This is a genomic window from Streptomyces nidicola (assembly GCF_050106155.1).
Taxonomy (GTDB): domain Bacteria; phylum Actinomycetota; class Actinomycetes; order Streptomycetales; family Streptomycetaceae; genus Streptomyces.
This window is the reverse complement of record NZ_JBNBPI010000001.1, coordinates 4,926,083-4,983,753: the sequence shown is the minus strand read 5'-3', so window position 1 is coordinate 4,983,753 and position 57,671 is coordinate 4,926,083. Positions and strand designations below refer to the sequence as shown.

At 70.6% G+C, this 57,671-nt stretch carries 49 protein-coding genes and 1 tRNA gene (2 of these 50 running past the window's edge); 19 read left to right on the top strand and 31 right to left on the bottom strand.

Features of this window, described 5'->3' with window-relative positions; genetic code table 11:
• Positions 1-22: the 3' end of a diacylglycerol kinase family protein gene (locus ACOKM3_RS22720; RefSeq protein WP_426906872.1), read on the top strand. The gene continues 749 nt to the left of window position 1, outside the view; the window shows 22 of its 771 coding nt (coding positions 750-771); its start codon lies beyond the left edge, outside the window; the stop codon is at positions 20-22.
• A 120-nt stretch (positions 23-142) separates the two neighbouring features.
• Here ACOKM3_RS22720 and ACOKM3_RS22715 read toward each other — a convergent pair whose 3' ends face one another.
• Positions 143-649 carry a GbsR/MarR family transcriptional regulator gene (locus ACOKM3_RS22715; protein ID WP_426902885.1) on the bottom strand — a complete coding sequence of 169 codons (507 nt, stop codon included), beginning with the start codon at positions 647-649 and terminating at the stop codon, positions 143-145.
• Positions 650-741: 92 nt separating this feature from the next.
• Here ACOKM3_RS22715 and ACOKM3_RS22710 point away from each other — a divergent pair, with 92 nt between their 5' ends.
• Positions 742-1,674 (top strand): ABC transporter ATP-binding protein, encoded by a 933-nt coding sequence (locus tag ACOKM3_RS22710; RefSeq protein WP_426902884.1) that lies wholly within the window; start codon positions 742-744, stop codon positions 1,672-1,674.
• Entirely contained in the window at positions 1,671-3,281 is a 1,611-nt protein-coding gene (locus ACOKM3_RS22705; protein ID WP_426902883.1) for an ABC transporter permease, read from the top strand. The genes ACOKM3_RS22710 and ACOKM3_RS22705 overlap by 4 nt, the downstream gene beginning before the upstream one ends.
• Before the next feature lie 8 nt (positions 3,282-3,289).
• Here ACOKM3_RS22705 and ACOKM3_RS22700 read toward each other — a convergent pair whose 3' ends face one another.
• The 4 genes from ACOKM3_RS22700 to ACOKM3_RS22685 all read right to left on the bottom strand — a co-directional run bounded on the left by ACOKM3_RS22700 (position 3,290) and on the right by ACOKM3_RS22685 (position 7,523).
• Positions 3,290-4,519, bottom strand: a complete 1,230-nt coding sequence (locus ACOKM3_RS22700; protein WP_426902882.1) for a cytochrome P450 — start codon at positions 4,517-4,519, stop codon at positions 3,290-3,292.
• A gap of 19 nt (positions 4,520-4,538) precedes the next feature.
• A complete protein-coding gene (locus ACOKM3_RS22695; protein ID WP_426902881.1) occupies positions 4,539-5,204 on the bottom strand; it encodes a response regulator in 666 nt (221 codons plus the stop codon).
• Positions 5,201-6,535: a sensor histidine kinase gene (locus ACOKM3_RS22690; RefSeq protein WP_426902880.1), complete on the bottom strand. Its 1,335-nt coding sequence runs from the start codon at positions 6,533-6,535 to the stop codon at positions 5,201-5,203. The genes ACOKM3_RS22695 and ACOKM3_RS22690 overlap by 4 nt, the downstream gene beginning before the upstream one ends.
• A gap of 97 nt (positions 6,536-6,632) precedes the next feature.
• Entirely contained in the window at positions 6,633-7,523 is an 891-nt protein-coding gene (locus ACOKM3_RS22685) for an alpha/beta hydrolase (RefSeq protein ID WP_426902879.1), read from the bottom strand.
• 127 nt (positions 7,524-7,650) lie between these two features.
• On the opposite strand from ACOKM3_RS22685, the gene ACOKM3_RS22680 reads away from it, so the two are divergent.
• The gene (locus ACOKM3_RS22680) at positions 7,651-8,283 is read left to right on the top strand and encodes a TetR/AcrR family transcriptional regulator (protein WP_426902878.1); all 633 of its coding nucleotides are present in this window, start codon (positions 7,651-7,653) and stop codon (positions 8,281-8,283) included.
• 447 nt (positions 8,284-8,730) lie between these two features.
• Here ACOKM3_RS22680 and kynU read toward each other — a convergent pair whose 3' ends face one another.
• The 10 genes from kynU to ACOKM3_RS22630 form a co-directional block, all read right to left on the bottom strand.
• A complete protein-coding gene (gene kynU, locus ACOKM3_RS22675) occupies positions 8,731-9,933 on the bottom strand; it encodes a kynureninase (protein WP_426902877.1) in 1,203 nt (400 codons plus the stop codon).
• Positions 9,926-10,780 carry a tryptophan 2,3-dioxygenase family protein gene (locus ACOKM3_RS22670; protein ID WP_426902876.1) on the bottom strand — a complete coding sequence of 285 codons (855 nt, stop codon included), beginning with the start codon at positions 10,778-10,780 and terminating at the stop codon, positions 9,926-9,928. The genes kynU and ACOKM3_RS22670 overlap by 8 nt, the downstream gene beginning before the upstream one ends.
• A 155-nt stretch (positions 10,781-10,935) precedes the next feature.
• Positions 10,936-11,349 (bottom strand): DUF3151 domain-containing protein, encoded by a 414-nt coding sequence (locus ACOKM3_RS22665; protein ID WP_426902875.1) that lies wholly within the window; start codon positions 11,347-11,349, stop codon positions 10,936-10,938.
• Between the two features lie 151 nt (positions 11,350-11,500).
• Positions 11,501-12,532, bottom strand: a complete 1,032-nt coding sequence (gene fbaA, locus ACOKM3_RS22660) for a class II fructose-bisphosphate aldolase (protein WP_426902874.1) — start codon at positions 12,530-12,532, stop codon at positions 11,501-11,503.
• Positions 12,533-12,670: 138 nt separating this feature from the next.
• A complete protein-coding gene (gene pyrE / locus ACOKM3_RS22655) occupies positions 12,671-13,231 on the bottom strand; it encodes an orotate phosphoribosyltransferase (protein ID WP_426902873.1) in 561 nt (186 codons plus the stop codon).
• Between the two features lie 56 nt (positions 13,232-13,287).
• Complete coding sequence (locus tag ACOKM3_RS22650) at positions 13,288-14,082, bottom strand: aldose epimerase family protein (RefSeq protein ID WP_426902872.1); 795 nt, start codon at positions 14,080-14,082, stop codon at positions 13,288-13,290.
• A gap of 185 nt (positions 14,083-14,267) precedes the next feature.
• Entirely contained in the window at positions 14,268-15,227 is a 960-nt protein-coding gene (locus ACOKM3_RS22645; protein WP_426902871.1) for an SRPBCC family protein, read from the bottom strand.
• A gap of 555 nt (positions 15,228-15,782) precedes the next feature.
• Complete coding sequence (locus ACOKM3_RS22640) at positions 15,783-17,306, bottom strand: polyamine aminopropyltransferase (protein ID WP_426902870.1); 1,524 nt, start codon at positions 17,304-17,306, stop codon at positions 15,783-15,785.
• A 94-nt stretch (positions 17,307-17,400) separates the two neighbouring features.
• On the bottom strand, positions 17,401-17,925 hold the full coding sequence (locus ACOKM3_RS22635; RefSeq protein ID WP_426902869.1) for a DUF2617 family protein: 525 nt from the start codon (positions 17,923-17,925) through the stop codon (positions 17,401-17,403).
• A 335-nt stretch (positions 17,926-18,260) separates the two neighbouring features.
• Positions 18,261-18,560 carry a hypothetical protein gene (locus tag ACOKM3_RS22630; RefSeq protein ID WP_426902868.1) on the bottom strand — a complete coding sequence of 100 codons (300 nt, stop codon included), beginning with the start codon at positions 18,558-18,560 and terminating at the stop codon, positions 18,261-18,263.
• A gap of 125 nt (positions 18,561-18,685) precedes the next feature.
• Between ACOKM3_RS22630 and ACOKM3_RS22625 the strand changes: the two genes are divergently transcribed.
• The 3 genes from ACOKM3_RS22625 to ACOKM3_RS22615 all read left to right on the top strand — a co-directional run bounded on the left by ACOKM3_RS22625 (position 18,686) and on the right by ACOKM3_RS22615 (position 21,945).
• A complete protein-coding gene (locus ACOKM3_RS22625; RefSeq protein WP_426902867.1) occupies positions 18,686-19,879 on the top strand; it encodes a pyridoxal phosphate-dependent aminotransferase in 1,194 nt (397 codons plus the stop codon).
• A gap of 126 nt (positions 19,880-20,005) precedes the next feature.
• Positions 20,006-20,578: a SigE family RNA polymerase sigma factor gene (locus ACOKM3_RS22620; protein WP_426902866.1), complete on the top strand. Its 573-nt coding sequence runs from the start codon at positions 20,006-20,008 to the stop codon at positions 20,576-20,578.
• Positions 20,575-21,945, top strand: coding sequence for an outer membrane protein assembly factor BamB family protein (locus tag ACOKM3_RS22615; RefSeq protein WP_426902865.1), 1,371 nt, complete (start codon positions 20,575-20,577; stop codon positions 21,943-21,945). The genes ACOKM3_RS22620 and ACOKM3_RS22615 overlap by 4 nt, the downstream gene beginning before the upstream one ends.
• Positions 21,946-22,024: 79 nt before the next feature.
• Here ACOKM3_RS22615 and ACOKM3_RS22610 read toward each other — a convergent pair whose 3' ends face one another.
• The gene (locus tag ACOKM3_RS22610; protein ID WP_426902864.1) at positions 22,025-22,564 is read right to left on the bottom strand and encodes a YbjN domain-containing protein; all 540 of its coding nucleotides are present in this window, start codon (positions 22,562-22,564) and stop codon (positions 22,025-22,027) included.
• A gap of 105 nt (positions 22,565-22,669) precedes the next feature.
• Positions 22,670-25,267 carry an ATP-dependent chaperone ClpB gene (gene clpB / locus ACOKM3_RS22605; RefSeq protein WP_426906871.1) on the bottom strand — a complete coding sequence of 866 codons (2,598 nt, stop codon included), beginning with the start codon at positions 25,265-25,267 and terminating at the stop codon, positions 22,670-22,672.
• Between the two features lie 137 nt (positions 25,268-25,404).
• Between clpB and ACOKM3_RS22600 the strand changes: the two genes are divergently transcribed.
• Complete coding sequence (locus ACOKM3_RS22600) at positions 25,405-25,824, top strand: pyridoxamine 5'-phosphate oxidase family protein (RefSeq protein ID WP_426902863.1); 420 nt, start codon at positions 25,405-25,407, stop codon at positions 25,822-25,824.
• A 131-nt stretch (positions 25,825-25,955) separates the two neighbouring features.
• Here ACOKM3_RS22600 and ACOKM3_RS22595 read toward each other — a convergent pair whose 3' ends face one another.
• Together ACOKM3_RS22595 and ACOKM3_RS22590 are read right to left on the bottom strand one after the other, a co-directional pair.
• Positions 25,956-26,300: a Rieske (2Fe-2S) protein gene (locus ACOKM3_RS22595; protein ID WP_266711699.1), complete on the bottom strand. Its 345-nt coding sequence runs from the start codon at positions 26,298-26,300 to the stop codon at positions 25,956-25,958.
• Complete coding sequence (locus ACOKM3_RS22590) at positions 26,297-26,500, bottom strand: hypothetical protein (protein WP_426902862.1); 204 nt, start codon at positions 26,498-26,500, stop codon at positions 26,297-26,299. Before ACOKM3_RS22590 ends, ACOKM3_RS22595 begins: the two co-directional genes overlap by 4 nt.
• 131 nt (positions 26,501-26,631) lie before the next feature.
• On the opposite strand from ACOKM3_RS22590, the gene ACOKM3_RS22585 reads away from it, so the two are divergent.
• Both ACOKM3_RS22585 and ACOKM3_RS22580 read left to right on the top strand, forming a co-directional pair.
• Entirely contained in the window at positions 26,632-27,642 is a 1,011-nt protein-coding gene (locus ACOKM3_RS22585; protein WP_426902861.1) for a helix-turn-helix transcriptional regulator, read from the top strand.
• A 47-nt stretch (positions 27,643-27,689) separates the two neighbouring features.
• Positions 27,690-28,616, top strand: coding sequence for a helix-turn-helix transcriptional regulator (locus ACOKM3_RS22580; RefSeq protein ID WP_426906870.1), 927 nt, complete (start codon positions 27,690-27,692; stop codon positions 28,614-28,616).
• Positions 28,617-28,632: 16 nt separating this feature from the next.
• Here the strand turns inward: ACOKM3_RS22580 and ACOKM3_RS22575 are convergent, their stop codons facing one another.
• The 8 genes from ACOKM3_RS22575 to ACOKM3_RS22540 all read right to left on the bottom strand — a co-directional run bounded on the left by ACOKM3_RS22575 (position 28,633) and on the right by ACOKM3_RS22540 (position 36,845).
• Entirely contained in the window at positions 28,633-29,757 is a 1,125-nt protein-coding gene (locus tag ACOKM3_RS22575) for a sugar ABC transporter substrate-binding protein (protein ID WP_426902860.1), read from the bottom strand.
• A gap of 224 nt (positions 29,758-29,981) precedes the next feature.
• Positions 29,982-30,500: a GNAT family N-acetyltransferase gene (locus ACOKM3_RS22570; protein WP_426902859.1), complete on the bottom strand. Its 519-nt coding sequence runs from the start codon at positions 30,498-30,500 to the stop codon at positions 29,982-29,984.
• A gap of 71 nt (positions 30,501-30,571) precedes the next feature.
• Complete coding sequence (locus tag ACOKM3_RS22565; protein WP_426902858.1) at positions 30,572-31,033, bottom strand: heat shock protein transcriptional repressor HspR; 462 nt, start codon at positions 31,031-31,033, stop codon at positions 30,572-30,574.
• 5 nt (positions 31,034-31,038) lie between these two features.
• Positions 31,039-32,226, bottom strand: coding sequence for a molecular chaperone DnaJ (gene dnaJ, locus ACOKM3_RS22560; protein ID WP_426902857.1), 1,188 nt, complete (start codon positions 32,224-32,226; stop codon positions 31,039-31,041).
• A 48-nt stretch (positions 32,227-32,274) separates the two neighbouring features.
• On the bottom strand, positions 32,275-32,949 hold the full coding sequence (gene grpE, locus ACOKM3_RS22555; protein ID WP_426902856.1) for a nucleotide exchange factor GrpE: 675 nt from the start codon (positions 32,947-32,949) through the stop codon (positions 32,275-32,277).
• Positions 32,946-34,799, bottom strand: a complete 1,854-nt coding sequence (gene dnaK / locus ACOKM3_RS22550) for a molecular chaperone DnaK (protein WP_426902855.1) — start codon at positions 34,797-34,799, stop codon at positions 32,946-32,948. Before dnaK ends, grpE begins: the two co-directional genes overlap by 4 nt.
• A gap of 181 nt (positions 34,800-34,980) precedes the next feature.
• Entirely contained in the window at positions 34,981-35,988 is a 1,008-nt protein-coding gene (locus ACOKM3_RS22545) for a glycosyltransferase family 4 protein (RefSeq protein WP_426902854.1), read from the bottom strand.
• Positions 35,989-35,990: 2 nt separating this feature from the next.
• Complete coding sequence (locus ACOKM3_RS22540) at positions 35,991-36,845, bottom strand: NAD-dependent epimerase/dehydratase family protein (RefSeq protein ID WP_426902853.1); 855 nt, start codon at positions 36,843-36,845, stop codon at positions 35,991-35,993.
• Positions 36,846-37,053: 208 nt separating this feature from the next.
• Between ACOKM3_RS22540 and ACOKM3_RS22535 the strand changes: the two genes are divergently transcribed.
• The 8 genes from ACOKM3_RS22535 (at position 37,054) to ACOKM3_RS22500 (ending at position 49,757) form a co-directional block, all read left to right on the top strand.
• Complete coding sequence (locus tag ACOKM3_RS22535) at positions 37,054-39,336, top strand: (Fe-S)-binding protein (protein ID WP_426902852.1); 2,283 nt, start codon at positions 37,054-37,056, stop codon at positions 39,334-39,336.
• 223 nt (positions 39,337-39,559) lie between these two features.
• The gene (locus tag ACOKM3_RS22530) at positions 39,560-41,119 is read left to right on the top strand and encodes an esterase (protein ID WP_426902851.1); all 1,560 of its coding nucleotides are present in this window, start codon (positions 39,560-39,562) and stop codon (positions 41,117-41,119) included.
• A gap of 131 nt (positions 41,120-41,250) precedes the next feature.
• Positions 41,251-42,645, top strand: coding sequence for an FG-GAP repeat protein (locus ACOKM3_RS22525; protein WP_426902850.1), 1,395 nt, complete (start codon positions 41,251-41,253; stop codon positions 42,643-42,645).
• A gap of 119 nt (positions 42,646-42,764) precedes the next feature.
• Positions 42,765-44,000: an FG-GAP repeat domain-containing protein gene (locus ACOKM3_RS22520; RefSeq protein WP_426902849.1), complete on the top strand. Its 1,236-nt coding sequence runs from the start codon at positions 42,765-42,767 to the stop codon at positions 43,998-44,000.
• A gap of 226 nt (positions 44,001-44,226) precedes the next feature.
• Positions 44,227-45,705 (top strand): FG-GAP and VCBS repeat-containing protein, encoded by a 1,479-nt coding sequence (locus ACOKM3_RS22515; RefSeq protein WP_426902848.1) that lies wholly within the window; start codon positions 44,227-44,229, stop codon positions 45,703-45,705.
• 94 nt (positions 45,706-45,799) lie between these two features.
• The gene (locus ACOKM3_RS22510; RefSeq protein ID WP_426902847.1) at positions 45,800-47,302 is read left to right on the top strand and encodes an FG-GAP-like repeat-containing protein; all 1,503 of its coding nucleotides are present in this window, start codon (positions 45,800-45,802) and stop codon (positions 47,300-47,302) included.
• Positions 47,303-47,385: 83 nt separating this feature from the next.
• Positions 47,386-48,783: an FG-GAP and VCBS repeat-containing protein gene (locus tag ACOKM3_RS22505; protein WP_426902846.1), complete on the top strand. Its 1,398-nt coding sequence runs from the start codon at positions 47,386-47,388 to the stop codon at positions 48,781-48,783.
• Positions 48,784-48,890: 107 nt separating this feature from the next.
• On the top strand, positions 48,891-49,757 hold the full coding sequence (locus tag ACOKM3_RS22500) for a Yip1 family protein (protein WP_426902845.1): 867 nt from the start codon (positions 48,891-48,893) through the stop codon (positions 49,755-49,757).
• A gap of 78 nt (positions 49,758-49,835) precedes the next feature.
• On the opposite strand, the gene ACOKM3_RS22495 is transcribed toward ACOKM3_RS22500, so the two are convergent.
• On the bottom strand, positions 49,836-50,342 hold the full coding sequence (locus ACOKM3_RS22495; RefSeq protein ID WP_328633022.1) for a phosphoribosyltransferase: 507 nt from the start codon (positions 50,340-50,342) through the stop codon (positions 49,836-49,838).
• Positions 50,343-50,353: 11 nt separating this feature from the next.
• Complete coding sequence (gene dcd, locus ACOKM3_RS22490) at positions 50,354-50,929, bottom strand: dCTP deaminase (RefSeq protein WP_385763353.1); 576 nt, start codon at positions 50,927-50,929, stop codon at positions 50,354-50,356.
• Positions 50,930-51,438: 509 nt separating this feature from the next.
• Here dcd and ACOKM3_RS22485 point away from each other — a divergent pair.
• Positions 51,439-51,512, top strand: a tRNA-Gly gene (locus ACOKM3_RS22485).
• A gap of 133 nt (positions 51,513-51,645) precedes the next feature.
• On the opposite strand, the gene ACOKM3_RS22480 is transcribed toward ACOKM3_RS22485, so the two are convergent.
• Both ACOKM3_RS22480 and ACOKM3_RS22475 read right to left on the bottom strand, forming a co-directional pair.
• The gene (locus ACOKM3_RS22480; RefSeq protein WP_426902844.1) at positions 51,646-56,691 is read right to left on the bottom strand and encodes a DUF5979 domain-containing protein; all 5,046 of its coding nucleotides are present in this window, start codon (positions 56,689-56,691) and stop codon (positions 51,646-51,648) included.
• 205 nt (positions 56,692-56,896) lie between these two features.
• Positions 56,897-57,671, bottom strand: the 3' portion of a protein-coding gene (locus ACOKM3_RS22475; RefSeq protein WP_426902843.1) for a chitinase. The gene runs 233 nt beyond the window's last position; the window shows 775 of its 1,008 coding nt (coding positions 234-1,008); its start codon lies off the right edge, out of view; its stop codon occupies positions 56,897-56,899.

The window sequence follows — 57,671 nt, the reverse complement described above, 5'->3', positions numbered from 1 at the left end:
GTGGGGGTTGGCGCTGCCGTGACCTTGACCGGCGCCGGGGTTGCGGCCGCGGGGCTCTGCCCCGGACCCCGCGCCTCAAACGCCGGCGGGGCTGGATTTGCCCCGCTGCTCAGTCACCTCAGAGGCGTGATTGGGGCTCAAATCAATCGAGGTCCAACGTCTTCCGGTGTTCGCGCCAGCGGCCCATCATTTCGGTCATCTCGGTCTGCACGAAGTCGAAGAACGCCAGCGTCTCGTAGATGCGGCGGCCCGCGGGGGTGTCCGCGCCGAGGCTGTCGACGCCCTCCTTGAGCGTGCCCTGCCAGCGGTTCAGGACGCTGTCGCGATTGGTCAGCGCCTCGTACCACTGGTTGCTGTGGACCCGGAAGAGATCGCGGCGCGTTCCCGGCTCGCGTTCGCGCGTGACCATGTGCTGCTGGGTCAGATAGCGCACCGCGCCGGACACCGCGGCCGGGCTGACCTGGAGCTGTTTGCCCAGTTCGGCGGAGGTGAGCGCGCCGGAGTCGGAGGCGAGGAGGGCCGCGAAGACGCGGGCGGGCATCCGGGTCATGCCGGCCTCGACGAGCTCGGCGGCGAAGCGCTCGACGAACCGCGAGCGGGCCTCCTCGGCCTCCCGTGCCTGCGTCTCGTCCATGCCCTGCGCGCCCATGTCCCGATCCTCTCCCCTTGTCCGGTCCGCGACGTCAGTTTATACGCTTCCTTAACTTCACAACTTTGTGAAGTGCGCGTAGCTTCAAAAGCATGACGAAGGCAATCACGGTCTCCGGACTGCACAAGTCGTTCGGCAGGACCCACGCGCTCGACGGTCTCGACCTGGATGTCGAGGCCGGAGAAGTGCACGGTTTCCTCGGGCCGAACGGAGCGGGCAAGTCCACCACCATCCGCGTCCTGCTCGGCCTGCTGCGCGCCGACTCCGGCGCCGTCCAGATGCTCGGCCGCGACCCCTGGGCCGACGCCGTGGAGCTGCACCGCAAGGTCGCGTACGTACCCGGTGACGTGACGCTGTGGCGCAACCTCAGCGGCGGCGAGGTCATCGACCTCTACGGGCGCCTTCGCGGCGGGCTCGACAAGAAGCGCAAGGCCGAGCTCATCGAGCACTTCGAACTCGACCCGACCAAGAAGGGCCGCACGTACTCCAAGGGCAACCGGCAGAAGGTGGCCCTGGTCGCCGCGTTCGCCGCGGTCGACATCGACGTGCTCATCCTCGACGAGCCCACCTCCGGCCTCGACCCGCTGATGGAGGACGTCTTCCAGTCCTACGTCGAGGAGGCCGCGCGCGAGCACGGGCGGACGGTGCTGCTGTCCTCGCACATCCTCAGCGAGGTGGAGGAGCTGTGCGACCGGGTCAGCATCATCCGCAAGGGCGTGACCGTGGAGAGCGGTTCGCTCGCCGAGCTGCGGCATCTGACGCGGACCAGCGTCACCGCCGAACTCGCGGGTGAGCAGGCCGGGTTGGGCGACCTTCCCGGTGTGCACGACCTCGACGTACAGGGCAAGCGCGTCAAGCTGCAGGTCGACACCGACAAGCTGGACGCCGTCCTGCGCTCCCTCGCCGAGTCCGGCGTGCGCTCGCTGACCAGCACGCCGCCCACCCTGGAAGAGCTGTTCATGCGGCACTACCAGGACGACGTGGCGGACGTACGGGGCGCCGAGAAGGAAGCGGTGTCGCGATGACCACCCTGACCTCCGCGTACACGCCGCGCACCGGCGGCGCGCGGCACCTCGCGGGCACCGGGACGCTGCTCAGGCTCGCGCTGCGGCGTGACCGCGTGATGATGCCCGTATGGATCGCCATCACCGCGGTGATGGTCGTGTCGATGCCGAACTCGCTGGATTCGGTGTGGCCGACGGCCGCCGAGCGGGCCGACATCGTGGCGTCCATGAACACCAACAGCTCGATGCGCGCCATGTACGGGCCGGTGTTCGGGGATTCGCTCGGCGCGCTGACGGCCTGGCGCGCGGGCACGTTCGCCGCCGTCTTCGCCGCGATCATGAGCCTGCTCATCGTCGTGCGGCACACCCGTGACGAGGAGGAGAGCGGGCGGCAGGAGCTGGTGTCGTCGGCGATGGTGGGGCGGCGCGCGCCGCTGACCGCCGCGCTGCTCACGGCCCTCGTGGCCGACGGGGTGCTCGCGCTGCTCATCGCCGGCGGGCTCGCCGCCCAGGGCGGCGCGGGGGCGCTCGCTCTCGGGCTCGCAATCGGCGGCTGCGGGATGGTGTTCGCGACGATGGCGGCGATCGTCGCCCAGTTCACGGAGAGCGCGCGGCTGGCGCGCGGCGCCACCTCGGCGGTGCTCGGTGTGGCGTTCGTGCTGCGTGCGGCGGGCGACTCCGGTACGAACGACGGCTCGTCCCCGCTGACCTGGATCTCGCCGGTCGGCTGGGTCGAGAACGTCCGTGCCTTCGCCGACGAGCGCTGGTGGGTGCTCGGTCTTTTCCTCGCGGCCGTCCTGATCCAGGGCGCGGTGGGCTACGCGCTGGCCGGTCGGCGCGACATCGGCATGAGCTTCCTGCCGACCCGGCCGGGACCGGCGAACGGGCGCCTCGGTACGGCGGGTTCGCTGGCCTGGCGGCTTCAGCGGGGCAGCGTGATCGGCTGGTCGATCGGGTTCCTCGCGGCCGGTGTCGTCTTCGGCGGAATGACCGAGGGGGCGGCCGACCTCGTCGGCGACAGCGAGAACACCAAGGAGATCATCGAGCGGATGGGCGGCCAGTCCGGCATCACCGACGCCTTCCTCGCCACGATGGTCGGCATGCTCGGGATGGTCGCCGCGCTCTACATCGTGCAGACGGTGCTCCGGCTGAACGGCGAGGAGACCTCGCAGCGCGCCGAACCGATCCTCGCGAACGCGGTGGGCCGGATCGCCTGGGCAGGCGGCCACCTGGCGATCGCCTTCGCCGGGGCCGCGCTGATCATGCTCCTCGGCGGGGTCGGCCTCGCGGTCGGCTACGGCCACGAGTTCGGCGCGGTCATCGGCGCCTGCCTCGTCCAGCTCGCCGCGATCTGGACGCTCGGCGGGGTGGCCGTGCTGCTCTACGGGGTGTGGCCGCGGGCCGCCGTCGCCGCGTGGGCTGCGGCGGGTGCGGCGCTCCTCATCGGCTGGATCGGCCCGGCCCTGAAGCTGCCGCAGTCGGTCATGGACATCTCCCCGTTCGGGCATCTGCCGAAGCTGCCGGGTGGGGACATGACGTGGGGCCCGGTGCTCGTCGAGGTGCTGCTCGCGGCGGTGTTCGTGGTCGTGGGCCTGGTCGGCCTGCGGCGGCGGGACATGTCCAACTGACGGGGCCGTCACAGCTCCACGGCAAGCCCCTCAAGGCCCCGGATGACGAAGTTCGGCTTGCGCCGCGGCTCCGACGCGAGCCGCAGCGTCGGCGCCTGCGTGAGCAACGCCCGCATGGACGCGGCGAGTTCGATCCGGGCGAGCGGGGCGCCGATGCAGTAGTGGATGCCGGCGGAGAAGGAGATGTGGGGGTTGTCGGGGCGGGTCAGGTCCAGGCGGGCCGGGTCGGTGAAGACCGCCGGGTCGTGGTTGGCGGAGCCGAAGAGGAGGGCCACCTCCGATCCTGCCGGGATCGTGGTGCCCGCGACCTCGATCTCGTCGAGCACCCAGCGTTCGAAGAGCTGGAGCGGGGTGTCGTAGCGCATCAGCTCCTCGATCGCGGTGGGGATCAGGGAGTGGTCCGCGCGCAGGGCCGCCAGCTGTTCGGGGTGGCGGAACAGGGCCCACCAGCCGTTCACGGTCGCGTTGACCGTGGCCTCGTGTCCCGCGTTGAGGAGCAGGACGCAGGTGGAGATCATCTCCTGCTCGGTGAGGCGGGCCGGACGGGCGCCGTCCTCGTCGTCGTGGGCGGCGATGAGACCCGAGATCAAGTCGTCGGTGGGGCGGGCGCGGCGGGCCGCGATCAACTCCCGTAGGTACTCGCTGAATTCGAGCGAAGCGGTGACCGCCGCCCGCGCCGTCTCCTGCGACGGGTTCAGCTCGTACATCCCGCAGATCGCCGCCGACCACGGCCGCAGCGGCGCCCGGTCCGACTCGGGGATGCCGAGCATCTCGGCGATGACGGCCACCGGAAGCGGTTCGGCGACCGCCGTGAGCAGATCGCCGCCACCGTCCGCGACGAGCCCCGCGACCAGCTCGCCCGCCAACTTCTCCACGTACGGCTGGAGTTGCCGCACCGTGCGCGGCGTGAACGCCTTCGACACCAGGCGGCGGATGCGCGTGTGGTCCGGGGGCTCCAGGTCGAGCATGCCGTGGTCGTTGAGGGTGTGGAACGGCTCGTGCTCGGGCGGCCGGGCCGTGCGGCCGAAGTCCTCGTGGGCGTAGCGGTGTTGGTAGGTGCGGCCCAGGCGGCGGTCGCGCAGGAGCGCCGAGACGTCGGCGTGGTGCGGGATCAGGTACTGGTTCGACGGCTCGAACCAGTGCACCCGGCCGGCCTCGCGCAGGGCCGCGTAGGCCGGGTACGGGTCGGCGACGAAGGCCGGGGACCAGGGGTCGAACTTCTCCACGAGCGCGTCCATGGAGGGACGCTAGCCCCGCTCAGCCCGGCGTGACCAGACGTGCCTCGTACGCGAACACCGCCGCCTGCGTCCGGTCGCGCAGCCCCAGCTTCACCAGGACCCGGCTCACATGCGTCTTGATCGTCGACTCGGCGACCACGAGCCGCTCGGCGATCTCGATGTTCGACAGGCCCTGCGCGATCAGGACGAGCACCTCCGTCTCGCGCTCGGTCAGCTCCCCGTACGCGCCCGCCTGCCGCCCCACGGGGAACCTCGACGTCTCGGACAGCTTGGCGAACTCGGTGATCAGGCGGCGGGTCACGGTCGGCGCGAGGAGGGCCTCGCCGCTCGCCACCACCCGTACACCGTCGGCGAGTTCGCGCGCCGAGGCGTCCTTGAGGAGGAATCCTGAGGCCCCGGCCCGCAGCGCCTGGTACACGTACTCGTCCAGGTCGAAGGTGGTCAGGACGAGTACCTTCGTGCCCGCGTCCGCCGCGACGATCTCGCGGGTCGCCTCGATGCCGTTGAGCTCGGGCATGCGGATGTCCATCAGGACGACGTCGGGGCGCAGCTCGCGGACCTTGGCGATCGCCTCCACGCCGTTGACCGCCTCGCCGACGACCTCGAAGTCCGGCATGGCGTTCAGCAGGACCGAGAAGCCCTCGCGGACCATCATCTGGTCGTCGGCGACCAGCACTTTGATCACGCCTCGTCCTCCGTCCCGGTGGCCGCGGCGCGGGCGACGGGGATGAAGACCGTCACCTCGTAGCCGCCGTCGGCCGTCCCCTCCGCGGTCATCTCGCCGTCGAGCATGGAGACGCGCTCACGCATCCCGGTGAGGCCGTGTCCGGCTCCGGGGCTCGGCTTTATGAGCCCGGTCGACGGTCCGTTGACGATCCTGAGGCCGAGGCCCCCGAGGACGTACGACACCTCGACCGCGGCCTGTGAACCCGGCGCGTGCCGCAGCGCGTTGCTCAGCGCCTCCTGCACGATCCGGTACGCCGACAGCTCGACGCCCTGCGGGAGTTCACGGGCCGCGCCCGTCACCGTCCGCGTCACGGTCAGGCCCGCCTCCCGCACGTTCTCCAGGAGCCTGTCGAGGTCGGCGAGCGTGGGCTGCGGGGCGTCGGGCGCCTCGTAGTCCTCCGCCCGTACGACACCGAGGACGCGGCGCAGCTCGGTCAGCGCCGCCACCGCGTTCTCCCGGATCGTGACGAAGGCCTGCTCCAGCTCGGGCGGCGGGTTCTCGACGCGGTAGGGCGCGGCCTCCGCCTGGATGGCGACGACCGACATGTGGTGCGCCACCACGTCGTGCAGCTCGCGCGCGATGTTCGTGCGCTCCTCGAGGAGCGTGCGCCGGTCCCGCTCGACGGCCGTGACCGTACGCTCCTGGACGACCTGGCGCCGCGCGGTGCGGTTGACGTGGACGAGAGCGACGATCCCGACCCCGATGCCGGACAGCACCGCCATCGGGACGGCGACGCCGCCGTCCAGGCCGCCGAAGACCGCCGCCGAGAGCAGCGAGTACAGCGTGGACAAGGCCCACATCCAGGCCGCCGTACGCGGCCGGGTGCGCGCCGCGACCACCATCATCACGATCGTGTGCCCCATGAGGCTGCCGCCGGACCACGGGTAGAGGTCGTCGCTCGTCGCCCAGACGAGGATCGGTGCGGCCGCGAGCGAGAGCCACCAGGCGAGGATCGGGCGGAGCAGGGTGAGCGCAACCGGGACCGATGCCATCAGCCCGGCGACGAGGGCGAAGAAGCTGTCGTCGAGGGCGCCGTAGCTCGCCATGCCGGTGATCAGCGTGAGCCCGGCCAGGCCGAGCACGACGGCATGCGGCAGCAGTCCCAGGTGCTTCCGGAAGCGGTCGGGGAACTGCCGGGCCCACGGCCCGTCCGTGCCCGCCCGCGGCATCGGCCGGTACGCGAGCACCCCCCGGAACAGGTCCTCGCGCAGCCCCCGCAGCGCCGACTTCGCGAGATTGATCTCAGGGCTGTGCTCGCGTGGGCCCTGGATGATGGTCGTGTCGGTCATGGCACTCACGGTAGGACGCGGGTGCACCCGCCCGCGTCCGTACGAAGGAGGGTTCGCCGGCGTCCGTCGCAAGGACTAGATGGCGGAGGGGGCGCGGTCACCAGGCCAGTTGCGCGATCTCCTCCGCGACCACCGCGCAGGCGTCCGCCGCCGGGTCGATCACCGCGAAGTGGCCGACGTCCTCCAGGAACGTGACGCCCACGACCTCGCCGGCCTTCGCCGCCGCGTCCGCGTACGCCTCGGCCAGTTCGAAGGGGATCGTCGTGTCCGTACGCCCCTGGACCACGGTCGTCGCGACACCGGTCGGCAGCAGTTCGACGGGGTCCGCGTACGGGCGGCGCTCGTCGAACAACTCCCGCATCCCGCCCAGGAGCTGGACACACGCGCCGTCGCAGACCCCCAGCTCCTCGGCGAGCACGAAGCCCGCGAGCGGGGCGATGGCGACGACGCCGCGCAGCGCCGCCGAGTTCGGGGTGCGCCAGGGCGCGCCCTCCGGCAGCACGTGCCGGGCCCCCGCCCACAGCGCGAGCTGGCCGCCCGCCGAGTGACCGGTGACGACGGTGCGGCGGGGGTCGGCCGACGGCAGGTGCTCGGCGGCGAGCGCGGGCATCGCGTCGAGCGCGGTCGCCACGTCGTCGAAGGTCTCCGGCCAGCGACCGGCGACAGGGCCCTCGGCGCCCTGATGCGGCACCGCCGCGCCCGGCCCCCGCCGGTACTCGACGTTGGCGACGGCGAACCCGCGCCTCGCGAGGAAGTCGCAGAACGGGGTCAGGTACTGCCGGTCGTACGGCGCCCGCCACGCGCCGCCGTGCAGGACCACGACGAGCGGGGCCGCGGTCGCGCCGTTCCTCGGGACGTAGAAGTCGACGATCTGATCCGGGTGATCGCCGTACGCGGCGCTGACGTCCGGCGGCACGGCAGGGTGCGAGAAGGCCGACGCCTCCTCCGCCTCCTCACGGGCGGCGCCGGACTTGTCGGGGTCTGGCATGCTCCAACCTCTCGACGTCGTGCGGAACTTGTGGTTACGGGTATGCGGACGCTACCAGGCCCGTGACGTGCGTCAACACGTACAGTGACCGCACAAACGGTTCCTTCGTTCCGTTACCCTGGCGGTCATGAGCAGCGAGCAGAACGCCGCGTCCACCGATGCGCCCGAACCCGGCACGCTCCGTCCCGGCGGGCGCACCGCCCGTGTCCGCGCGGCGGTGCTCGACGCGGCGGGCGACGTCCTCGCCGAGCACGGCTTCGACCGGCTCGACCTGGGCGACATCGCGCGGCGCGCGGACGTCGGCAAGACGACGGTGTACCGGCGTTGGGGTTCGCCCACGGGCCTCGTCGCCGACCTCCTCGACCAGATGGCCCAGGAGTCGCTCCCCCGCACGGAGACGGGCACCCTCCACGGCGACCTGACCGCCAACGCCCGCCTGGTGCAACGCACGTTGGCGGACGCGCGGCAGGGCGCCCTGTTCCGCGCGGTGATCGCCGCGGCCACGTGCGACGCACGGACATCTTCGGCGCTGGCCCACTTCTACGAGGTCCGGGTGGCCGAGTGGGCCCCCTGCGTGGAACAGGCGGTGACCCGCGGCGAACTGCCGTCCGGCACGGACCCGTCCGAGGTCATCCGCGCGGTCTCCGCCCCGCTGTACTACCGCTTCCTGACGACGGGCTCCGCCCCCACGGAAAGGGACGCGACCCGCTCCGTGGAGGCGACGGTCGCGGCGGCGGTGGCGGGGGTTTATGCGGGGTGAGGGCGGCTCCGCCGGGGCGGGGTGGCTCCGCCGGGGGGCGGGACGGACGGCTCCGCCGGGGCGGGGTGGCTCCGCCGGGAGGCGGGACGGACGGCTCCGCCGGGGGGGGGGATGGGCGGGACGACTCCGCCGGGGGGGGATGGGCGGGACGACTCCGCCGGGGGATGGGCGGGGCGGCTCGGCGAGGTGGCCGATGGGCCGAAGGCCGCTCACCGGGCCACGGGGCCAGCGGGCCACCGTGCCTATGGCCCGAACGCCGCTCACCGGGCTACCGGGCCGCCGGGCCGCCGGGCCGCCGGGCCGCCGGGCCGCCGGGCCGCCGGGCCGCCGGGCCGCCGGGCCATGGGATGCGCCGAACGGACATCGGGCCGCTTGCCCGCCCATCTCCCACCCACCCGCCCCCGACGGCCGGAGGCCACCCGCCCCCAGCCGCCCGAACGGGTACCGCTAGGACAACTCCCGCGCCAACACCGACCCCGCCCGCTCCACGTCCGCGAAGGACACGTACAACGGCGTGAAGCCGAAGCGCAGCACATCCGGCGCCCGGAAGTCCCCGACGACCCCCGCAGCGATCAACCGCCCCATCACCTCCCCCGCATCCGCACACCGCAACGCCACCTGACTCCCCCGCTCCCCGTGCGCAGCCGGCGTCACCACCTCGACCCGCCCCCCGGGAACGTACGCCTCGACGCACTCCACGAAGAAGTCCGTCAGCGCAAGCGACTTGGCCCGCACCGCCTCGACCGAGACATCGGGGCGCGCCCACACCTCAAGGGCCGCTTCCAACGCCAGCATCGACAGGATGTCCGGCGTACCGACCCGCCCTCGCACGATCCCGTCCGCCGCCTCGTACGACGGCCGCATCCCGAACGGCTCGGCATGCGAGTTCCAGCCCGGCAACGGCGAGTCGAAGTCCGCCTGGTGCTCGCGCCGCACATACAGGTACGCGGGTGAACCCGGGCCCCCGTTCAGGAACTTGTACGTGCAGCCGACGGCGAGGTCGACCCCATGCGCGTCGAGCCCGACCGGCAGGGCCCCCGCGCTGTGGCACAGATCCCACACCGAGATCGCACCCGCGCCGCGGATCGCCGAGGTCAGCGCCGGCAGGTCATGCAGCCGCCCACTGCGGTAGTCGACGTGATTCAGCAGCACCGCCGCCGTCCGCGGCGAAAGCGCCCCCGGCACCTCCCCCGGCTCCACGGCCCGCACCGAACACCCCGTCATCCGCGCCGCCGAGGCCGCGATATAGCCGTCCGTCGGGAACGTCGCGGCATCGACGAGAATCTCGTCCCGCCCGGCCTCCGGCCCGCCCGACAACCGCACCGCACCCACAAGTGCCTTGAAAACATTGACACTTGTGGAGTCGCCAACAACCACCTGCCCGCTGTCCGCGCCCACGAGCGGCGCGATGAGATCCCCGATCCGCTCGGGCGCGGTCCACCACCCCGACTCGCTCCAGGACCGGATCAGCAACTCGCCCCACTGCCGCCGGACGACGTCGTCGACCCGCCCCGGCACATTCGCGGGCAACGCACCGAGCGAGTTCCCATCCAGATACACAACGGCATCATCGAGAACGAACTGCCCCCGCACACCCGCGAGTTCATCCTTCGCATCCAGCTCGCGCGCCCGCTCGTACAGATCAGACATGAGACCTCGCCGTCCACAGCTCGGGGAACACGTTGCCGCGCGCCCGCTTCTCCAACCACGCCACACCGGCGGAGCCACCCGTGCCCGTCTTCGCGCCCATCGCGCGCCGCGTGGCCACCAGATGATCGTTGCGCCAGCGCCACACCAGCTCGGCGACATCGGTCAACGCCTCGCCCAGACGGGCGAGTTCATCACTCTCGTCGCCCGCGTACAGACGCGTCCACACCGCCTCGACCTCCGCCGACGGCTCGTACTTCTTCGACACGTCACGGTCGAGCACGGCCCGCGGCACCGCGTGCCCGCGCCGGTGGAGCAGCCGCAGCACCTCGTCGTACAGGCTCGGCTGGTGCAGCGCCTTCTCCAGCTCGCCGTGCACCCGGGGCGCGCCGCGGTGCGGCACGAGCATCGACGCCGACTTCTCGCCGAGCAGGAACTCCATGCGCCGGTACATCGCCGACTGGAAGCCGGAGCCCTCGCCGAGCGCGGAGCGGTACGAGTTGAACTGGGCCGGAGTGAGCTGCGCCAGCGGCCGCCAGGAATCGTTCAGCGCCCGCAACTCCCGTACGGAACGCTTCAGCGCGGCCACGGCGGTCGGCACGTCATCGGCGCCGAGGGCCCGCGATGCGGTCTCCCACTCGTGCACGATGACGGTGAACCACAGCTCCATGACCTGGGTCGTGACCAGGAAGACCATCTCGCCGGGATCGTCCGAGCGAAGGTGCTGGAGGTGGGTGAGGACGTCGGCCTGGACGTAGTCCTCGTAGGGCGTGGTGCCCGCGAAGTCGAGATGCGGTGCGTCGGGCGCCTCTGTGTCGCGACCCGCGTCGTGTTCCGCGTCGTGGGACATCGCTGTCTCCTGTTGTGTACTCCGGGTAGCGGTCCGCCCTGCCGTTACCGACACGGGGCCCCGGTCCCCACGGGCATCCTCCGCAATCGTCCCCGGAAACGGCAAGGCCCGCCTGGTCACAATGGACCGGGCGGGCCTCACGGCACCACGAAACCTCAGGTCAGCGTCTGCGCCGCCGCCTCCGAGGAGTCCTTCAGGAACTGCGTGCAGCGCTCGTACTCCGCCTGCTCACCGATCTCGCCCGCGGCCCGCGCGAGGGCGTGCAGCGCGCGCAGGAAGCCGCGGTTGGGCTCGTGCTCCCACGGCACCGGGCCGTGGCCCTTCCAGCCGGCACGGCGCAGCGAGTCGAGGCCGCGGTGGTAGCCGGTGCGGGCGTAGGCGTAGGACTCGACGACGCTGCCGCGCTCGAACGCGTCGTCGGCGAGCTGCGCCCAGGCGAGCGAGGAGGTGGGGTACTTCGCGGCGACGTCCGCAGGGGGCGTCCCGGCCGCGAGCAGTTCGCGGGGCTCCGGGTCGTCCGGGAGCTCGGTCGGGGGCGGACCGCCGAGGAGGTTCTCGTGAAGGTTCATGGGGTCAAGTGTGCCGCGCCCGGACGGTTGCTTGTCGAGCGCCCTCGTGACATACGACAGGACCCGGCCGTGGCAAGCCACGGTCCGCCCTCGTGACATGCGACGGACCCGGCTCCCCGAGGGGATGCCGGGCCCGTACACAGGAAGTGCCCTACTTGATGCGCGTACCCGTCGAACGCAGGTTCTCGCAGGCCTGGACGATGCGGGCGGTCATGCTCGCCTCGGCCTTCTTGCCCCACACGCGCGGGTCGTACGTCTTCTTGTTGCCGACCTCGCCGTCGACCTTCAGGACGCCGTCGTAGTTCTCGAACATGTGGCCAGCGATCGGGCGGGTGAAGGCGTACTGGGTGTCGGTGTCGAGGTTCATCTTCACGACGCCGTTCTCCAGGGCGGTCGTGATCTCCTCGACCGTGGAGCCGGAGCCGCCGTGGAAGACGAAGTCGAACGGCTTCGAGCCGGCCGGCTGGCCGTACTTCGCGGCGACGCCCTCGTTCAGCTCCTTGAGCAGGTCGGGGCGGAGCACGACGTTGCCCGGCTTGTACACGCCGTGCACGTTGCCGAAGGACGCGGCCAGCAGGTAGCGGCCCTTCTCGCCCAGGCCCAGGGCCTCGGCGGTGCGCAGCGCGTCGTCGACCGTGGTGTAGAGGTTGTCGTTGATCTCGTGCGAGACGCCGTCCTCCTCGCCACCGGTCGGCGTGATCTCGATCTCGAGGATGATGTTCGCGGCCTTGGCCTTGGCGAGCAGCTCCTGGGCGATCTCCAGGTTGTCGGCGAGGGTCTCGGCCGAGCCGTCCCACATGTGCGACTGGAACAGCGGCAGGCCGCCGGCCTCGACGCGCTTGGCGGAGATGTCGAGCAGCGGGCGCACGTAGCCGTCCAGCTTGCCCTTGGGGCAGTGGTCGGTGTGCAGCGCGATCTTGTTGCCGTAGCGCGCGGCCGCGACGTGCGCGAACTCGGCGAGCGCCTCGGCGCCGACGACCATGTCCTTCACGCCCTGGCCCGAGAGGTACTCGGCGCCACCGGTGGAGATCTGGATGATGCCGTCGGACTCGGCCTCGGCGAAGCCCTGAAGCGCGGCGTTCAGGGTCTGCGTCGACGAGACGTTGATGGCCGGGTAGGCGAACTTCCCCGCCTTGGCCCGGTCGAGCATCTCGTTGTACTGGTCCGGGGTTGCGATGGCCATCTGCCGTCTCCTCGTAAAGCGCGCGGGTTGCGGGTTCGGGTTGTCGTTCTGGGTGACCCTCACCAAGGGGGTGACATCATCGTCGACCCCATCTTTCCAGACTCGGCCAAATGCTCCAGTCCGGTGCGGCGGAGCGGTTCAGTCCAGTCCGAGCTCGTCCTTCGAGAAGGCGAAGAGGTACGGAACCCCGGCGCCCTCGGTGATCTTCTCGGCGGCGCCGGTGGCCCGGTCCACGATGGTCACGACGGCGACGACCTCGGCCCCGGCCTCGCGCACCGCCTGCACGGCCTCCAGCGGGGAGCCGCCGGTCGTGGACGTGTCCTCGACGACGACCACGCGACGGCCCTTGATCTCCGGCCCCTCCACGCGCTTCTGCATGCCGTGCGCCTTGGCGGCCTTGCGGACGACGAACGCGTCGAGGCGCTGCCCGCGGGCGGCGGAGGCGTGCAGCATCGCGCCCGCGACGGGGTCAGCGCCCATGGTGAGGCCGCCGACCGCATCGAACTCGAGCCCGTGCTTGCCGGTCAGGTCGAGCAGCACCTGACCGACCAGCGGGGCGGCCTCGCCGTCGAGGGTGACGCGGCGCAGGTCTACGTAGTAGTCGGCCTCGATCCCGGAGGAGAGCGTCACCTTGCCGTGCACCACGGCCTTGTCCTTGATCTGCTGGAGCAGCGCGTCGCGCACGTCGTTCGAAGTCATGGCTATGAGCTTAAGGGCCCGGCGCGGGAGCCGGTTTTACAGGTGGCTCCACGTCTCTACAGGTGGCTCCACGTCCAGGTCGTGCTCGCCTCCAGCGGCTCCACGGGCGTGACCAGTCGCGGGGCGGTGTTCAACCCGTTCGGCGGCCCGGTCTGCGGCTCCACGCACACAGCCGCATCCTGCTCGTCGTACACGACGACCCACTGCTCGGGGCTCTTCACCTGGACCTGGAGGGCGCCGGGCCAGGACAGCGTGACGTCGACGCCGTCGGGCATCCCGAAGCAGTCGTCCCAGGGGCCGGGGGTGGCCTCGATGCGCTTGCCGGTCGGCAGGTGGTCGGCGCCGCGCTCCTCCTGCCAGGCCGGGTCGAAGGCGATCTGCACGCTGCTGCCGCCGTCGGTGATGGTCCGGTTGAACCAGGGGTGCCAGCCGATCTGCGCGGGAAACGAGTCGCCGTACGTCTCGATCCCCATCGACAGGGTCAGGGAGTCCTCGGTGAGCGAGACGAGCTGCGTGACGCGTCCGCTGTACGGCCAGGGGTCGGTGAGGTCGTACGTGAAGGCGGCCTCGGTGCGGGTTTCGCGCGCGGTGGTCCACTCGGCGTTGCGGCCGAAGCCGTGGATGGCGTGCGGCGGGGAGTTCAGCGGCATCTGGTGGGTGCGGCCACCATCCCGGAACTGCCCGTCCCTGATGCGCCCGCACCACGGCACCATCGGGAAGCAGCCGTACTTCTCGCCCTGCCGCAGCAGTTCCGTCCCGGAGATCTTCAGGCTGCTGATACGGCAGCCGTTGCCCGGCGCCACGGTCACTTCCGCGTCACCCGCGGTCAACGTCGTTTCCTGTGTCGTCACGGGTCCTGAGCCTATGCGGCGTACGCCTGGCAGCGCCTGCGGAGGGCTCCGCCGGTTGCGGGGAGGGGGCTGGCGGCCACGCCGATTACGCAGAGGGACCTAGCGGTGCCTGCGGAAAGCTCCGTCGATTGTGGGGAGGGTGTCTGGCGGCGCTGCGGAAGGCCGCGCCGATTACGCGGAGGGCCCTAGCGGCGCCTGCGGAGGACCCGGCCGACGACGATCGCCGAGGCGAGTGCGACGGCGGCCGCGGGAGCGGCCCAGCGCAACGTGGCGCTGGTCGTGACGCCCTCGGGGGCGGGCACGGGAGCGTACCGGCCGCGCGGCGGCGCGTGGTCGACCTCCTCCGCGCTGCGGCCGATCATCGTGCGCCGGGCGTGCGCGGCGACCGGCTCCGCCGGGAGGTCGGATTCGGGTCCCTCGGCGGCCGCGAGGTCCGCGTCGGGGTCGAGGGACGGGGGCGGGATCTCGGTGTCGAAGAGGGCGGAGTGGTCTTCGGCCGACGGGAACACCTCGGCCCGCCCACCTTCGCCGTCGCGGTCGGCGGGGTCGCCGACCGAGCTGCTGCCGGCGCCCTCGACGGTGTCGTCGGCGGGCTCGTCGCCCGAGCCCTCGACCGTGTCGTCGACGGACTCTTCACCCGAGCCCTCATACGCGTCCTCAACCGAGCCGCCACTCACGCCCTCGCCCGGGCCCGCGCCCATGTCCTCGTCGGGGTCCGACCCCGGCTCCTGGCCGGTCGCGCCCAGGTTCTCCGCGAAACGGTTCAGCAGACGATGGGCAGCCGACGCCACGGCCTCGCGCGGCAGTTCCGCGACCCGGCCGTCGCCGGAACCGGTGCCGGAGAAGGTGACCGCGGAGCCGCCGGCCGCCGCCGCGACCCGGGCGGTCAGGGCGAACTTCACGCCTCCCGTGCCGCGGGCCTCGCTGCCTTCACCCGTCACGGCGAAGGAACCGTCCGCCGACTGCGTCACGGTGACGCCGCCCCGGTACGTGATGGTGTGCCCGCCGATACGTACCTTCAGGCGGCCTCCGCCACCGGAGGCGTCACGCTGGTAGCCGGGCAGGGCCCGGTCGACGCGTTGGGAATCGCAGAGCACCGCCCGCAGTGACTCCGCCGGAACCGGAACGAACACCTCATGCTCCATGCCGCCGAGCCTAGCGACCTCATCGCTCACATGTACCCCCTTCGCCCTCCACCTTTCGACTTTCCACCGCCCCAGGGTGCACCTGTGCTACTGCGACCACGACTGGGCCCGGGACGCCACCACATCAACACCGCCGGACGCTGCCCCGGCACCGCGCATCAGGCACCACCCCGGGCAGCCGAGCCCCGAAGGGGGCGCGCCCGGTCGACGACCGAAGTCCCGCCCAGCCGCACCGGCGGGGCTTGGTAGATCAAGCCCCGCCGGCGATTGAGGCGGCCGTCCGCAGGACTTTCGGGAAGGGGTGGGGCGGGGGAAGAGAACCTCAGTCGGCGGACTCGCAGCCCCGCCACACACGCCCCGCCCCGGGGAGCCGAAGCCCCCGGAGGGGGCGGGCGGGTGGGAGACGACCGAAGCCCGGCGCAGCCGGAAAGCACGGCGCCGCGAACCGGGACCGTGGGCGCCGCCCCGGCACCGCCCCACAACCCCGCCGCCGCGCAACAACCCGACGCCCACCGGCCCCCGGAACCCGCACCCCGCACCCCGCAGGGCCCCGCGTCAGTCGCCGAACCGCGGATGCACCAACGTCGACGGCGCCACCCCCACCCCCGCCCGCACCACCCGCACCCCCGCCGGAGGCCCCGGTCGTGTCCAGCCCGCCAGGACGAACCCCACACCCCCGTCCCCGCGATACGCCACCGCCCGCAACCCCGCGGAGCGAACCGTCGACGCCGCCGTGTCCAGCGGCGCCGCCGCACCCCTCACCCGCACCACCACTCGCCCCCGGTCCGTGAGGACCCGCCCCACCAACCCGTAGAACTCCTGCGAGTACAGCTTCGTGCTCGCCGTGCTGCCGGGGTCGGGCAGATCGCACACCACCACGTCGTACGGCAGCGCCCGCGGAGCGCTCCGCAGCCACGCGAACACGTCCCCCGTCACCACCCGCACCCGCGGATCCCTGAACGCCCGCCCGTTCAGCCCACTCAGCCCCGGATCGGTCCTGGCCAGGCGCACCACCGCCGGATCGGGGTCGACCACGTCCACGCGCCGCACCCCGCGGACCCGCAGCGCCTCCCGCGCGGCCAGCCCGTCGCCCCCGCCGAGGATCAGGACCCGCGCACGTGGACCACCGTGCAGCGCGGGGCCGACCAACTGCCGGTAGGGGCGGCCCCGTTCACGCCCGTCGGCCCGCAACTGCCCGTCGAGAAAGAGCGACGTGGGTCGCCGCCCACCGCCCGTGAGCACGACTTCCTGCGCCCCGGTCTGCACGGCGACCCGCACATCCGCCCCGAACAGGGCGTGCCGGGCCGCCCGCTCGAAGTCGTCGACGAGGACCCAGGACGTGGCGAGCACGCCGAGCACCGTGACGTTCGCGACGATCAGCAGCCAGCGGGCCCGCCGGCTCAGGTCCCGCCGGAACAGGCCGAGGACGAGCACCGCCCCCGCCACCGCGTTGACCGCCCCGGTGAGCAGCGCCCCCGTCAACTGCCCGAGCAGCGGCAGCAGAAGGAAAGGGAACGCAAGGCCGCCCACCAGCGCACCCACATAGTCCGCCGCGAACAGGTCGGCCACGGCCCCGCCCGCGTCCTGCCGCCGGATCCGCTGGATCAGCACCATGAGGAGCGGCACCTCCGCCCCGATCAGCACCCCGATGGCCAGCGAGAACCCGACGAGCAGCCAGCGCGGCCCGTCCGCCCAGGCCCCGCCCCAGTCCCCGGTCCACGCGAACACCGCGTACAGCGCCATGGCACTGCACCCGCCGACGAGCGCGAGCAGCGCCTCGATCATCCCGAAGCCGACCGCGGCGCGCAGCCGCAGCCGCTTGGCGGCGAGCGAACCGAGGCCCATCGCGAAGACCATGACGGAGAGCACGACGGAGGCCTGGGTGACCGAGTCGCCCATCAAGTACGAGGCGAGCGCGACCAGTTCGAGTTCGTAGACCAGCCCGCAGGCCGCGCAGACGAAGACTCCTGCGAGGACGAGGAGGCGCCCGGTGCCCGGCTTCACCGGGAGCGGGGACCGGACCGGGCCGCCCAGGGGCCTGGGGCCTCGGGTCGTCACGGGTGGGTGCGGTTCGATCACGCCTGGAACGCTACGTCACGGTTTGACTCCGTCCAGTCACCCACACGTGTGGAACCGGTGCACCGCAGGCATACCCGCACCGCCGCTCGCGCCGCTACAGCGCGGCGGCCACCGGCATCCGCGCCCCCACCCGCGTACGCGTGGCGACCAACTGGCCGTCCTGCGGGTAGGCGTGCCAGGTGCGCCACTGCACCTGACCCTCGTACCGCTGCGCGAGCATCGCGGTGAAGGCGTGCGGGCTGCCGGGAAAGACGCCCGCCAGACCGTTCGGATGGTCGGCGACGAGTGCGAGCAACTCCTGTGCGCGGCCCGCGAATTGGCCCGCCGTCAAATGTTCGACGCGGGCCGCGAATTCGTACTCCCAGTCGCCGAGGCGCTTCGCGACGCCCAGCGGGAGCGGCGTACTGCTGCCGGGGATGCACGCCACGGTCTCCGAACAGCTGCCGCGCTCCTCCTCGAGCAGTACCTGGTGAGAGGCGCCGAGCAGCCTCAGCTGAAGCCTGGCATCGTCGATGTCGAGGTCGAGCGTGGCGAGCGCGGGCAGGGGCTCCCGGCCGAGGGCCCAGGCCAGATCGGCCGCGCTCGTATCGGAATAGGCGGTGTTCAGGGTCGTGAGCATGGGTCGGCTCCGCTAGCACGCAAAGGGAAGTGGGGCCGGCTGGATCAAAGGGGCCGGCTCGTGCCCACGAGAACGCGATAACTACGTAGTACGAGGGCTGCGTTGACGGTTAAAGGGAATCATGGTGGGCGACGCCGTCACAGCGTTTTTACCCAACTTCGGAGGGTTTCCATCCCCCCGAGGGCAGCACAGCTCAACTGTTCAACTTCAACGAGCACCTTTCGCGCCCGGCGCACAACCTGCGAGGGCACAACCGGACAAGCGTGCGGCCCACGCGGACCGACTGCCCCGTGTCAGTCGTCTCCGCGCGGGCCGCACGCCCGGACAACGGTGTGTCAGCTTCCGCCGCCCCCGCATCCACCACCGCCACCGCCGCACGACGAGCCGCCTCCCCCACAGGAGGAGCCGCCGCCGCACGAGTGGCCGTGATGGCCGCCGCCCGAGTCACCCGACGAGGAACACCCGTAACTCCCGCCGCCGCTCGCGGCACCGCCACCGGCCCACCAGCTGCTCCTGCCGGCACGGTTCTTCTTCAACGATGTACTGGATGAGCGGCCACTGCCGCCCGCCCTGGCCGTTCCGAGCACGATGGCGAGCACCAGCGCCACGAAGACCACGATGAAGAACACGTTCATCACCGGCCCTCCTCTCTCTTCCCCCGTATCCCCCGAGGGGCCGCCCCGTGCGGGCGTGACAGGGGAATGCCCCCGCCCGGAGCACGCCAAGCAGGAGTTGAGGAAGTCCAGAGGTTCGGCGCAGGATGGCCGGCATGACCTCCAGCGCACGCCCCCTGCTCAACCGCCGCCTCGCCGAGTTCGGAACGACGATCTTCGCCGAGATGTCCGCGCTCGCCGTGCGGACCGGCGCCATCAACCTCGGCCAGGGCTTCCCCGACACCGACGGCCCCGAGCAGGTGCGCGAGGCCGCCGTACGGGCGCTGCGCGCGGGACACGGCAACCAGTACCCGCCGGGCCCCGGCATCCCCGAGCTGCGCACCGCGATCGCCGCCCACCAGCAGCGCCGCTACGGCATGGAGTTCGACCCCGACCGCGAGGTCCTGGTCACGGCGGGCGCGACCGAGGCCATCGCCGCCTCCCTCCTCGCCCTCGTCGAGCCCGGCGACGAGGTCATCGCCTTCGAGCCCTATTACGACTCGTACGCGGCGAGCATCGCCCTCGCCGGCGGCACCCGCGTCCCGGTCACCCTGCGTCCCCACGAGGGGTCGTTCCGCCTCGACCTCGACGAACTGCGCGACGCGATCACCCCCCGCACCCGCCTCCTCCTCATCAACACCCCGCACAACCCCACCGGCACCGTCCTCAGCCGCGCCGAACTGACCGCCATCGCCGAACTCGCCGTCGAGCGCGACCTCCTGGTCGTCACCGACGAGGTCTACGAACACCTCACCTACGGCGACGCCGAACACATCCCGCTCGCCACGCTCCCCGGCATGCGCGAGCGCACCGTCACCATCGGCTCCGCGGGCAAGACGTTCTCGTTCACCGGCTGGAAGGTCGGCTGGGTGACGTCCACGCCGGAGCTCGTCACGGCGGTCCGCTCCGCGAAGCAGTTCCTGACGTACGTCTCCGCGGGCCCCTTCCAGTACGCCGTCGCCGAGGCCCTCGCCCTCCCCGACAGCTACTTCTCCGACTTCCGCGCCACCATGACGGCCAAGCGCGAACTCCTCGCCTCCGGCCTCGAAGACGCCGGCTTCACCGTCTTCCGCCCCCAGGGCACCTACTTCATCACCACCGACATCCGCCCCCTCGGCTTCGACGACGGCTTCGAATTCTGCCGCGCCCTCCCCGAACGCTGCGGCGTCGTCGCGGTCCCCAACGCCGTCTTCTACGACGACCGCGCCGCGGGAGCCCCCTTCGTCCGCTTCGCCTTCTGCAAGCAGGACGAGGTACTCAGCGAGGCGGCGGCGCGGCTCGCCAAGGTGCGTACGCGATAGGGCGGTTCACGGCGTCCCATTGAACAAGGCCCGTGAAGAAGGCCTGTGAAGAAGAAGGCCCGCACGGCAGGCATAGATGTCCCGTGCTCCGCGCGTCCTTGTGGGCGTCAGAGAACGGGAGGGCCAATGGACCCGCAGGATCAGCTCAGATTCCGGGACTTCGTCGACGCCAGGTGGGGCACCCTGCTCCGCCTGGCGAACCTGCTCACCGGCGGCGACCGGCACGAGGCCGAAGACCTCGTACAGACCGCGCTGCTGAAGACCCTGGGGCGCTGGCGGCACATCGACGACCCCGAGGGCTACGTCCGCAAGGTGATGTACCGGCACCAGATCAGCCGCTGGCGGCTGCGCCGGCCGCACCGCGAACCGACGTTCGACGCCTCGCGCACGGTGTGGCGCGAAGAGGGAACGGCCGACGGCACCGCCGACGCCGACCTGCGGATCACCATGGCCGGCGCGCTGGCCCGGCTCACCCCGCGCCAGCGCACCATGCTCGTCCTGCGCTACTTCGAGGACCTGTCCGAGACCGAGGTGGCGGCCGCCCTCGGCTGCTCGGTCGGCACCGTACGCAGCACCACCCACCGCTCCCTGGCCCGGCTGCGCGCGCTCGCGCCGGAACTCGACGCCCGGCACCCCGCCGCGGCCACCGATCCCGACCGCCCCGCCAACGGCACCGCGCCGAAGGGAGCCCACGCATGAACGCCGACCAGCTCGACCGGGCGCTCCGCGACACCCTGCACACGTGGACCCCCGACACCACCGCCGCCCCCACGGACCTCAGCGACCGTCTCGTACGCCGCCGCAGGCGCCGCACCACACTGCGCGTCACCGGCGCCGCCCTCGGCCTCACCGCCATCGCCTTCGGCACGGTCCTCGTCACCGGCACGGGGAGCGAGGCCCCGGCACCGGCCACCCACGTCAGCCGCGAGGGCAAACTGCGCTGGCAGACCACGCTCCCCGGCAAAACCACGTGGGACGCCTGCATGAACGGCTCCGGAGCCGTGTACTGCCGGGGCGCCGGGTACGACGGCCTCGGCGTCGACACCCGCACCGGAAAGGTCGTCTGGCAGCGCCCGTCCGCGAACGACGACGGCGGCGGCACCCCCGCGGGATCGATGGCCGGGGTCCGCGACGGAATCCTCTACACCTACGCCGACCACGCGCCCGGCACCTCGAACCCCGGGACCGACGTCGTCGCCGTCGACCTCGACAGCCGCAAGGTGCTCTGGAAGCACAAGCTGGCCGACGACAGCCGCGACGCGGACTCCGCCGTGCTCTTCGACGGCGGCGTCCTCGCCAACACCCCCACGTTCAAGAGCGCGGCGGCCCTCGCCCCCAGGACCGGCCGCACGCTGTGGACGCACAAGTGGAAGCGGGCCGACTGCACCGCCGCCGCGATCGGCGGCGTCCCGTACCTGATGTGCTCGCCCGACAGCGAGAAGGCGCCGCAGCGCAGCACCGTCGTCCGCCTCGACCCGGCGACCGGCCGCCCGCACACGGTGGCGACGCTCAAGGGCATGACGTCCTACGTCGGCAGGGACGGCGACACGGTGCTGCTCAACGCCATGGCCGGAAACCAGAAGTTCTTCGGTGATCGCGGCCCCACCGACCTGATCCGCGTCGACACGGGCACCGGGAAGGTGACGAAGCACCGCGCAGACGGACCGCGCGGCGGCGTGATCGCGGACGGCGTCATGCTCGCGGTCCGCAAGGACGGCACGGCCCTCGCGTGGTCGGCCGCCGACGGGAAACAACTGTGGGCGAGCCCATCCGGCCTCAGGCTCCGCAAGGACCCCAGCGGCCCCGGCATGTACGAACTGGCCTCCGCCGCCGCCGTGAACCTCACCGACCGGGTCGCCTACTTCCTCGACCCGACCGGGAACATGGTGGGCCTCGACCTCGACAACGGCGCGGTGCGCTGGCGCGGCAAGGTGAAGCTGCCCGAGCGGCCGGTGCGGGGCGGCGTCGCCCCCGAGCTGATGACCGAGGGCCGCCACGGCCTCATCGGCCAGGTCGACAGCGAACTGTTCCGCATCGACCCGAAGCCGTCACCCACGGACTCGTAGCCACGCCAAGAGCCCGGCCGGTGCACACCGTCATGGTGACGGAAACACCGACCGGGCTCTCACGCGAACTCACGCGAACTCACTGGGAGTCGTCGCCGTCCTCCGGCTTCTCCGCGGAGTCGACGTCGGCCTCCAGGCCGAGCTGCTCCACCAGCCACCGGTCGAACTCGATCGCGGCGCGCACCCAGCTGACCGTCGACGACACGAAGTGCTCGAGCGAGACCCCGGTGCCGATCAGCATCTGCGCCTCACCGATGAGGCGGACGGTGCCGTCGTCGTGGGTGTGGCTGTAGACCTTCGGCCACAGGGTGCGGCGGTTCCAGTCGTCGATCGACTCGAGCAGCTGCGGCTTGATCTCGATGCCGTGCGGCCGGTCGTAGAACGTCCGCACCGAGAAGACCTGCTGGTCATCCTCGCCGCGGAACATGAAGTACGTACGGAACTCCTCCCACGGCGCCGCGAGGTCACCCTCCTCGTCGGTGACGTACTTGAGCTCCATCTGCTCCAGAAGCTGCTTGACCAGGTCCTGGTCGGGAACCACGGGACCGGCCGGTCCCGCGCCCTCCTGCGGCTCGGGCTGTCCCCCGAAATTGGGAATCGAGGACGGGTCGATGCTCACTTGCTTGGTCCCTTCGTATGGATGCCGCCATCCTCTCCCACCGAGGCCCCCCAAGGGCAAGCCCGCGCCCCTTCCCAGGGACGCGGGCGTTTCGCGGCGGGCGGACTACAGCGTCTTCCCCGTCGCAGGACCCACGATCAACCCGTCGCCGAACGCGTCGACGCGGACCGTGTCGCCGTCCTTGACCTCGCCGGAGAGGATCTCCTTGGCGAGGCGGTCGCCGATGGCGGTTTGGATCAGGCGGCGCAGGGGGCGGGCGCCGTAGGCCGGGTCGTTGCCCTCGTCGGCGAGCCAGGCCAGGGCCTCGTCGGAGACGTCGAGGGTGAGGCGGCGGTCGGCGAGGCGCTTCGCGAGGCGGTTCAGCTGGAGGTGGGCGATGCGGGAGAGCTCGTCCTTGTCCAGGGCCGAGAAGACCACCAGGTCGTCGAGGCGGTTGAGGAATTCGGGCTTGAAGGAGGAGCGGACGACCTCCAGGACTTGTTGCTTCTTTTCCTCCGCCGAGGTGAGGGGTTCGACCAGGTACTGGCTGCCCAGGTTCGACGTCAGGACGAGGATCGTGTTGCGGAAGTCGACCGTGTGGCCCTGGCCGTCGGTGAGGCGGCCGTCGTCGAGGACCTGGAGGAGGATGTCGAAGACCTCGGGGTGGGCCTTTTCGACCTCATCGAGGAGGACCACGGAGTACGGGCGGCGGCGGACCGACTCGGTGAGCTGGCCGCCCTCCTCGTAGCCGACGTAGCCGGGCGGCGCGCCGACCAGGCGGGCGACGCTGTGCTTCTCCCCGTACTCCGACATGTCGATGCGGATCATGGCCCGCTCGTCGTCGAAGAGGAAGTCGGCGAGGGCCTTGGCGAGTTCCGTCTTGCCGACGCCCGTCGGGCCGAGGAAGAGGAAGGAGCCGGTGGGGCGGTCGGGGTCGGCGATGCCGGCGCGGGTGCGGCGGACCGCGTCGGAGACCGCGCGGACCGCTTCGGTCTGGCCGATGAGGCGCTTGCCGAGCTCGTCCTCCATGCGCAGGAGCTTCTGCGTCTCGCCCTCCATGAGGCGGCCTGCCGGGATACCGGTCCAGGAGGCGACGACGTCGGCGATGTCGTCGGGGCCGACCTCCTCCTTGACCATGGTGTCGCGCGAGACCTCTTCCTCGGCCTCGGAGGCTTCCTCCAGGTCGCGTTCGAGGGTGGGGATCTCGCCGTAGAGGAGCTTGGATGCCGTGTCGAAGTCGCCGTCGCGCTGCGCCCGTTCGGCCTGGCCGCGCAGTTCGTCGAGCTTCTCCTTCAGTTCACCGACGCGGTTGAGGGACTGCTTCTCCTTCTCCCAGCGTGCGGTGAGGCCGCGCAGCTCCTCCTCCTTGTCGGCGAGGTCGCGGCGGAGCTTGTCCAGGCGGTCGCGGGAGGCCGGGTCGGTCTCCTTGGCGAGGGCCATCTCCTCCATCTTCAACCGGTCGACGGCGCGCTGGAGTTCGTCGATCTCCAGGGGTGAGGAGTCGATCTCCATGCGGAGCCGGGAGGCCGCCTCGTCGACGAGGTCGATGGCCTTGTCGGGGAGGAAGCGGGAGGTGATGTAGCGGTCGGAGAGCGTGGCGGCGGCGACCAGGGCGCTGTCGTTGATCTGGACCTTGTGGTGGGCCTCGTAGCGGCCCTTGAGGCCACGGAGGATCGCGATGGAGTCCTCGACGGAGGGCTCGGCGACGAGGACCTGCTGGAAGCGGCGCTCCAAGGCGGGGTCCTTCTCGATGCGCTCGCGGTACTCGTCGAGCGTGGTCGCGCCGACCATGCGGAGTTCGCCGCGGGCGAGCATCGGCTTGAGCATGTTGCCCGCATCCATGGCGGAGTCGCCGCCGGCGCCCGCGCCGACGACGGTGTGCAGCTCGTCGATGAACGTGATGATCTGGCCGTCGCTCTCCTTGATCTCGGAGAGGACGGTCTTGAGGCGCTCCTCGAACTCGCCGCGGTACTTGGCGCCCGCGACCATCGCGCCGAGGTCGAGCGAGACGAGCCGCTTGTCCTTGAGGGACTCCGGTACGTCGCCCTTGATGATGCGCTGGGCGAGGCCTTCGACGACGGCGGTCTTGCCGACGCCGGGTTCGCCGATGAGCACCGGGTTGTTCTTGGTGCGGCGGGACAGGACCTGGACGACGCGGCGGATCTCCTGGTCGCGGCCGATGACCGGGTCGAGCTTGCCCTCGCGGGCCGCCGCCGTGAAGTCCGTACCGAACTTCTCCAGCGCCTTGTAGGACCCTTCGGGGTCGGGTGTGGTCACCCGGCGCCCTCCCCTGCTCTTGGTGAATGCGTCGACCAGCTTCTTGGCACTGGCCCCGTTCTGCGTGAGTACGTCGGCGGCGGCGCCGCCCTTGGCCGCGATGCCGATGAGCAGGTGTTCCGTGGAGAGGTACTCGTCGCCGAGGTCCTTGGCGCGCTCGGACGCGTCGGCGATGACGGCGAGCAGGTCGCGGTTGGGCTGCGGCGGCGCGACGGTGGATCCCGTGACGCTGGGCAGCGCGGCCAGTGCCCGCTCGGCGCCCGCCCGTACCTGCGCCTGATCGGCGTCGACCGCGGCGAGGAGGTCGGTGATGTTCTCGTTGTCCTGGCCCTCCAGCAGAGCCAGGAGCAAGTGCGCCGGGGTCAGATCCGGGTGGCCCCCGGACACGGCCCGGCTGCTTGCCGCGTTGATCGCGTCGCGGCTCCGGTTCGTCAGCTCGGCGTCCACGTGCCTGTTCTCCTCCATGTACGGCTGGGTGATCCCTGCGGGAAACTCTGACTCGTCCAACGTGTACAAAGTTGAGTCTATTCCACTCAAGGGCGTCCGGGGAAAGGGCCCGTGCCCTCTGGGATAGGTTCCCGTTCATGGCCAAGCGCATCGACCTCGACGCCCCCGGATCCGCCTTCCTCGACTTCTGGCGCGAGCGGCACCTGTGCACCCTGACGACGCTGCGCGCGAACGGCACGCCGCATGTGGTCCCGGTCGGGGTGACGTACGACGCCGAGGCGCGGGTCGCCCGCATCATCACGGGCAAGTCCACCAGGAAGGCCGCCCACGTCGTCGAGGGGTCGGGGTTCGCCGCTGTGTGCCAGGTCGACGGCCGCTGGTGGGCGACGCTGGAGGGGCGGGCGACGGTGCACACGGACCCGGAGCGCGTCGCGGACGCCGAGCGCCGCTACGCCGAGCGCTACTCGCGCGCGCCCCGGCCGAACCCGGACCGGGTGGTCATAGAGATAGCGGTCGGCCGGGCCACGGCGAACCTCCCCGCCCCCGAAACCGCGTAGCACCCGAACCCGCCGGCCCCCGGCCCCGTACGCCCCCGTACACAACTACAGCGGCGCCACCGTGTCAGGTTCACGGTGACGCCGCTGCAGGGGGGAAGCACCTGCGCGATTACAACGACGGGGGCATCGCGTCAGGCACTGCGGGGGGTGGCTGTGGAGCGTGGGTGGGACTGCGAGGGCTCGGGTCCTGCCTCGCCGACCAGTTCATGGTCCCGCTGGTCGAGGTTGACGAAGATCATTCCGTATCGGACGACCGTACGTACCGGCTGTGGGGCTCCGCGCGGTCGGCGCAGACACCGGTAGGCCCTGATGTCGTCGCCCTCGCGGACCACGATGATGGGCTCTCCGAAGAGGGTGACCATGAGGGAGTCACCGTCGCTCGGAATCGCGGTCACGAGGTCGATGGTGTGCCAACCGGAGCGGTAGGCGATCGCCATCTCCCGGCGTAACGACCGGTCGTCGGGCGGGGTGATCATGCGCCTGCGTCCGTGGGCGCGGAGTCCCAGATCGCGTCGGCGGGAAGTGCCTGGACGGTCGTGGGCGCCACGTTCCAGATCGCGTCCGCCTGGGCCGCGGGTGCGGTGTTCCAGATGGCGTCCATCGGCCCGATCGCGCCGAGGACCAGCCCGGCGGAGAAAGCGCCGGCAACAACGGCGCGAAGTATTCCCTTACGCATAGCGGGTCTCGTCCTCACTTTCATGGATTCTCTCCCCCGGCTCTCCACGACGATGGCTCATTCGGCCACGCAAACACCACAGGGTCGATGCATCATGTTCCTGCACGTTCAGGACCCTGGGGGGTGGAGCTATGCCCAATACCAGCTCAAATCAGGCACATCCACACGCCATGACCGAGCTGTGCGACGCCGGGAGGCACTTGTACGCGACAGCCCTGCGCTCAGGACGCATCGCACGCAGCGAAATCTCCTCGGCTCCCTGCCTGCTGGACTTCGCTCTCCTGCATCCCGATCCTGATGACTCCGCCTGGCTCCGGCCGGTTCCGCCGACAGCGGCGCTCTCGCAACGGCTGCATCCCCTCGAACGCGAGATACAGGAAAGAAGGGCTCTCGCGATCGAACTCACCGATGCCTTCGAGCCATTCCTGGCCATCAGCGCCCAGCGGCAACCGACCACCCACTCCATCACGGTGCTCGAGGGCAAGGAGCGGATCAACGCCGCCATCGAACTGGCCCTCGCGGAGTGCAAGACCGAGATGCTCACCGTCCAGCCCGGAGGGGGCCGGGACGAGCACACGCTCACCAAGGCCCTGCAGATGGGCAGGGAGATCACCGATCGCGGCATCACGATGCGCACGCTCTACCAGCACACGGCGCGGCACAGTCACGGCACCCTCGCCTACGCGGAAGCCCTGGCCCAGGGGAACGTCGACATACGCACGCTTGAGGAGCTCATCGAGCGGCTGATCATCTTCGACCGCTCGGTCGCGTTCATTCCCGCACGCGAAGACCGGCAGGCCGCCCTGGAGCTGCGCCACCCGGGTCTGGTCGAATACCTGGCCAATGTCTTCGAGCAGCTCTGGCAGCGCGCGGTCCCGCTGCTCGACGAAACCCCCTACGGGCCACCGACCGACGGCATCACGGGCGTCCAGCGCTCCATAGCCAAACTCCTCGTCGAAGGCCACGTCGACGAGGCGATAGCCCGCCGGCTGGGTATGAACGTACGCACCTGCCGCGCCCACATAGCCAAACTCGCGGCCGCCCTCGGCAGCGGCAGCCGGGCCCAACTCGGCTTTCTCATCGCGCAGTCCGGAATGCTCGACACAGACACCCCCGCACCGAGCAGAGGGAGCGAGTCGTGACCCTCAGGGCTCATTCGCACGACGTCGGCGAGGTGTGCGAGGCAGGCATGCGGCTCTACACCCGCGCCCTGCGCGAAGGCCGCGTACCGCGCGCGGACTCCGAGCCGGTCCCCTGCCTCGAAGCGCACGCACTGCTCCGCCCGGACACCGGGGACCCCGGGTGGCTGCGACCGGTTCCCCCCGCGATCGCGCTGCCCCGGCTGCTGCGGGCCGTCGAGGAGAACATCGCCCTGCGCCGCAGCCAGGAGGCGAAGCTCGCCGAGACCTTCGCCCCGCTGATGGCCCTGGACGCCGAGCGGGCGGCCGTCCCGGACGCCCCCATGATCACCGTCCTGCTCGGCTTCCAGCGCATCAACGACGCGATCGGCGAGGCCATGTCCACCTCGTCGACCGAGCTGCTCACCATCCAGCCGGGCGGCCACCGCCCGGCCCCCCTGCTCGCCTCGGCGCTGCCCAAGGAGCAGCAACTGCTGGCCCGTGGCTGTCGGATGCGCACGCTCTACCAGCACACGTCACGCCACTCGCAGGCCGTGCTCGCCCACTTCGAGCAGCTGGCCGGTGACGTCCAGGTCCGCACCCTCGACGAGGTGACCGAGCGCCTCATCATGCTGGACCGCACCGTCGCCTTCATCCCCGCGAACCAGGACCGCACGGTGGCCCTGGAGCTCCGGCACCCGGCGCTGATCGCCTACCTGGCGACCACGTTCGAGCGGCTGTGGCGGCTGGCCACGCCGATGTTCCCGCAGGCGGCGGTCGAGGAGCCGGCCTCGGACGGCGTCACGACGCGCCAGCGCACCATCGCGACGCTCCTCATCGAGGGCCACACGGACGCGGTGATCGCGGAGCGGCTCGGCATGAACGTCCGTACGGTCCGCGTGCACATCGCGAAGCTGGCGGCGACGCTGGGCAGCGACAGCAGGGCCCAACTGGGCTATCTGATCGGCCAGTCGGGCATCCTGGAGGACACGGACTAGCGACCCCGCCCGACGGCTACTTCAACCCGGCCTCCGCGCACGCCTGTGCGTACTTCGCCGTGCAGATCTGCGACACCTTGAAGATCTTGTCCTTGACGACGGTGCTCTTGATGTTGTCCTTGGTGAGCGCGACGACGCTGACGCTCGCCGTCCTGATCTGCTTGGTGGTCGGGCTGTCGGTGCGGTCCATCGCCAGCGCCTCGAACTCGATGTCGCGCCCCTGCGAGATCCGCACGGCCATCTCGGCGGCGGTCTGCGCCTCGTCCGGGTACGGCTTGTAGACGCTCATGTACTGCTCGCCGTCCAGGATCCGCTGCACGGCGGCGAGTTCGGCGTCCTGCCCGGTGATCGGCGGCATCTCGCGGACGCCGACCTCCTTCAGGGCCGCGATCACGCCGCCGGCCATCCCGTCGTTGGCGACGTACACGCCCGCGATGTTGTCCACGCCGAGCGCGTCGACGGCCTGCTCCATGTTGGCCTTGGCGTTGGACGGCTTCCAGCCCTCGGTGTCGTACGACTTCGCGACGGTGACGGCGTTGCCGAGCTCCACGCGGGCGGCGGACTTGAACTGCGCGGCGTTGGGGTCGCTGGGCGAGCCGTTGATCATCACGACCTTGTCGCGCTTGGTGGCCTTGGTCCCGCCGAGTGCGGTGATCAGCGCCTTGCCCTGGGTCTGCCCGACGAGCTCGTTGTCGAAGCCGACGTAGGCGTCCACGGGCCCCTCCGCGAGCCGGTCGTACGCGATGACGTGGACGCCCGCGTCCTTCGCCTTGCGCACGGCCGGGGCGATGTCCTTGGCGTCCACGGCGTCGACGACGATCGTGTCGACCTTCGCGGCGATCATCTCCTGCAACTGCTTGCGCTGGAGCGCCGCGTCCTGCTTGGCATTGGCGTAGACCAGTTCCCCCTTGCCGGACGTCAGCTTCGCCACCTGACGCTCGAATATCGGGTGATCGAACTTCTCGTAGCGGGCGGTCTCCTTCTCCGGAAGCAGCAGACCGATCTTGACATCGTTGCCCTTGGTGGCGGACGCGCTGGGTCCGCTGTCGCCACCCGGCAGCACGCCACCGCAGGCCGAGAGCGAGACGACCAGGACGGATGCGGCGCCGGCCATGGCGGCGCAACGCATACGCGTGTTCATGTGCGGATACCTCCCTGACGTGGCCGCGACGGTGCGGCCGAGGTGGCTCGAAGCCAACTCGCCCGCCCGGGGACCGTCAATAGGTGAAGCCACACCGCAACGAAAACGGGGCCATTACTTCTTCACATGAAGCCGAAGACGGCGAATACCGGACACCTTCGCAAGGTGTCCGCGCTTGCCGCACAGGAATTTCACAGGTGCCGGTGTCCGGCTCCGGGTTCCGGTCAGCCCTGGTACTCGCTGAGGTCGATGGCGTACAGCCGGGCGCCGTCGGCGTCGCCCGTGACGTCCATCCCGAGCTTCGCCAGGACCTTCGCCGACGATGTGTCGCCCTCCGCGGTGACCGCCACGACCCGGTCGATGCCACGGTCCTGAAGCGCGAACTCCAGGGTCGTCTGCGCCGCCTCCGACGCGTACCCCTGGCCCCAGAACTGCCGCGCGAGCCGCCACTGGATGCCGATGTGCCCCGCCACCTGCTCGGGGGCGTCCGGCACGTACAGGCCGACGGCGCCGGCCAGCTCGCCGGAGCCGAGGAGTTCCACGGCGAAGACCCCGAAGCCCTCGTCGTCCCACTCCTCCTCCCAGCGCTCGATGTCCTCGGCGGTCTCGTCGAGGGAGCGCGGGGTGCCGTCGCCGATCCGGCTCATCACGGCCGGGTCGGCCTGGATCTCGGCGAGCGGCGCGAGGTCGTCGTCCGGCTGCCAGCGGCGCAGGAGGAGGCGGGGGGTGCGGATCTCGGTCATGACTCCATCCTGCGGCATACGAAAGGGCCCCGGGGACAACGCCCCCGGGGCCCTTCACGCGTGAGTGCGGGCTACTGCTCGGACGACCGCTTGGGCCGCCACACCACCAGCGCGCTCGTCTGCTGGACCTCCTGGTACGGGACCAGGTCCCGGCGGTACGAGGCGTGCACCGCCGCCTCGCGCTGCTGGATCGCGGAGGCCGCGCTCTCCACTGCCGAGGAGAGTTCGGCGACCCGGGACTGCAGCGCGGCGACCTGGTTCTCCAGCTCGATGATGCGCTTGATGCCGGCCAGGTTGATGCCCTCGGCCTGCGACAACTGCTGCACCGTACGCAGCAGTTCGATGTCGCGCGCCGAGTAGCGCCGGCCGCGCCCGGCCGTGCGGTCGGGCGAGACCAGGCCGAGGCGGTCGTACTGGCGCAGGGTCTGTGGATGCAGGCCGGACAGCTGTGCCGCCACCGAAATGACGTACACCGGCGTCTCGTCGGTCAGTTCGTACGGGTTGTGGCGCCGACGGCCGGGCTGCCCGTCCATCACATTCACGCTCCCTTCGCGGCCTTGAACAGTTCTGCCCGCACATCGGTGTCCTCAGTCGCCTTGCGGTACGACTCGAGGGCGTCGCGGGCGTCCTCCGAAAGGTCCTTGGGGACGGCCACCTCGACCGTCACCAGCAGGTCTCCGCGCGTGCCGTCCTTGCGGACGGCGCCCTTGCCGCGGGCCCGCATCGTCCGCCCGTTCGGCGTGCCCGGGGGCAGCTTCAGGGTGACCGGCGGGCCGCCGAGCGTGGGCACCTTGACCTCGGCGCCGAGCGTCGCCTCGGTGAACGTCACCGGGACGGTGACGGTGAGGTTGTCGCCCTTGCGGCCGAAGACCGGGTGCGCGTCGACGTGCACGACGACGTACAGATCGCCCGCGGGGCCGCCCCGTTCACCGGGAGCGCCCTTGCCGCGGAGCCGGATGCGCTGGCCGTCCGAGACCCCCGCGGGGATCCTGACCTGCATGGTGCGGGAGGACTTCGCCCGCCCACTGCCCTTGCAGGCATCGCACGGCGTCTCGGCGATCAGGCCGCGGCCCTTGCAGTCCACGCACGGGTCGGTGAGGGAGAAGCCGCCACCGCCGCCCCGCGAGACCTGTCCGGTGCCGACGCAGGTCGGGCACACGCGCGGTGTGCCGTTCGCGTCGCCGGTGCCGGAGCACGCCTTGCAGGGAGCCTGGGACGACATACGGAGGGGTACCGTCGCGCCGTCCACGGCCTCGGTGAAGCTCAGCGTCACCTCGGACTCGATGTCCTGGCCCCGGCGCGGCTGCGTACGCGTGCCCGCGCCCGCGCCGCCCCGGTTGAACAGGCCGCCGAACACGTCGCCGATGCCGCCGCCGAAGCCGCCCGGACCGCCCTGGCCCTGGGCGCCGCCTCCGAAGAGGTCGCCCAGGTCGAAGTTGAACGAGCCGCCCGCGCCCGCGCCGCCGGGTCCCGGACGGAACCCGCCGCTGCCGAACAGGGCGCGCGCCTCGTCGTACTCCTTGCGCTTCTTGGGGTCACCGAGGATGTCGTTCGCCTCGGAGATCTCCTTGAAGCGCTCCTCCGCCTTGTCGTTGCCCTTGTTGGCGTCGGGGTGGTTCTCGCGGGCGAGCTTGCGGTACGCCTTCTTGATCTCGGCGTCGGTGGCGTCCTTCGGGACGCCGAGGACCTTGTAGTAGTCCTTCTCGATGAAGTCCTTGGTGCTCATCGGCCTCGACGTCCCTCCTCACTCACATCAATCAGTACGTGTACGACGTCAGCCCTCTTCCGGGCCACCGTTGTCCTTCTCGTCGCCCTTGGCGTCGGCCGACTCGGCAGCGTCCTCGGACTTGCCCTGCGTACCCGGCTGCGGCTCGGCCACGGCCACCCGCGCGGGGCGGATGGTGCGCTCGCCGATCCGGTAACCCGGCTGCAGGATCGCCACGCAGGTCGTCTCCGTGACGTCCGGCGCGTAGGAGTGCATCAGGGCCTCGTGCACGGTCGGGTCGAAGGGCTCGCCCTCCTTGCCGAACTGCTGAAGGCCCATCTTCGCGGCGACCGTCTCCAGGGATTCGGCCACCGACTTGAAGCCGCCGACGAGCTCGCCGTGCTCACGGGCACGGCCGATGTCGTCGAGAACGGGAAGCAGCTCGGTCAGGAGGTTCGCGACGGCGATCTCCTTGACCGTGACGCGGTCCCGCTCCACACGGCGCCGGTAGTTCTGGTACTCGGCCTGCAGGCGCTGGAGGTCCGCGGTGCGCTCGTTGAGCGCGGTGCGCACCTGGTCCAGCTGTGCGGTCAGGGCAACGTCCGATGCGGAAGCTGAGTCCCCGGCCGGGGCCGCCCCCTCCGTGTCGGAGGGAGCGGCCTGCGGCTCGGCGTCGTCGGGGGTGGCGCCGGAGGGGACGTCAGGCTTCTCGTTCTCCTCGAAGCCCGGGGTCTCCTCCGTCACGCGGCACCGTCCTTGCGGTCCTTGTCCTCGTCGACGATCTCGGCGTCCACGACGTCGTCGTCGGCCTTGGCGTCACCCTGCGGGGCGTCCGCACCGGGGGCCTCGGCGCCCGCGGCCTGGGCGTCGGCGTACATGGCCTGGCCCAGCTTCTGCGAGACGGCGGCGACCTTCTCCGTGGCGGTGCGGATCTCGGCCGAGTCCTCGCCCTTGAGCTTTTCCTTCAGCTCGGTGACGGCTTCCTCGACCTCGGTCTTGACCTCGGCGGGAACCTTCTCCTCGTTGTCCTTGAGGAACTTCTCCGTCTGGTAGACGAGCTGCTCGCCCTGGTTGCGGGACTCGGCGGCCTCGCGGCGGGCGTGGTCCTCGTCCGCGTACTTCTCGGCCTCTTCGCGCATCCGGTTGACCTCGTCCTTCGGCAGCGAGGAGCCACCGGTGACGGTCATCTTCTGCTCCTTGCCCGTGCCGAGGTCCTTGGCCGTGACGTGCATGATGCCGTTGGCGTCGATGTCGAACGCGACCTCGACCTGCGGGACACCACGCGGGGCCGGCGGCAGACCGGTCAGCTCGAACATTCCGAGCTTCTTGTTGTACGCCGCGATCTCGCGCTCGCCCTGGTAGACCTGGATCTGCACCGACGGCTGGTTGTCCTCGGCCGTCGTGAAGATCTCCGAACGCTTCGTCGGGATCGTCGTGTTGCGCTCGATCAGCTTGGTCATGATGCCGCCCTTGGTCTCAATGCCGAGGGACAGCGGGGTGACGTCGAGGAGCAGGACGTCCTTGACCTCACCCTTGAGGACACCGGCCTGGAGGGCGGCGCCGATGGCGACGACCTCGTCCGGGTTGACGCCCTTGTTGGCCTCGTTGCCCGCGGTCAGTTCCTTGACCAGCTCGGCGACGGCCGGCATACGGGTCGAACCACCGACGAGAACGACGTGGTCGATCTCGGACAGGTTGATGCCCGCGTCCTTGATGACGTTGTGGAACGGCGTCTTGCAGCGCTCCAGAAGGTCCGACGTGAGCTGCTGGAACTGGGCGCGCGTGAGCTTCTCGTCCAGGTGCAGCGGGCCCTCGGCGGAGGCCGTGATGTACGGCAGGTTGATCGTGGTCTCCGTGGAGGAGGACAGCTCGATCTTCGCCTTCTCGGCGGCCTCGCGCAGGCGCTGGAGCGCCATCTTGTCCTTGCCCAGGTCCACGCCGTGGCCGTTGTTGAACTGCTTGACCAGGTAGTCGACGACGCGCTGGTCCCAGTCGTCACCGCCGAGCTGGTTGTCGCCGTTCGTGGCCTTCACCTCGACGACGCCGTCGCCGATCTCCAGGAGCGAGACGTCGAAGGTGCCGCCACCGAGGTCGAAGACCAGGATGGTCTGGTCGTCCTTGTCCAGGCCGTAGGCCAGGGCCGCGGACGTCGGCTCGTTGACGATGCGCAGGACGTTCATGCCCGCGATCTCGCCGGCTTCCTTCGTCGCCTGACGCTCGGAGTCGTTGAAGTAGGCCGGGACGGTGATGACCGCGTCCGTGACCTTCTCGCCGAGGTAGGACTCCGCGTCGCGCTTCAGCTTCTGCAGGATGAACGCGGAGATCTGCTGCGGGTTGAAGTCCTTCCCGTCCAGGTCGATCTTCCAGTCGGTGCCCATGTGGCGCTTCACCGAGCGGATGGTCCGGTCCACGTTCGTGACCGCCTGGCGCTTCGCAACCTCGCCGACCAGCACTTCGCCGTTCTTCGCGAAAGCGACGACGGACGGCGTGGTCCTGGCGCCCTCGGCGTTCGCGATGACGGTGGGCTCACCGCCCTCCAGAACGCTTACGACGGAGTTAGTCGTGCCCAGGTCGATGCCGACCGCACGTGCCATTTCGATTCCTCCAGCTACCTACTTGAGTGGAACTGGCTCAAGACTGCAACACCCTCCCCCTCGGCGTCAACAGACCTGAGTCCCACCCACTCAAGTTTTATCCTGCCCTTATCGGCAGACCGCTGGAGACACAGCTCTGACCTGGGCTTTTGTGAAGTGTCATGTGCTCGTACGGAGGTGATTACGCTACGAGCGAGGCGTAGAGGCACTCGGTGCGCTCGGTCCAGGCGCCTTCCCCGTACCGCTTCGCGTACACGGCGCGGCAGTGCTCCCGCAGCGTCGGGAAGATCTTGGCGGCCACGTCGAGCGCGCCGGGAAGGTGCGCGTCCGGGGTGGTGACCGTACCCGTGCCCTCGGACCGTACGGCACGCGGCACCGCCGACGCCCCGGCCCCCTCGAAGGCCAGCACCGGCAGCCCCGCCGCGAGCGCCTCCGCGTACACGAGCGGCACCGCCCCACGCGCCCGCCCCGGCAGCACGATCCCCCGATATCCCGGAAGCGCCCGCCTCAGCTCCCCCCGCCCCACGGCCCCGCACATCCGCACCGACGCGGGCGCCGCCGCCCGGCACCGCCCCTCCAGCGGCCCGGCCCCGACCACGTCCAGGCGCTCACCCGCGGGCCAGCGGCGCAGCAGTTCGAGCACGCCCCGCCCTGGCGCGAGCGGCCCGACGCACACCCAGGCGTCACCGGCCCCGCCTGCACCGCCGCCCCCGTCGACCCCGCCCGCCCCGACCTCCGGTTCCGCGACCGTGGGTACGAAGTCGGGCACCACGTCGAGGCGTTCGCGGGGCAGCCCGGCGCGCGCGCACGCGTCCCGACTGGCCTCGGAGAGGACCACGAGTCGGTCGGCCCGTCGCAGCAGCGGGTCCTGCCGCAGCCCGCCGCGCGCCGCCCACGGGAACGTCAGCGCGGCGAACCGGGAGCCGCGGTGGGGCCCGTGCCGCAGGGTGGCGACCACCGGGCCCGTCCACTCGGTGATCCAGGCGCGGCCGAAGGCGGGGTACAGGTTGTGGACGTGCACGACGTCCGGACCGAACGCCCGCAGCGTGGCGAGGGGGTCGCGGCCACGGCCGTTCGCCGCGACGAGACGCACCTCGTGTCCTGCGCGGGTGAGCGCGGCGACCTGGTCGAGGACGGCCTCGTCCTCGCCGCCCGGGGCGCCGAAACCGTGGACGACGGCGATCCTCATGGTCAGACCCTGGCCCCGGCGGTCGTGACCACGCCGAACGCGCCGCCCGCGTCGACGAGGGCCGCGTCCACGATGTCGAGCAGCCCCAACGCGGGCTCCCATCCGGTGAGTTCCCGCAGGGGGCCCGCCTCCGGCGCGCGCACTTCCGCGCGTACTTCCTCGTCAGGAACGGACCCGTACGGGACGAAGCGGAGCCGGGAGGGGGTGCCGGAACGTTCCACCATGACGCCCGCCAGGTCGGCGACGGCTGTTTCCTGCGTGCCGCTGACGTCGAAGGCGCGGCCCGACGCGGCGGGCTCGGCGAGCAGCCGCAGCAGCGCGTCGACGGTGTCGGCGACATGCGTGAAGCGGAGCCGTCGGGTGCCGTCGCCGTGGATGACGAGCGGCAGGCCCGCGACCGCCTGCTCGGCGAGGCGCGGCACGAGGGCGCCGGACGCGGGCGACTGGCGCGGCCCGACGGTGTCGTACAGGCGGACCACGGTCACGTCGCCGTCGAGGGCCTCGCCCGCGGCTCCCGTGGCGGCGAGGAGCAGGCGGCGGCCGTGCTGCCGGGCGGCCTCGACGACGGGGCCGGCCCCCTCCGTCGCCAGATGGACCACCGCATCGCACCGGCCCGCGAGTTCGGTCACGAGCCGGGCGTCGAGGGCCGAGCCGCGCACGAAGCGGAGCCGGGGGCTCGGCCAGGCGGCGGCGAGGTTGGCGCGGTCGCCCGTGGAGAGGTCGTCGAGGACGACGACGGTGTGTCCTTCGGCAAGCAGCGCATCGGTGAGGTGCGAGCCGACGAAGCCCGCGCCACCGGTGACCAGGTATGTCAAAGGTGCGGTCATGGAGGGTGCGGTCGTCAACGGTGCGCTCATCCCCATAAGTTATTCCGTTATGTCCAAATATGGGGTGAATAACACGATCCGCTTTGGGGCCCAGCGGTGATCCACGGATGATCCGCACAGGGGTACCTGCGCGACACAGATCACCAGCCTGGCGACTACATTGCGCACTGGTAAGTGGGTAGTCTCAGACGGACAACCTAAGTTACCGCTTAGTAACGCAGGCCCGAGGAGCCCCCAAATGCAACTCGCCGCGATCATCGTGTCGCTGGCCCTGATCGTCGTCGGCGTGGCTCTGTTCGTCCGAGCCATCGCGCAGATCTACCGCTACGTGCGGCTCGGCCAGAACGTCCCCGCGGGGACGCGTACCGACGAACCCGTGCAGCGCACCGTCACCGTGGTCAAGGAGTTCCTCGGCCACACCCGCATGAACAAGTGGGGCATCGTCGGCTTCGCGCACTGGTTCGTCGCCGTCGGCTTCTTCTCGCTCATCCTGACGATCGTGAACGCCATCGGCCAGCTGTTCCAGGCCGACTGGCTGCTGCCGATCATCGGCGAGTGGGCGCCGTACAACATCTTCGTCGAGTTCATCGGCCTGATGACGTCGCTGGGCATCCTCACGCTGATCGTGATCCGCCAGCTGTCGAAGCCGAACAAGGCGGGCCGCAAGTCCCGCTTCGCGGGCTCGAACTTCGGCCAGGCGTACTTCGTCGAGGCCGTCATCCTGATCATCGGCGTCTGCATCCTGGTGCTGCACGCACTCGAAGCGACGATGCACGGGCTCGACCACTACGAGGCGTCGTTCTTCGTCACGTACCCGCTGGTCCTGGCCTTCAAGGGGCTGAGCCTCGGCGCGCTGCAGAACATCGTGTACTTCACCGCGATGGTGAAGATCGCGACCTCGTTCATCTGGATGATCACGGTCGCCCTGAAGACCGACATGGGTGTCGCCTGGCACCGCTTCCTCGCCTTCCCCAACATCTGGTTCAAGCGTCAGGCCGACGGCGACGTCGCGCTCGGCGCGCTGCAGCCGATGACCTCCAAGGGCGAGCCGATCGACTTCGAGGACCCGGGCGAGGACGACGTCTACGGCGTCTCCCAGGTCGAGCACTTCTCCTGGAAGGGCCTGCTCGACTTCTCCACCTGCACCGAGTGCGGCCGCTGCCAGTCGCAGTGCCCCGCCTGGAACACGGGCAAGCCGCTCTCCCCGAAGCTGCTCATCATGTCGCTGCGCGACCACGCGCACGCCAAGGCGCCCTACCTGCTCGCCGGTGGCGGCAAGTCCATGGAGGGCGAGGAGCAGGCCACCGAGGAGCAGCTCAAGGACGTCCCGGCGGCCGCTCTCGCGGAGGCCGAGCGCCCGCTGATCGGCACGCACGAAGAGAACGGCGTCATCGACCCGGACGTCCTGTGGTCCTGCACCACCTGCGGCGCCTGCGTCGAGCAGTGCCCGGTCGACATCGAGCACGTCGACCACATCGTCGACATGCGCCGCTACCAGGTGATGATCGAGTCCGCGTTCCCGTCCGAGGCGGGCACGATGCTCAAGAACCTGGAGAAGAAGGGCAACCCCTGGGGCCTGGCGAAGAAGCAGCGCCTGGAGTGGCTCAAGGAGCTCGACTTCGAGGTGCCGGTCGTCGGCAAGGACATCGAGGACCTCACCGAGGTCGAGTACCTCTACTGGGTCGGCTGCGCCGGCGCCCTCGAGGACCGCGCGAAGAAGACCACCAAGGCCTTCGCCGAGCTGCTCAACATCGCGGGCGTCAAGTTCGCGATCATGGGCGGCGACGAGAAGTGCACCGGTGACTCCGCCCGCCGCCTCGGCAACGAGCCGCTGTTCCAGCAGCTCGGCCAGGAGAACGTCATGTCCCTCAACATGGCGTTCGGCGAGGAGTACGACGAGGACGGCAAGGTCACCGAGGAGTCCAAGAAGCCTCGTACGGCGAAGAAGATCGTCGCGACCTGTCCGCACTGCCTGAACACGATCGGCAAGGAGTACCCGCAGATCGGCGGGGATTACGAGGTAATCCACCACACGCAGCTGCTCCAGCACCTGGTCGACGAGGGCAAGCTGACGCCGGTCACGCCGGTCGAGGGCATCATCACGTACCACGACCCGTGCTACCTGGGCCGTCACAACAAGATCTACTCCCCGCCGCGCGAGATCATCGCCAGCGTCCCGGGCATCCGCAACGAGGAGATGCACCGCCACAAGGAGCGCGGCTTCTGCTGCGGCGCCGGTGGTGCCCGCATGTGGATGGAGGAGCGGATCGGCAAGCGCATCAACAACGAGCGTGTCGATGAGGCGCTTTCGCTGAACCCGGACATCGTGTCGACTGCTTGCCCCTTCTGTCTGGTGATGTTGACGGACTCCGTCAACGGCAAGAAGAACGACGGCAAGGCGAAGGAGTCCGTCACGGTCGTCGACGTGGCCCAGCTGCTGCTCGACTCCGTCAAGACGCCGGTCGACCCGGCGGGCGAGGCGGAGACCGAGGACGCGCCGGAGCCGGAGCCGGTGAAGTAACCGGTCCCGTACGTCACTTGAGGGCACCCCGTTCACGACGGGGTGCCCTCTTCGCTTGTACGGGGACTTGTACGGGGGCTTGTGCGGCGTGCCCACATCACTTGTTGCGTCCCGTACAACCCTTCCGGCCCATCCCGTGTCAAACGGTGCGCCGGACGAGGAACGGGCCCTTTCCGGCCATCCCCCCGCGCTGCCCGGTCATCCTTCAGCCAAGGAGCCGCACGTGCGCAAGAACCGTTCGGCCGCCCTCGCGGCGGCCTCGTTCCTTCTTCTCACCGGTACGTTCATCGCCGCCGCCCCGTCCGCGTACGCGGGTACACCGGGCAGCACCCGCGCCAACGACCGCAATACCGACTTCAACGGCGACGGCTACGACGACGTGCTCGTCGGCGCCCCCGGCGCCACCGTCGGCGGGCACGCCGGGGCCGGGATCGTCACCGTGCAGTACGGCGCATCGACCGGGATGGGGACCTCCCGCGCCGCCGTCCTCAGCCAGAACACGACCGGGGTGCCCGGAGCCGCCGAGAAGGGCGACGCGTTCGGGCAGGCCGTCGCCACCGGGGACCTCGACGGCGACGGCTACGACGACGCGATCGTCGGCGCCCCCGGCGAGGACCTCGGGACGGTGACCGACTCGGGCGGCGGCGTCGTCCTGTGGGGCACGCCCAAGGGCCTGGTCGGCAGCGCCAGCACGGGACTTGAGGCCGACGAGCCCGCCACGGGCGGCAAGTTCGGCTCGTCGCTCGCCGCCGCCCGGTTCACCGACGGCGGCGACGGCGACCTGCTCGCCGTCCTCGACTCGGTCGGCCTCGCGATCTTCCGCTACGAGGCCGCGCCCGCCGCCAGATCCACCGCGGGCGCGACGAAGAAGCTGGTCCGCGACTCCCGGACCGACTTCGCACCCAAGGCACCGAAGGCTGCCGCCCCGAAGGGCAAGGCGCCGAGCGCCACCGCACGCGCCGCCACCCTGGCAGCGCCGACCGGCATCCAGCCCAAGTCCCTGTCCACCGGCGACTACGACGCCAACGGCTTCGCCGACCTCGTCGTGTCCGGCCTCTCGGTCGGTGACGAGTCCGGCGACGGCTGGTCGTACGTCATCCCCGGCACGGCCGCCGACGCCGACCCGCTGCCGAACCTCACGCTGCGCGGCGGCCCGGTCGCCGCCTCCGGTGACGTCAACGGCGACGGCAAGGACGACCTCGTCACCGGCGAGCCGAACAGCCCCGACGACGGGGGCCCGTGGACGACGGGCGGCATGGTCGGCGTCCACTACGGCTCGGCCTCGGGCCTCACCGGGGAACCGCAGTGGTGGACGCAGGACTCCGACGGCGTGCCCGGCACCGCGGAGAAGGGCGACGGCTGGGGCGCAGACCTGTCCGTCGGCGACACGAACGGTGACGGGTTCGCCGACGTCGCGATCGGCGCACCCGGCGAGGACATCGGGACGGTCGCCGACGCGGGCGCCGTGACGGTGATGCGGGGGACCTCGCTCGGCCTGCGGACCAGCGACGTACGGGACTTCAACCAGAACTCGGCGGACGTCCCCGGCGCGGCCGAGAAGGGCGACAAGTTCGGCGGCCAGGTCTCCTTCACCGACCCGAACGACGACGGGCGGTTCGGCCTCCTCGCGGCGGCGCCCGGCGAGAACACCAACGACGGTGTGGTGTGGGTGTTCTCCGCGGGGTCCGGCGGGATCACGGCGGCCGGGTCGTGGACGTACGGGGCGGGGGCGCTGGGCGGCCCGGCCACGGACGCGCGGTTCGGCGCGGCGATCGACGACTGATCGACGCACGGTCGGCGCCCGGCCGACGACTGATCGACGACCGGGCGCCCCGCGTACAACCATTCACCGGCCCCCATCCGTCACACCAGCGACCACCGACAACAACTGCCCCATCCAACGCTGGAGTTGACGTGCGCCTCAAGAAAATCGCCATGGTCGCCGGGGTGGCCGCCCTCGCCGCGGGCGGCCTCACCCTCCCCCTCGCGGGGACCGCCTCCGCGGCGAGCACCCTGAAGGACGACTTCAACGGCGACGGGTACCGCGACCTCGCCATCGGCACGCCGAAGGCCAACGCCGTGACGGTGACGTTCGGTTCCTCGTCCGGGGTGGGCAGTGGCAAGGCCGTGACGATCACGCAGGAGACCTCCGGCGTACCTGGAGTCACCGAGCAGGAGGACGAGTTCGGGGAGAACGTCACCAGCGGTGACGTCAACGGCGACGGGTACGCCGACCTGATCGTCGGCGCCCCCGGCGAGCGGGTCACCGACTGGGCGGGCGGCTCGCTGAACGTGGTGTGGGGCGGCCCGAACGGCTTCAGCAAGGGCGCCACCGTCTACCACGCGCCCTCCGCCGACGACGAACGCTTCGGCGAGGGCGCCGTCTTCGTCGACCTCGACGGCGACGACCACGCGCAGCTCGCCGTCGTCAGCGCCAAGAAGTACTGGTGGTACTCGGACAGCAACGCCCCCGAGGACGCCTACGCGCCCGAGGTCGGGTTCGTGCCCGAGGGCGTGACGCTGGAGGGCCTCACCGCCGACCAGTTCCACGGCAAGGGCGCCGGGAAGACGTACACGTACGTCCTCTACGGCAAGAACGCCGACGGCAGCCCCTACACGGGGTGGGTCGACGGCGGGCCCGGCGACATCGGTTACCACTCCGGGCGGATCGACGGTCAGTTCGCAGGTTCCACCACCGAGGCCGCCGCCACCGGCGACGTGAACGGCGACGGCTACCCCGACCTCGTCACCGGGCAGGCCGCCGACAACTCGGTCTGGGTGTTCTACGGCGGATCCACCATCTTCACCGACGAGATGGAGGGCATGGACAAGGTCACCCAGGACAGCCCGGGGATCCCGGGAGCGACGGAGGCCGAGGACCGGTTCGGTGCCTCCGTCTCCGTCGGTGACGTGGACGGCGACGGACGGGACGAGGTCGCGGTCGGCGCGCCCGGCGAGAGTGTCGACGGCGTGCGGGGCACGGGTTCGGTCGTCGTCCTCAAGGGCTCCGCGGGCTCCATCGAGGCGGGCCGCTCCTACCACCAGGAGACCAGCGGAGTGCCGGGCATCGCCGAGACCGGCGACCGCTTCGGCTCCACCGTCCGGCTCAAGGACATCAACGGAGGCGGCCGCGCGGACCTGTCCGTCGCCGCGTCCGGCGAGGACATCGGCTCGGCCGCGGACGCGGGCGCCGTCACGGTGCTGAAGGGTTCGTCGCCGTACCCGACGACGACGGGCGCGACCTCGTTCAACGGCGCGGACTTCGGCCTGCCGGGAGCGGGCATCGCATTCGGGACGTCCCTGCGCTGACGTTTCCTTCCTTGCCCCTGCCATCATGTGGAAGTTGTGAACTCATGGGAGGGGCGGGGGCGTTGTTGATACCGGGGCACATACAAAGATCCGGCGTACGAAGAGGTGGCGGCGCTGCGTTGTGCGCCGTGCTGCTCGCCGCCGCGCTCACGGCGTGCGGCGGCCACGACAGCGACAGCGCGGGCACCCACCGCCCCGCGACCGTGGCGGGCGAGCAACAGCGGAGCGCGCCGCTGCCGGTCCCGCGCGGCAAGGGCAGCAGGCTCCCGAGCGACTTCAACGGCGACGGCGCCCCCGACCTCGTCCTCGACGACCTCGCGCACGACGGGCTCGGCGACGACCCCGGCATCGGCGTCGTCTACGGCAGGAAGCACCACGGACTCGTCGCCGGGACCCGGCTGTTGCTGACCCCGGCGAAGTACGCGGCCCGGGTCAAGGGGCAGGCCCCGGCCACGTTCGCCTCGGAGGCGAGCTGCGACCTCGACCGGGACGGATACGCCGACCTCGTGGTGTCGACGGACCCGCCGTACGACGGCCAGGGCATGCCGCCGGTCCCGCTCCAGATCCTCTTCGGCTCGCCCACCGGGATCTCCGGCAAGGGCGTCACGCTGAAGATCCCCGCGCGCGCCCGGTTCGGCAACGAGTGGCCGGACCAGCCGGTGTGCGGTGACTTCGACGGCGACGGCAGGAACGACCTGGTCGTGCACGCGAGCGGGGGACGGCTCAGCGTGCTGCCGGGCCCGTTCACCCGCGCCGGCGCCCCGCGCGGCACCGCCCGCATCGCGCAGGCCTCCGGGAACGTGCCGACGGGCCCCGCCGCCGACCTGGACGGCGACGGCACCGACGACGTCCTGGTCCGCGCCCACGCGGGCACGGCACGCTCCGCCGTCGCCCTCGGCGGCCCGGGCGGCTTCACCAAGGGCGCCACGTACCCGGCGGGCACGGACGCGGTCTTCGGCCGCTTCGGAGCGGCGGTCCTCGGCGAGGCCGGCCTCAAGCTGTACGCGCCCGGGGGCCGGGCCACCCGCACGGTCCGGGTCACCGGCGACCGGCTCGCAGCGGCGGACCTGAACGGCGACGGCCGCGACGAACTAGCCGTGTCGGACGCGGCCTCGGACGGCGTCCACCTCATCGGTCTCATCGGTCCGGGCGAGCCCCGCAGGGCCCCGGCGAAGGGCCACGTGATCGCGGTCGCGGACTACGACGGGGACGGCCGCGACGACCTCGTCCTGCAACACACCACGGGCACCACGGGCGCCACGGACACGGTGACCGTACTGACGGGCAACCGCGCCGCCACGCTCGTATCGGACACCCCACAGCTCACGTTCTCCACAGCGGAGTTCAGCAACTAGTCCTCCACGGCAGAGTTCAGCAACCGGCTCTCCACCCCAGCGTTCAGCAACCGGCTCCTGTCCTGCAAAAACTCCGTCGCCACGTACAACCCTCCCGCCCCACCAACGGTCTCCTGTTAGCCGACCGCGAGGTCACGGCCGGGGCAACTCCCGGCCAACACCCCGCGAACGGCACCCCGTTGACGGGACGCCCGCCAGGCGTCCCCTTCCCGCAGGAGCCAACCGAATGGCCAAGCACAGACGCACGCCTGCTCCCTCCCAGACCCGCCTCCGGCTCGCCATGGCCACCGCCACGGCGGCAGCCCTGACCGGCGGCGTCCTCACGGCCGCGGCGGGCTCCGCGGCCGCCGCCCCGGCCGCGTCCCAGGCCGACGCCGACGCGGACTTCAACGGAGACGGCATCGGCGACCTCGCGGTCAGCGCCTCCCACGCCTACGTCAACGGGCACAAGCAGGCCGGCCAGATCGCCGTGCTCTACGGCTCCGCCACCGGCACCCGCACCGTCACCATCAGCCAGAACACCGCGGGCGTACCCGGCACCGCCGAGACCGGCGACTACTTCGGCGCCGACTCCGCGTACGGCGACTTCGACGGCGACGGATACGACGACCTGGCGGTGGCCGCCCCGGGCGAGGACGTCGGCTCGGACACCGACGGCGGCACCGCCGCCATCCTGTGGGGCTCGCCGACCGGCCTGACGGGCGGCACCACCATCGACGACCCGCGCCCCAGCTCCCACGACGGCTTCGGCGGCCCCATCGAGGCGGGCGACTTCGACGGCGACGGCTCCACCGACCTCGCGATCGGCGCCAAGAACAAGAACACCGTCGACGTCCTCGACGGCCCCTTCTCGCGCACCGGCGACAACCCCCACCGCGGCGTCGTCACCGTCCCCGTCATCAGCGACACCGGCGCCGGCGTCTGGAACCTGCACTCGGGCGACGCCAACGGCGACGGCAAGGACGACCTGATCGTCAACGGCTACGCGGCGGACAACGGCACCAACGCCAACTTCTGGCTGCCCGGCACCGCTTCGGGCCCCAGCACCTCCGGCGCGGTCCGCCTGCCGAGCGGTGTCATCACCGACCTCGGCGACACCAACGGCGACGGCTACGACGACATCGTCGTCGGCAACTACTGGGCCAACAGCAACAGCAAGGACACCAGCGGCGCCGTCTACATCGTCAAGGGCTCCGGCGCCGGCCCCGCCGCCACCCGCACCACCCTCACCCAGGAGACCGCCGGCGTGGCCGGCGGCAGCGAGGCCGGCGACGCCTTCGGCGCCGAGGTCGACCTCGGCGACGTCAACGGCGACGGCCACCTCGACCTGGTGGTCGGGGCGCCCGACGAGGACCTGACCGGCGGCGCCAACACCGGTGCCGCGTGGGTCATGTACGGCAAGGCCGACGGCACCGGCATCACCGGTCAGGGCTCGGTGTTCCTGGAGCAGAACAACGCCTTCGTGCCCAACAGCAACGAGGCACGCGACTTCTTCGGCTCCGACGTCCACCTCGACGACCTCAACGGCGACGGACGCGACGAGGCGTACATCGGCGCCGCGGGCGAGAACGGCTCCAACGGCGCCGTCTACCCGGTCAAGTTCAAGGCCGACGGCTCCCTCGCCGCGTCCTCCGGCATCTACACCTCGACCCTCGGTGTCTCCGCCACCGGCACCCCCCTCCTGGGCGCCAACTTCACGGACTGACCCGACGGGCGGCCCGCGGCCCGCTCAGGGCCCGGCCGTCCCCACCGACACCACGCTCCGCCGCAGGAGCGCCACGCAAAGGATCACCACACGCATGACCGAGCACAGACGCACCTCCGCCCGCATCCGCCTCGCCCTCGCGACGGCCGCCGCGGCCGCCCTCACCGGCGGTCTCCTCGCCGCCTCCGCGGGCACCGCAGGCGCCGCGGACTCCGTGCACCACCCGCAGGCCGACTTCAACGCCGACGGCTACGGCGACGTCGCGGTCTCCGCCGGTGACGCCACCGTCTCCGGCAAGAAGGGCGCCGGGAACATCGTCGCCCTGTACGGCTCGGCGAGCGGCGTCACCGCCACCGAGCGCGCCACCTTCAGCCAGAACAGCAGCGGTGTCCCCGGCACGTCCGAGACCGCCGACGGCTTCGGCTGGGTCAGCGCGTACGGCGACTTCAACCACGACGGCTTCGACGACCTCGCCGTCTCCGCGCCGCACGAGAAGGTCGGCGACGACGCCAACGGCGGCACCGTGGCGGTGCTGTGGGGTTCGGCCTCCGGCCTGTCCGGCGGCACCACCATCACCGACCCGGCCGTCTCCTCGCACGACAAGTGGGGTGACTCCCTCGCCGCGGGCGACTTCGACGGCGACGGCAAGGACGACCTCGCCATCGGCTCGTCCTCCGCCACGGTCTACGTCTTCAAGGGCGGCACCGCCAAGTCCGCCTCCCTGGGCGGCCGTTACACCGTCCGCCCCGCCATCGTCAGCGGCGGCGACGCGGGCCCGCTCAACCTGTTCGCCGGTGACGTCAACGGCGACAAGCGCTCCGACCTCGTCGTCAACGGCTACGAGACCGGCAGCGACATGGGCTACAACACGAACTACTACGTGCCCGGCTCCGCCTCCGGCCTGACCACGTCCGGCGCCCAGCAGCTCAAGCGCGGCATGATCACCGGCATCGGCGACGTCAACGGCGACGGCTTCGGCGACATCGTCACCGGTCAGGAGTGGGACCCGGACCTCAAGAACGCGGACGGCAGCACCGTCACGGTCCCGGGCTCCGTCACCGGCGGCCAGATCCACGTCACGTACGGCTCCCAGGCCGGTCCGGCCGCCGCCACGGACATCTCGCAGGACACCGGCAGCGTGCCCGGCGGCTCCGAGCGCGGCGACTGGTTCGGCAGCGAGCTCGCCGTCGGCGACGTCAACGGCGACGGCTACGTCGACGTGGCCGTCGGCGCGCCCGGCGAGAACCTGGGCGGCGTCGTCAACACCGGCTCCGTCACGGTCCTCTACGGCTCGGCGAACGGCCTGAACACCACCTCCGGCACCCAGTTCTTCGCCCAGTCCACGGCCGGCGTCCCCGGCAGCGACGAGAAGAACGACTACTTCGGCGGCGAGGTGAAGCTCGCCGACGCCGACAAGGACGGCAAGGCGGACCTGGTCGTCGGCGCCCTCGGCGAGAACGGCGGCAACGGCGCCCTGACCTACCTCCCGTCCAACGGCACCAAGCTCACCACGACCGGCTCCCGCTCCATCTCCACGTCGGCCGCCGGCGTGAGCACGGACGCCTCCCCCCTCTTCGCCGCAAACGCCGCCAACTGACCTCCCCCACATTCCACTTGGCCCGCGGGCCCGCCCCACGGGGGCGGGCCCGCCGCCGCGTCCACGTCCCCGGAGTGCACCCCATGGCTCACGCCGTACGTCCGCCCGCCCGCACCACCCGCCTACGGCTCACCCTCGCGATCGGCACCGTGCTCACCGCCGCCCTGCTGACGCCGGCCACAACGGCGTCGGCCGCCCCCGCGAAGTACGCCGACGACTTCAACGGCGACGGCTATCGCGACTACGCGTACGCGAGCTACAGCTCCAAGGGCGGCGGCAGCGTCGCCGTCGTGTCCGGTACAGCGAACGGCCCCGGCACCACGACCAAGCGCATCAGCCAGGCGAGCACCGGCGTACCCGGCGCCGACGAGGCCGACGACATGTTCGGAGAGGTGCGGGCCGCGGCCGACTTCGACGGCGACGGATACGGCGACCTCGCCGTGGCCGCGACCGGCGAGAACGGCGCGGCGGGCGCCGACCAGGGCTCCGTCACCCTCCTGTGGGGCTCTCCCACGGGCCTGTCGACCGGCACCACCCTGCCGAACAAGAAACCCGGCTCGCACAACGCCATGGGCAAGGACCTGGCGACCGGCGACTTCAACGGCGACGGCAAGCAGGACCTGGCCGTCATCAACGGCTCCGTCACCTACGTCTACCGCGGCCCGCTCACCCGCTCCGGCACCACCGGGGCGGTCACCAAGCTCGACAAGACGTCGTCCTTCTACTCCACCGCCCTGATCCCCGGGAAGGTCAACGGCGACGGAAAGACCGACCTCGTGATCATCGGCGACGTCGTCACGTCCTCGTACGTGGCCTCGGACGCCTGGTTCATCAAGGGCGGCAGCTCCTCGCTCACCTCCGGCAAGACCCTGCGCCTCGAGTCCGAGTCCGGCGACGGCGGCAGCGCCGACCGCGGCGGCGACGGCGTCATCGCCGACTTCGACAAGGACGGCTACGGCGACATCGCCATCGGCACCGCCCTCTACTCGAAGCACAAGGGCCGCGTCAGCCTCTGGTACGGCTCGTCCACCGGCCCCGCCGACAGCACCCGCATCACCCAGGCGTCGCGCGGCATGGCCGGAACCCCCGAGAACTACGACGAGTTCGGCTCCTCGATCTCGGCGGGCGACGTCAACGGCGACGGCTACCAGGACCTGGCGATCGGCGTGAGCAACGAGGCCATCGACGGCAAGGACAACGCGGGCGGCGTCCACGTCCTCAAGGGCCGGGCGAGCGGTCTGTCCGGCACCGGCTCCCAGTGGTTCGCCCGCAACAGCCCAGGCGTGCCGGGCACGTTGGAGTCGTACGACGGATTCGGCGGCCTGGTCCGGCTGCGCGACACGGACGGCGACCGGTACGCCGACCTGTACGCGTCGGGAGGCTTCAGCTCGCTGCGGCTGCCCGGCGCGTCCTCCGGCATCACCACGACGGGAGCGGCATCGGCCGACGCCGTCCCGGTCGACGCCCTCCTCCAACCCTGAGACCGCCCCGGGCCCGCCCCTTAAGGGATGTCACAGGTCAGCCGCAATGCCGGGCCCGAACCCCGGGCCCGGCATTCCGTTCACGGAAACCAGGTACGTTCGAGTACGTGGCTGGATTCAGGAACGGACGCGGCCGGGACAACCGCGAAGCGCCGCAGGGGCACCCTCCGTACGGGCCCCCTCAGCAGCAGCAACACGGGTACGGGCAACCGCAACAGCAGCAACAACGGCAGCAGTGGCCGCAGCCGAACGGCGGGCACGGCGAGCCGGAGTACTTCGGCGAGCCGAACGCGCCCCGCGCCCACGACCCGTACGCGGCGAACAACCCCGGTCACACCCAGGCGTTCTCGGTGAACCCGGGCGACGACCCGTACGCGTACGGCCAGGGCTCCACCTACCAGGCGGGCGCGGCCGCCCCGGCCGGACCGATCGGCCCCCGCCTGCACTGGAAGCCGCTGCTGTCCGGGGTCGTCCTGCGCCCCGCGCCGACGTATCTCCAGATGCGCGACTACGCGATGTGGGGCCCGGCCCTGATCGTCACGTTCCTCTACGGGCTCCTGGCGATCTTCGGCTTCGACGGCGCCCGCGAGGACGTCATCAACGCCACGATGTCCTCGGCGATCCCCTATGTCCTGACGACCGGCATCGCGATCACGCTCAGCTTCTTCGTGCTCGGCGTGGTCACCCACACGCTGGCCCGCCAGCTCGGCGGCGACGGCGCCTGGCAGCCCACGGTCGGCCTGTCCATGCTGATCGCCTCCCTCACCGACACCCCGCGCCTGCTCTTCGGCATGTTCCTCGGCGGCGACGCGATGTTCGTCCAGCTGATCGGCTGGGCGACCTGGGTCGCGGCGGGCGCCCTGCTGACCACGATGGTCTCCAAGTCCCACGACCTCCCCTGGCCGAAGGCGCTCGCGGCATCCGCGATCCAACTGATCGCCCTGCTCTCGATCATCAAGCTCGGCACGTTCTAGACGTCCCCGGCCAGCGCCTTCCGGCACACGAAATGAGGGGCCCCGCGGGGCCCCTCATTTCGTGCATCCGACGCGTGCTCAGGCGTCGAGAACCTGCCCGTCCCGCTTCACGACCGGCGGTTCGACACTCCACGGGAAGTTGATCCACTCATCGGTCCGCTTCCACACGTACTCGCACTTCACGAGCGAGTGGGACTTCTCATAGACGACGGCCGAGCGGACCTCGGCCACGGTGTCGAGGCAGAAGTCGTGGACGAGCTTCAGCGTCTTGCCGGTGTCCGCGACGTCGTCGGTGATGAGCACCTTCTTGTCGCTGAAGTCGATCGCGTTCGGCACGGGCGCGAGCATGACCGGCATTTCCAGGGTGGTGCCCACACCGGTGTAGAACTCCACGTTCACAAGATGGATGTTCTTCACGTCCAGCGCGTACCCGAGCCCGCCGGCGACGAAGACGCCGCCGCGCGCGATGCTGAGGATGATGTCGGGCCGGTACCCGTCGTCGGCGATGGTCTGCGCGAGCTCGCGCATGGCGACACCGAACTTCTCGTACGTAAGGTTCTCGCGCACGGGCGCCACATCACTCATGTTGCTGCTGCTCACACCTGGGTCCGATGGAAATTGAGGAAGGAACGGGAGGCGGTCGGGCCGCGCTGTCCCTGGTACCGCGAACCGTAGCGCTCGCTGCCGTACGGGAACTCGGCGGGTGAGGACAGCCGGAACATGCACAGCTGGCCGATCTTCATGCCCGGCCACAGCTTGATGGGGAGCGTCGCGAGGTTCGAGAGTTCGAGCGTCACGTGGCCGCTGAAGCCGGGGTCGATGAATCCGGCCGTGGAGTGCGTGACGAGGCCGAGGCGACCAAGCGAGCTCTTGCCCTCGAGGCGCGAGGCGAGGTCCTCGGGCAGGGAGATGACCTCGTACGTCGACGCGAGCACGAACTCACCGGGGTGCAGGATGAAGGGCTCGTCGCCCTCCGGCACCACCATCCGCGTCAGCTCCGACTGCTCGACGCTCGGGTCGATGTGCGGGTACTTGTGGTTCTCGAACACCCGGAAGTACCGGTCGAGACGCACATCAATACTCGACGGCTGAACCATCGACTCGTCGTAGGGATCGATGCGCACCCGTCCGGCGTCGATCTCGGCCCGGATGTCCTTGTCTGAGAGAAGCACGTAGCGAGGATACGCAGTGGGCGCGGGCCCGCCACAATCGGCGGGGCCCGCGCCCACTGTCATCGGTGCCGCTTACCGCTCGTCCGGTCCCACAGGAACGGCGTGCCGAAGTCGCGCGCACCGCGGACACCGAATCAGCCGGCTGGGACCGAGACGGTCCGCCTGCTGCATCGGGAACGAAGCGGTGCTGAACACGTGCCCTTCGGCACATCGGACGACGGTGCGATCCATCGAGTCCATCAAGTCCCGGAGTCCCTTCCCCACGGAGCCATTGGGCCAGTTTCCTGACCGACGACGAAGCGCAACATTACGGGATGAAAGGGACGCCAATCCAGGCGGCACCCCGCGGTGAATCGTCCTCGGCCGGAATCCCCACCGTACGCTCCAACTCCCTTCACCCGCAGTCACTTCCACCCCTCACAACGCAGCCGGGCCCCGGGGCTTCAGCGCCCGGGGCCCGGCATGAGGTACAGTGTCGCCAGTACGGATCGCTTCAACGGCCGTACCGCGCGGGTGTAGTTTAATGGTAGAACATAAGCTTCCCAAGCTTAGAGCGCGAGTTCGATTCTCGTCACCCGCTCCACGAAGAAGCCCCAGGTCATAGACCCGGGGCTTTTTGCTGTGCGGATTCACGTACTTCGACGCCGGAAGGGCGGTGGCCCCCGGCGATTTGGGATCGCCGGGGGCCACCGCCCTTCAGAGGAACCGGTGCAGGATCAGCCGCGGCCCCTGCGGGACATCGCGCGGACCGTGAGGCCGGCCGCGAGGGCGAGGACCGTGAGCAGGGCGCCCAGGAGCGTCCAGTCGCGGAAGCCGGTGTCGGCGAGGTGGCCGCCGCCGTCGTGGCCGCCGGTGCCGCCGTTGCCGCCGTCCTCCGGGAAGGTGTTGGTGACGTCGACCGAGGCCGCGTCGTTCACCTGGACCGTGCCGTCGGAACCGTCGTCGGAGGCCTCGTACGTCACCGTGTCACCGGTGGGCACGTCGGTCTCCGTGACCGTGCAGGTGGCGCCTTCCGGGACCTTGATCGTGCGCGACTCCCCGTCCTTCAGGGAGAAGGCGCTGTCGTCCGAGGAGAGGGCCACGTCGCCCTGGTCCGTGGTGCAGGCGAGCGAGAAGTCGTACGGGCCCGCGCCGCCGTTGACCACGTGCTTGGTGACGGTCAGGTCGGCCGCCGGGAAGGTGTTGGTGATGTTGATGGCCGCCTGCTCGTCGGAGTCGGCCGTCGTGATCACCGTCGGGTTGTCGGCGGAGCCGTGGTCGACGGTCGCCTTCGCCGCGCCCCCGGTGCCCACCTCCTCGGCCCAGCAACGGGTGTTCACCGGCAGCGGCTTGATGGTGACGGGTTCGCCGGCCTTGACCTCGTACGTCTTGTGCAGGATCCGGTCGCTCGGTTCGCCCGAGGCGTTCGGGAGGGTGCAGGAGACGTCGACGCTGTAGGTGCGGCCGTCGTCGGCGTAGTCCGCGGCGTCGCCGGTGAGTTCCTTGGAGAGCTGGAGCGCGCCGAACTCGTAGGTGTTGGTGATCCGGGCGGTCTGCGGAACCTCCGTGTCGGTGTTCGGCTTGATGGTGACCTCGACGGGGTCACTCCTGGTGTGGTCGGTCTGGCCGCCTCTGGCCGAGGTCTCCCAGATCTTGCACTCGGCGCCAGCCGGGATCCCCTCGACCGTCACCGGCTTGTCCGCGGACACCCGGTAGTCCTCGTCGAGGACGACGCGGGGCAGTCTGCCCTGCGGGTGGATGGTGCAGGTCACGTGGTACGGGTACGGCACCTTGCGCAGCAGGTCGGTCGCCGCGTCGGGGTGCTTGCCGAGCCGCTTCACCAGCCGCAGCTCGCCGTAGGAGAGGGCGACGCCGACCTTGATCGGCTCATTGGCCTGGAGCACCCGCGGGGAGCCGGCGCGGTCGGTGGTCTCGTTGTGGGCGTAGGAGTTCCACGCGATGGTCGGGTCGCCGTTGTGGGCGACGTCGAGCGGAGTGTCCATCGCGTACGTGATGTCGACGGTGCCACCGGGCTCCAGCGGCGTCGGGAACTTCAGGTCCATGTCCGCGCCGCGCGCCCTGCTGCTGTAGGCGTCGTCCCAGGTGTCGGACGGGCACTGGTCCGCGCTCGAACCGGCGCCGCCCATGTTCAGGTCGTCGGTGCACAGCGGCTCGTCGTTCTCGTACTTGGTGGTCATCTGGCCGGGGCTGTCGCCGTCGAGCTGCGGCTCGGAGGCGAGCGTTGGCCGCTTGTCCCAGGCCGTCTGGCGGTCCTGGTCGAGGATGACGCCCTTGTCACCGGCGACCGGGAACCGGTCGATGATGCGCATGTTGGTGCCGTCCTCGGTGCCCGAGTTCCGCAGGCGCATCAAGTAGTGGTACTGGTCACCGGGGTTGACCAGGGCGATGCACGGGTTGGCGGTGTACCTGCGGCCGGTGGAGTCCGTCGTCATCAGGCAGGAGTCGTCGCCGACGGGGACGGTCTTCCCGGTCTTGGTGTTGTACCAGCCGAGGGAGTCGTTGCCCGAGACCCACTTGCGGGCGGTGAACGCGGCGCCGGACTTGGCCGTCAGCTTCGCGTCGTCGACGCAGTACAGACCGGAGCCGAACATGGCGCCGTTCTCCTCCGCCTCGCTCGGGTCCTCACAGGCCAGGTCCGGGTCGGACGAGGTAGCACCCATGGTGTTGGTGACGGTCTCGTCGGCGCGGATGCCGGCCTCCAGCTTCACGTGGATCTCGATGGTGAAGCTGCCGCCGGGCGGGAAGTTCCACGCCTTGCCGTCGTCGTCCTTGGAGAAGTCCCAGGTGAGACCGGAGACTCGGTCGCCGTCAGTGGTCTGGGAGAAGACGGGCGTCGGGATGGCGACGGTGCCGTCCGGCTCCTTCTTGTCGGTGATCTTGTACGGCTCGCCGTTGTCGCCCTGGAAGGTGTCGTCGAACGCGATGCCCTCGGGCAGGTCGTCCTTGACCACCAGGTTCGGGACGTTGGCCGTACCGGTGTTGGTGACCTTCAGATAGAAGGGGGCGTCCTCACCGGGGGAGAGAACGGTGTCCGGGGTCTTGTCGACGTCGAGCTTGGGGTCGCCCTTGACCAGGTCGAGGGTGGCGTTGACCGGGTCGATGGCCCGGGGCTTGTCCTCGTCCTCGACCTTGGTGATGAACTGGCCGGTGGCCGTGTCCTCCAGGTGGTCCGGGATCGGCTTGCCGGTGCTGCGTGAGGCGGGCCGCGGGCTGACGTCGAGGACGAGGATGCCGTCGCAACTGCTGGCGGCGCACTCCGGCTTGATCACGTAGCCGTCGTTCTTGGTGTCCGTCGAGGTGTACGTGGCTCGGATGCCGGTGACGTCGGCGGCGTTCACGCCGGACGGCAGGGCGGCCGACGAGGACGGGGTGCCGTTGACCCACTGGCCGTTGACGTACGCGTCGATCTGTACGCGGTTGGCGCCGGCGGGCATCTGGTTGGACTTGATGCCGACGAGGTCCACGGCGTCGAAGAAGTCGTCGTCCTGGTCGGTGATCTGCAGGTACTTCGCCGACATGTTGCCGGTGTTACGGACGGTGAGCGTCATGTCCGCGTGCTGGCGGGGCAGACCCGCGACGTACTCGGGGAGCTCGCCGGGCGAGATGGACTTGTTCAGGGAGGCGCCGTCGGCGGCGGGCCCGGTCTCGAGGGTCTTGCAGTCACTGCCGTCGACGTCGTTGCCCTGGCTGTCCTTCGCCGTGACCGAGAAGCAGTTCTGGAACGTCTCGCCGTTCTCGACATCCTCGCGGCGCTCGCCGGTGACGTGGATGGTGACGGTGTCGCCCGGCGCCAACTCGTCGTTGTAGAGCGCGCGCACGCCGGTGGCCCGCGCGAGTACGGCCGGGTCCACGCCCTCGTAATCGACCCAGGCATTCGTATTCGGGTCGTACACCTGGAGGGTCACCGGTGCGTCGGACGGCGTGACGGAGACGGACGTGATCTCCAGCGTGTCGAAGGGGCTGGCGCTGCCGGGCTTCCCGTCCGCGTCGGCGGCCGGGTCGGTGATGACCACGTCGTGCAGCGGCAGGTTGCCGGTGTTCGTGAACTTCAGGTCCATGTCGATGGGCTGGCCCGGCGGTACGTCCGTCTGGCTGACGGTCTTGACGCCGTCGCCGTTGCCGTTCGGGTTCTCGACGACGAGGTCCTGGCAGGCGCTGCCGGAGGCGGTGCCGCTGCCGTCGCTGCGGCCCGCGTCGCCCTTCGTGCCCGCGCAGTTGCGGACGCCGTCGGCCACGTCCTGGGCGTCGACGTCATCGGTGAGGGTGCCGTGCAGGTCGAGTCCCGCGGTGGCGCCCTCGGAGATGGACGGATTGCCGTCGTCGTCGACGCCGGTGTAGGTGACCTCGACCTTGCTGACCTGCTTGCAGTCGGCGGGGACGTCGTAGGTCGCGTTCTCCGTGTACGTCTCCTCGCGGGTGGTCCCGTCCTCGCAGGTGACGGTCAGCTTCGCCTCGGTGGCGCCCTCGGGAAAGCGCAGCCGGACCTTGTCGACGTCGAGCTTGTCGAACTCGTTGCCCGCCGCCGAGGAGTCCGGCTCGGTGATCGTCAGCGTCTTCACCTTGAACGGCGACTTGTTCGTGAGGTCGACACCCGTGCTCACCGGAGAGTTCTCGCCGATCACCGCGTGCTCGTTGGAACCGTGGGAGAAGTCGCCGTTGGTGTCGGCGTAGTACTTCTTCGTGGTGTCCAGGACCAGGATGTCCGGCAGGATGTCGTACGTGTCGCAGGCCTGCTCGCCGTCGACGTCGCCGTCCGTCTGCTCCTTGGCCGACGGGGTCGCGCAGTTGTTGACCGTGATCTTGTCGGTGGGCTTCAGCTCCGAGCCGTCCGAGCGCTTGGTGTCCCGCAGCTTCATGCCGACCTCGACGCTGCCGCCGTTCTCGTCGTACGGCAGCGGGTCGCCGTTGCTGTTGGTGAAGACGACCTCGAAGCCGACGACGTCGCCCGGGTCGACCCCGATGGGCAGCGGCAGATCGCCCGGAGAGGAGATGTTCCGGCCGGTGTGCTCGGTGCCGTCGGCCGTGGTGACCACGAGGTGTGCCTGGTCGGCGCCCTTGGGGAACGCGGTCACCGTGGCGCCGGTGAAGTCGAAGTACTCGAAGGTCTCCTCGGTGTCGTCCGACACCGACAGCTCGGTGACCTCGGCCGAGGACGAGGAGTTGTTGCGCACGTTCAGCTTGATCGTGGACTCTTCACCGCTCATCGCGACCGCCGAGCCGTCCTCCCACTCCTTGGTCGTCACCGGCTTGACCACGCGCGGGATGGAGATGGTGACGTCGGAGTCGGAGGTCTTCGGGTCCGCGTTGTCGGCCTCGGCCTTCGCGGTGTTGGTGATGGTGGTGCCGTCCTCCAGCTGCGTGTCGGCCGGCACCCGCATCCCGATCTCCACCGAGCCCGACTGGCCCGCACGCAGCCCGGTCTTGCCCTCCGGGTTCTGCAGTGGCTGGTGGTAGACGATCGTCAGCTGCCGCGTCGCCTCGTCGTAGGTGACGTCGCGGGTGCTGTCGGACTTCGGGAGGCTGGTGACGTCCAGGCCCTCCGGCAGGGTGTCGGTGACCGTGAAGTCCACGCAGTCCACGTCCAGGCCGGAGCACTGCCCGCTGATGGTGTAGATGAACTCGTCACCGGGCTCCAGCGGGCCGTCGGCGTCGTTGGTCTTCGTGATGCCGACTTCGCTCATCGGGTCATCGGCAGCCGCCAGTGGTGCAGCCAGCGCCTGGGACCCGAACAGCAGGCTGAGCACCGCTGCCAGCACGACCACGGCTCGTAGTCGTGTCGGTCTGCCTCTGAGCAAAGACCCGTTCCGCATGCGCATCACGTCAACTCCAGAGCCGAATTCTTGGACGTGATCGCGACGGTAGGAGTTTGCGTCTTATGTGACTGTTACGGCATGCCGGGCGATTGACGGTCTATCAGTTATTTCGCCCGTCCGGCGGCATGGACGGCGACCGGGACCCGCACCGCGCTCAGCCCGACAGCGCCCGCCCGTACGCCCCCTCGCTCTGCCGCACTCCGCTGCAATTGGTGGCCGCGTCGTCCGTGTCCGTGCCGGACTCGCACTGCACGTCGCGGAACGTCGCCCACGTCGAGACCCACGCGATGCCCTTCTTCTCGGCGAAGGAGCGCAGCTGCGCGGCGTCCGTGAGGGTGAAGGTCTCGCCGTCGATGTCGTTCGCGCCGAGCATCGAGGTGAGTGCCATGCCGCGCCAGGCCTTCGCGTCGGAGAGGCCGAAGATTTTCTTGAGCTGGGTGTGGGTGGCGTCGGCCGCGGTGCGGGCGTAGTCGCTCATGTCGCCCTGGTAGGACTCGCCGTAGTTCATGGTCATGACGTTGACCGTGGAGACCTGTACGGACTGGTCGTTGGCGGCTTCGAGGAGGGCGACGCTGTCGTCGTCCAGGCCGGACGGCATCACGGGCAGCGTGAAGGTGACGTCCACGTCGCGCTGTTTCTGCAACAGGGCTATCGCCTTGGCGCGCTTGGTGTTCGTGGCGGAGTCCTTGAGGGTGTCGCCCTCGATGTCGAAGTCGACGTGGGTGGCGCCGCCCGCCGCGTCCAGCGCCTTGGCGTAGGCGGCGGCCAGGTCGGACGCGGTGTCGCAGGTCGTGGCGAGCTCGTTGCCGTCGGCGCCGCCGAAGGAGACGCGGAGTGTGGCCCCTGAGGCGGCGAGTTTCTTGACGCGGGAGGCGACCGCGGCGTCGGCGATTTTCGTGTGGCCGCCCCAACTCGGCGTACAGCCACTG

Coding starts and splice junctions, on each gene's coding strand:
- ACOKM3_RS22715 (WP_426902885.1), bottom strand. CDS start 649: ATGGGCGCGCAGGGCATGGACGAGACGCAGGCACGGGAGGCCGAGGAG.
- ACOKM3_RS22585 (WP_426902861.1), top strand. CDS start 26,632: ATGCCCAATACCAGCTCAAATCAGGCACATCCACACGCCATGACCGAG.
- dnaK (WP_426902855.1), bottom strand. CDS start 34,799: ATGGCACGTGCGGTCGGCATCGACCTGGGCACGACTAACTCCGTCGTA.
- ACOKM3_RS22580 (WP_426906870.1), top strand. CDS start 27,690: ATGCGGCTCTACACCCGCGCCCTGCGCGAAGGCCGCGTACCGCGCGCG.
- ACOKM3_RS22535 (WP_426902852.1), top strand. CDS start 37,054: ATGCAACTCGCCGCGATCATCGTGTCGCTGGCCCTGATCGTCGTCGGC.
- ACOKM3_RS22565 (WP_426902858.1), bottom strand. CDS start 31,033: ATGGACGGGCAGCCCGGCCGTCGGCGCCACAACCCGTACGAACTGACC.
- ACOKM3_RS22680 (WP_426902878.1), top strand. CDS start 7,651: ATGAGCAGCGAGCAGAACGCCGCGTCCACCGATGCGCCCGAACCCGGC.
- ACOKM3_RS22540 (WP_426902853.1), bottom strand. CDS start 36,845: ATGAGCGCACCGTTGACGACCGCACCCTCCATGACCGCACCTTTGACA.
- ACOKM3_RS22705 (WP_426902883.1), top strand. CDS start 1,671: ATGACCACCCTGACCTCCGCGTACACGCCGCGCACCGGCGGCGCGCGG.
- ACOKM3_RS22665 (WP_426902875.1), bottom strand. CDS start 11,349: ATGAACCTTCACGAGAACCTCCTCGGCGGTCCGCCCCCGACCGAGCTC.
- dnaJ (WP_426902857.1), bottom strand. CDS start 32,226: ATGAGCACCAAGGACTTCATCGAGAAGGACTACTACAAGGTCCTCGGC.
- pyrE (WP_426902873.1), bottom strand. CDS start 13,231: ATGACTTCGAACGACGTGCGCGACGCGCTGCTCCAGCAGATCAAGGAC.
- ACOKM3_RS22635 (WP_426902869.1), bottom strand. CDS start 17,925: ATGCTCACGACCCTGAACACCGCCTATTCCGATACGAGCGCGGCCGAT.
- ACOKM3_RS22515 (WP_426902848.1), top strand. CDS start 44,227: ATGGCCAAGCACAGACGCACGCCTGCTCCCTCCCAGACCCGCCTCCGG.
- ACOKM3_RS22630 (WP_426902868.1), bottom strand. CDS start 18,560: ATGAACGTGTTCTTCATCGTGGTCTTCGTGGCGCTGGTGCTCGCCATC.
- ACOKM3_RS22615 (WP_426902865.1), top strand. CDS start 20,575: ATGAACGCCGACCAGCTCGACCGGGCGCTCCGCGACACCCTGCACACG.
- fbaA (WP_426902874.1), bottom strand. CDS start 12,532: ATGGCCATCGCAACCCCGGACCAGTACAACGAGATGCTCGACCGGGCC.
- ACOKM3_RS22700 (WP_426902882.1), bottom strand. CDS start 4,519: ATGGACGCGCTCGTGGAGAAGTTCGACCCCTGGTCCCCGGCCTTCGTC.
- ACOKM3_RS22645 (WP_426902871.1), bottom strand. CDS start 15,227: ATGGAGCATGAGGTGTTCGTTCCGGTTCCGGCGGAGTCACTGCGGGCG.
- ACOKM3_RS22620 (WP_426902866.1), top strand. CDS start 20,006: ATGGACCCGCAGGATCAGCTCAGATTCCGGGACTTCGTCGACGCCAGG.
- ACOKM3_RS22495 (WP_328633022.1), bottom strand. CDS start 50,342: ATGAGTGATGTGGCGCCCGTGCGCGAGAACCTTACGTACGAGAAGTTC.
- kynU (WP_426902877.1), bottom strand. CDS start 9,933: ATGTCTGATCTGTACGAGCGGGCGCGCGAGCTGGATGCGAAGGATGAA.
- ACOKM3_RS22545 (WP_426902854.1), bottom strand. CDS start 35,988: ATGAGGATCGCCGTCGTCCACGGTTTCGGCGCCCCGGGCGGCGAGGAC.
- ACOKM3_RS22505 (WP_426902846.1), top strand. CDS start 47,386: ATGGCTCACGCCGTACGTCCGCCCGCCCGCACCACCCGCCTACGGCTC.
- ACOKM3_RS22595 (WP_266711699.1), bottom strand. CDS start 26,300: ATGATCACCCCGCCCGACGACCGGTCGTTACGCCGGGAGATGGCGATC.
- ACOKM3_RS22625 (WP_426902867.1), top strand. CDS start 18,686: ATGGCCGGCATGACCTCCAGCGCACGCCCCCTGCTCAACCGCCGCCTC.
- ACOKM3_RS22570 (WP_426902859.1), bottom strand. CDS start 30,500: ATGACCGAGATCCGCACCCCCCGCCTCCTCCTGCGCCGCTGGCAGCCG.
- ACOKM3_RS22710 (WP_426902884.1), top strand. CDS start 742: ATGACGAAGGCAATCACGGTCTCCGGACTGCACAAGTCGTTCGGCAGG.
- ACOKM3_RS22590 (WP_426902862.1), bottom strand. CDS start 26,500: ATGCGTAAGGGAATACTTCGCGCCGTTGTTGCCGGCGCTTTCTCCGCC.
- ACOKM3_RS22510 (WP_426902847.1), top strand. CDS start 45,800: ATGACCGAGCACAGACGCACCTCCGCCCGCATCCGCCTCGCCCTCGCG.
- ACOKM3_RS22575 (WP_426902860.1), bottom strand. CDS start 29,757: ATGAACACGCGTATGCGTTGCGCCGCCATGGCCGGCGCCGCATCCGTC.
- ACOKM3_RS22600 (WP_426902863.1), top strand. CDS start 25,405: ATGGCCAAGCGCATCGACCTCGACGCCCCCGGATCCGCCTTCCTCGAC.
- ACOKM3_RS22690 (WP_426902880.1), bottom strand. CDS start 6,535: ATGACCGACACGACCATCATCCAGGGCCCACGCGAGCACAGCCCTGAG.
- ACOKM3_RS22685 (WP_426902879.1), bottom strand. CDS start 7,523: ATGCCAGACCCCGACAAGTCCGGCGCCGCCCGTGAGGAGGCGGAGGAG.
- ACOKM3_RS22670 (WP_426902876.1), bottom strand. CDS start 10,780: ATGTCCCACGACGCGGAACACGACGCGGGTCGCGACACAGAGGCGCCC.